55 protein-coding genes (1 of these 55 running past the window's edge) are annotated in these 57,671 nt (G+C 31.6%); 24 read left to right on the top strand and 31 right to left on the bottom strand.

The features are described 5' to 3' along the window. Positions 1 to 1,610, top strand: the 3' portion of a protein-coding gene (locus tag C6H31_RS04210; protein WP_233709894.1) for a vacuolating cytotoxin domain-containing protein. Its footprint begins 4,066 nt before the window's first position; 1,610 of the gene's 5,676 nt are visible here — the last part of the coding sequence; its start codon lies beyond the left edge, outside the window; the stop codon is at positions 1,608 to 1,610. 40 nt (positions 1,611 to 1,650) lie between these two features. On the opposite strand, the gene C6H31_RS04205 is transcribed toward C6H31_RS04210, so the two are convergent. Further along, a complete protein-coding gene (locus C6H31_RS04205; RefSeq protein ID WP_158654696.1) occupies positions 1,651 to 3,063 on the bottom strand; it encodes a hypothetical protein in 1,413 nt (470 codons plus the stop codon). Positions 3,064 to 3,188: 125 nt separating this feature from the next. Here C6H31_RS04205 and C6H31_RS04200 point away from each other — a divergent pair, with 125 nt between their 5' ends. Beyond that, positions 3,189 to 4,022: a YihY family inner membrane protein gene (locus tag C6H31_RS04200; protein WP_104697573.1), complete on the top strand. Its 834-nt coding sequence runs from the start codon at positions 3,189 to 3,191 to the stop codon at positions 4,020 to 4,022. 270 nt (positions 4,023 to 4,292) lie between these two features. Next, positions 4,293 to 4,970, top strand: a complete 678-nt coding sequence (gene hsrA, locus C6H31_RS04195; RefSeq protein WP_104697572.1) for a homeostatic response regulator transcription factor HsrA — start codon at positions 4,293 to 4,295, stop codon at positions 4,968 to 4,970. A gap of 1 nt (position 4,971) precedes the next feature. Here hsrA and C6H31_RS04190 read toward each other — a convergent pair whose 3' ends face one another. Continuing rightward, positions 4,972 to 6,165 carry an acetylornithine transaminase gene (locus C6H31_RS04190; protein ID WP_104697571.1) on the bottom strand — a complete coding sequence of 398 codons (1,194 nt, stop codon included), beginning with the start codon at positions 6,163 to 6,165 and terminating at the stop codon, positions 4,972 to 4,974. Between the two features lie 82 nt (positions 6,166 to 6,247). Between C6H31_RS04190 and C6H31_RS04185 the strand changes: the two genes are divergently transcribed. The 8 genes from C6H31_RS04185 (at position 6,248) to C6H31_RS04150 (ending at position 13,182) form a co-directional block, all read left to right on the top strand. Next, positions 6,248 to 6,859: an MBL fold metallo-hydrolase gene (locus tag C6H31_RS04185; RefSeq protein ID WP_104697570.1), complete on the top strand. Its 612-nt coding sequence runs from the start codon at positions 6,248 to 6,250 to the stop codon at positions 6,857 to 6,859. Between the two features lie 98 nt (positions 6,860 to 6,957). Further along, positions 6,958 to 7,800, top strand: coding sequence for a substrate-binding domain-containing protein (locus tag C6H31_RS04180; protein ID WP_104697569.1), 843 nt, complete (start codon positions 6,958 to 6,960; stop codon positions 7,798 to 7,800). A 12-nt stretch (positions 7,801 to 7,812) separates the two neighbouring features. Next, positions 7,813 to 8,661 (top strand): phosphate ABC transporter permease subunit PstC, encoded by an 849-nt coding sequence (gene pstC, locus C6H31_RS04175; RefSeq protein WP_104697568.1) that lies wholly within the window; start codon positions 7,813 to 7,815, stop codon positions 8,659 to 8,661. Continuing rightward, on the top strand, positions 8,658 to 9,494 hold the full coding sequence (pstA, locus tag C6H31_RS04170; RefSeq protein ID WP_104697567.1) for a phosphate ABC transporter permease PstA: 837 nt from the start codon (positions 8,658 to 8,660) through the stop codon (positions 9,492 to 9,494). Before pstC ends, pstA begins: the two co-directional genes overlap by 4 nt. Then, the gene (gene pstB / locus C6H31_RS04165; protein ID WP_104697566.1) at positions 9,491 to 10,240 is read left to right on the top strand and encodes a phosphate ABC transporter ATP-binding protein PstB; all 750 of its coding nucleotides are present in this window, start codon (positions 9,491 to 9,493) and stop codon (positions 10,238 to 10,240) included. The genes pstA and pstB overlap by 4 nt, the downstream gene beginning before the upstream one ends. Beyond that, on the top strand, positions 10,240 to 10,878 hold the full coding sequence (gene phoU, locus C6H31_RS04160; protein WP_104697565.1) for a phosphate signaling complex protein PhoU: 639 nt from the start codon (positions 10,240 to 10,242) through the stop codon (positions 10,876 to 10,878). The genes pstB and phoU overlap by 1 nt, the downstream gene beginning before the upstream one ends. Then, positions 10,875 to 11,558: a response regulator transcription factor gene (locus C6H31_RS04155; RefSeq protein WP_104697564.1), complete on the top strand. Its 684-nt coding sequence runs from the start codon at positions 10,875 to 10,877 to the stop codon at positions 11,556 to 11,558. Before phoU ends, C6H31_RS04155 begins: the two co-directional genes overlap by 4 nt. Continuing rightward, positions 11,551 to 13,182: a sensor histidine kinase gene (locus tag C6H31_RS04150; protein ID WP_104697563.1), complete on the top strand. Its 1,632-nt coding sequence runs from the start codon at positions 11,551 to 11,553 to the stop codon at positions 13,180 to 13,182. The genes C6H31_RS04155 and C6H31_RS04150 overlap by 8 nt, the downstream gene beginning before the upstream one ends. Positions 13,183 to 13,184: 2 nt before the next feature. Here C6H31_RS04150 and hemE read toward each other — a convergent pair whose 3' ends face one another. Both hemE and C6H31_RS04140 read right to left on the bottom strand, forming a co-directional pair. After that, positions 13,185 to 14,207 (bottom strand): uroporphyrinogen decarboxylase, encoded by a 1,023-nt coding sequence (hemE, locus tag C6H31_RS04145; RefSeq protein ID WP_104697562.1) that lies wholly within the window; start codon positions 14,205 to 14,207, stop codon positions 13,185 to 13,187. Positions 14,208 to 14,226: 19 nt separating this feature from the next. Further along, positions 14,227 to 15,090 carry a menaquinone biosynthesis family protein gene (locus tag C6H31_RS04140; RefSeq protein ID WP_104697561.1) on the bottom strand — a complete coding sequence of 288 codons (864 nt, stop codon included), beginning with the start codon at positions 15,088 to 15,090 and terminating at the stop codon, positions 14,227 to 14,229. An 86-nt stretch (positions 15,091 to 15,176) separates the two neighbouring features. Between C6H31_RS04140 and C6H31_RS04135 the strand changes: the two genes are divergently transcribed. Continuing rightward, positions 15,177 to 15,923, top strand: coding sequence for an SDR family NAD(P)-dependent oxidoreductase (locus C6H31_RS04135; RefSeq protein WP_104697560.1), 747 nt, complete (start codon positions 15,177 to 15,179; stop codon positions 15,921 to 15,923). Here the strand turns inward: C6H31_RS04135 and mnmA are convergent. From mnmA to lepA, 7 genes are all read right to left on the bottom strand, one after another. Further along, positions 15,913 to 16,941 (bottom strand): tRNA 2-thiouridine(34) synthase MnmA, encoded by a 1,029-nt coding sequence (gene mnmA / locus C6H31_RS04130; RefSeq protein ID WP_104697559.1) that lies wholly within the window; start codon positions 16,939 to 16,941, stop codon positions 15,913 to 15,915. The genes C6H31_RS04135 and mnmA overlap by 11 nt on opposite strands. Before the next feature lie 12 nt (positions 16,942 to 16,953). Next, on the bottom strand, positions 16,954 to 17,880 hold the full coding sequence (gene accA, locus C6H31_RS04125) for an acetyl-CoA carboxylase carboxyl transferase subunit alpha (RefSeq protein WP_104697558.1): 927 nt from the start codon (positions 17,878 to 17,880) through the stop codon (positions 16,954 to 16,956). A gap of 27 nt (positions 17,881 to 17,907) precedes the next feature. Then, positions 17,908 to 19,140: a beta-ketoacyl-ACP synthase II gene (locus tag C6H31_RS04120; protein WP_104697557.1), complete on the bottom strand. Its 1,233-nt coding sequence runs from the start codon at positions 19,138 to 19,140 to the stop codon at positions 17,908 to 17,910. A gap of 87 nt (positions 19,141 to 19,227) precedes the next feature. Continuing rightward, positions 19,228 to 19,461 (bottom strand): acyl carrier protein, encoded by a 234-nt coding sequence (gene acpP, locus C6H31_RS04115; protein WP_104697556.1) that lies wholly within the window; start codon positions 19,459 to 19,461, stop codon positions 19,228 to 19,230. 95 nt (positions 19,462 to 19,556) lie between these two features. Further along, positions 19,557 to 20,108, bottom strand: a complete 552-nt coding sequence (locus C6H31_RS04110; protein WP_104697555.1) for an anthranilate synthase component II — start codon at positions 20,106 to 20,108, stop codon at positions 19,557 to 19,559. Further along, complete coding sequence (locus C6H31_RS04105; protein WP_104697554.1) at positions 20,105 to 21,748, bottom strand: chorismate-binding protein; 1,644 nt, start codon at positions 21,746 to 21,748, stop codon at positions 20,105 to 20,107. Before C6H31_RS04105 ends, C6H31_RS04110 begins: the two co-directional genes overlap by 4 nt. After that, positions 21,748 to 23,538 (bottom strand): translation elongation factor 4, encoded by a 1,791-nt coding sequence (gene lepA / locus C6H31_RS04100; protein ID WP_104697553.1) that lies wholly within the window; start codon positions 23,536 to 23,538, stop codon positions 21,748 to 21,750. Before lepA ends, C6H31_RS04105 begins: the two co-directional genes overlap by 1 nt. 275 nt (positions 23,539 to 23,813) lie before the next feature. Between lepA and prfB the strand changes: the two genes are divergently transcribed. Genes prfB through C6H31_RS04080 form a run of 4 tightly spaced genes read left to right on the top strand, consistent with a single transcriptional unit; the run spans position 23,814 to position 28,429 of the window. Then, positions 23,814 to 24,899, top strand: coding sequence for a peptide chain release factor 2 (prfB, locus tag C6H31_RS04095; RefSeq protein WP_104697552.1), 1,086 nt, complete (start codon positions 23,814 to 23,816; stop codon positions 24,897 to 24,899). A gap of 23 nt (positions 24,900 to 24,922) precedes the next feature. Next, positions 24,923 to 25,552: a hypothetical protein gene (locus tag C6H31_RS04090; protein WP_104697551.1), complete on the top strand. Its 630-nt coding sequence runs from the start codon at positions 24,923 to 24,925 to the stop codon at positions 25,550 to 25,552. Continuing rightward, positions 25,549 to 26,895: a peptidase U32 family protein gene (locus tag C6H31_RS04085; protein ID WP_104697550.1), complete on the top strand. Its 1,347-nt coding sequence runs from the start codon at positions 25,549 to 25,551 to the stop codon at positions 26,893 to 26,895. Before C6H31_RS04090 ends, C6H31_RS04085 begins: the two co-directional genes overlap by 4 nt. Beyond that, on the top strand, positions 26,876 to 28,429 hold the full coding sequence (locus C6H31_RS04080) for a glycosyltransferase family 2 protein (RefSeq protein WP_104697549.1): 1,554 nt from the start codon (positions 26,876 to 26,878) through the stop codon (positions 28,427 to 28,429). Before C6H31_RS04085 ends, C6H31_RS04080 begins: the two co-directional genes overlap by 20 nt. On the opposite strand, the gene C6H31_RS04075 is transcribed toward C6H31_RS04080, so the two are convergent. Then, positions 28,412 to 29,584, bottom strand: coding sequence for a glycosyltransferase family 2 protein (locus C6H31_RS04075; RefSeq protein ID WP_104697548.1), 1,173 nt, complete (start codon positions 29,582 to 29,584; stop codon positions 28,412 to 28,414). The two genes, C6H31_RS04080 and C6H31_RS04075, sit on opposite strands and share 18 nt — an antisense overlap. Before the next feature lie 104 nt (positions 29,585 to 29,688). Further along, complete coding sequence (locus tag C6H31_RS04070) at positions 29,689 to 30,096, bottom strand: META domain-containing protein (protein WP_104697547.1); 408 nt, start codon at positions 30,094 to 30,096, stop codon at positions 29,689 to 29,691. A 70-nt stretch (positions 30,097 to 30,166) separates the two neighbouring features. On the opposite strand from C6H31_RS04070, the gene purE reads away from it, so the two are divergent. From purE to htpG, 3 genes are all read left to right on the top strand, one after another. Continuing rightward, positions 30,167 to 30,661 carry a 5-(carboxyamino)imidazole ribonucleotide mutase gene (gene purE / locus C6H31_RS04065; RefSeq protein ID WP_104697546.1) on the top strand — a complete coding sequence of 165 codons (495 nt, stop codon included), beginning with the start codon at positions 30,167 to 30,169 and terminating at the stop codon, positions 30,659 to 30,661. Then, positions 30,658 to 31,113: a methylated-DNA--[protein]-cysteine S-methyltransferase gene (locus C6H31_RS04060; protein WP_104697545.1), complete on the top strand. Its 456-nt coding sequence runs from the start codon at positions 30,658 to 30,660 to the stop codon at positions 31,111 to 31,113. The genes purE and C6H31_RS04060 overlap by 4 nt, the downstream gene beginning before the upstream one ends. A gap of 128 nt (positions 31,114 to 31,241) precedes the next feature. Then, positions 31,242 to 33,098 carry a molecular chaperone HtpG gene (gene htpG, locus C6H31_RS04055; RefSeq protein ID WP_104697544.1) on the top strand — a complete coding sequence of 619 codons (1,857 nt, stop codon included), beginning with the start codon at positions 31,242 to 31,244 and terminating at the stop codon, positions 33,096 to 33,098. 1 nt (position 33,099) lies between these two features. On the opposite strand, the gene C6H31_RS04050 is transcribed toward htpG, so the two are convergent. Genes C6H31_RS04050 through C6H31_RS04025 form a run of 6 tightly spaced genes read right to left on the bottom strand, consistent with a single transcriptional unit; the run spans position 33,100 to position 40,457 of the window. Continuing rightward, positions 33,100 to 33,576 (bottom strand): hypothetical protein, encoded by a 477-nt coding sequence (locus tag C6H31_RS04050; protein WP_104697543.1) that lies wholly within the window; start codon positions 33,574 to 33,576, stop codon positions 33,100 to 33,102. Next, positions 33,573 to 35,177 (bottom strand): AAA family ATPase, encoded by a 1,605-nt coding sequence (locus C6H31_RS04045; protein WP_104697542.1) that lies wholly within the window; start codon positions 35,175 to 35,177, stop codon positions 33,573 to 33,575. The genes C6H31_RS04050 and C6H31_RS04045 overlap by 4 nt, the downstream gene beginning before the upstream one ends. After that, positions 35,164 to 36,405, bottom strand: coding sequence for a tRNA (N(6)-L-threonylcarbamoyladenosine(37)-C(2))-methylthiotransferase MtaB (gene mtaB, locus C6H31_RS04040; RefSeq protein ID WP_104697541.1), 1,242 nt, complete (start codon positions 36,403 to 36,405; stop codon positions 35,164 to 35,166). The genes C6H31_RS04045 and mtaB overlap by 14 nt, the downstream gene beginning before the upstream one ends. Next, a complete protein-coding gene (locus C6H31_RS04035; RefSeq protein WP_104697540.1) occupies positions 36,405 to 37,976 on the bottom strand; it encodes a mechanosensitive ion channel domain-containing protein in 1,572 nt (523 codons plus the stop codon). Before C6H31_RS04035 ends, mtaB begins: the two co-directional genes overlap by 1 nt. Further along, the gene (gene aroB / locus C6H31_RS04030) at positions 37,973 to 39,028 is read right to left on the bottom strand and encodes a 3-dehydroquinate synthase (protein WP_104697539.1); all 1,056 of its coding nucleotides are present in this window, start codon (positions 39,026 to 39,028) and stop codon (positions 37,973 to 37,975) included. The genes C6H31_RS04035 and aroB overlap by 4 nt, the downstream gene beginning before the upstream one ends. After that, a complete protein-coding gene (locus C6H31_RS04025) occupies positions 39,021 to 40,457 on the bottom strand; it encodes a COG3400 family protein (RefSeq protein WP_104697538.1) in 1,437 nt (478 codons plus the stop codon). Before C6H31_RS04025 ends, aroB begins: the two co-directional genes overlap by 8 nt. Before the next feature lie 63 nt (positions 40,458 to 40,520). Here C6H31_RS04025 and tgt point away from each other — a divergent pair, with 63 nt between their 5' ends. Beyond that, complete coding sequence (tgt, locus tag C6H31_RS04020; protein WP_104697537.1) at positions 40,521 to 41,648, top strand: tRNA guanosine(34) transglycosylase Tgt; 1,128 nt, start codon at positions 40,521 to 40,523, stop codon at positions 41,646 to 41,648. Here the strand turns inward: tgt and C6H31_RS04015 are convergent. From C6H31_RS04015 to ureA, 7 genes are read right to left on the bottom strand one after another with little or no spacing between them, the layout of a single operon-like run. Next, entirely contained in the window at positions 41,645 to 42,406 is a 762-nt protein-coding gene (locus C6H31_RS04015; protein ID WP_104697536.1) for an urease accessory protein UreD, read from the bottom strand. The two genes, tgt and C6H31_RS04015, sit on opposite strands and share 4 nt — an antisense overlap. A 3-nt stretch (positions 42,407 to 42,409) precedes the next feature. Continuing rightward, positions 42,410 to 43,012, bottom strand: a complete 603-nt coding sequence (gene ureG, locus C6H31_RS04010) for an urease accessory protein UreG (RefSeq protein ID WP_104697535.1) — start codon at positions 43,010 to 43,012, stop codon at positions 42,410 to 42,412. A gap of 16 nt (positions 43,013 to 43,028) precedes the next feature. Beyond that, a complete protein-coding gene (locus C6H31_RS04005) occupies positions 43,029 to 43,694 on the bottom strand; it encodes an urease accessory protein UreF (protein ID WP_104697534.1) in 666 nt (221 codons plus the stop codon). Positions 43,695 to 43,696: 2 nt separating this feature from the next. Next, positions 43,697 to 44,221, bottom strand: coding sequence for an urease accessory protein UreE (gene ureE, locus C6H31_RS04000; protein ID WP_104697533.1), 525 nt, complete (start codon positions 44,219 to 44,221; stop codon positions 43,697 to 43,699). Next, positions 44,221 to 44,736, bottom strand: coding sequence for an AmiS/UreI family transporter (locus C6H31_RS03995; protein ID WP_104697532.1), 516 nt, complete (start codon positions 44,734 to 44,736; stop codon positions 44,221 to 44,223). Before C6H31_RS03995 ends, ureE begins: the two co-directional genes overlap by 1 nt. A 14-nt stretch (positions 44,737 to 44,750) precedes the next feature. Then, complete coding sequence (gene ureB, locus C6H31_RS03990; RefSeq protein ID WP_104697531.1) at positions 44,751 to 46,460, bottom strand: urease subunit beta; 1,710 nt, start codon at positions 46,458 to 46,460, stop codon at positions 44,751 to 44,753. Positions 46,461 to 46,475: 15 nt separating this feature from the next. After that, the gene (ureA, locus tag C6H31_RS03985) at positions 46,476 to 47,153 is read right to left on the bottom strand and encodes an urease subunit alpha (RefSeq protein ID WP_104697530.1); all 678 of its coding nucleotides are present in this window, start codon (positions 47,151 to 47,153) and stop codon (positions 46,476 to 46,478) included. Positions 47,154 to 47,321: 168 nt separating this feature from the next. Between ureA and C6H31_RS03980 the strand changes: the two genes are divergently transcribed. Next, entirely contained in the window at positions 47,322 to 48,632 is a 1,311-nt protein-coding gene (locus C6H31_RS03980; protein ID WP_104697529.1) for a glycosyltransferase family 2 protein, read from the top strand. On the opposite strand, the gene C6H31_RS03975 is transcribed toward C6H31_RS03980, so the two are convergent. From C6H31_RS03975 to C6H31_RS03965, 3 genes are all read right to left on the bottom strand, one after another. Then, positions 48,622 to 49,536 carry an ABC transporter substrate-binding protein gene (locus C6H31_RS03975; protein WP_104697528.1) on the bottom strand — a complete coding sequence of 305 codons (915 nt, stop codon included), beginning with the start codon at positions 49,534 to 49,536 and terminating at the stop codon, positions 48,622 to 48,624. The two genes, C6H31_RS03980 and C6H31_RS03975, sit on opposite strands and share 11 nt — an antisense overlap. Before the next feature lie 9 nt (positions 49,537 to 49,545). After that, the gene (locus C6H31_RS03970; protein ID WP_104697527.1) at positions 49,546 to 50,754 is read right to left on the bottom strand and encodes a hypothetical protein; all 1,209 of its coding nucleotides are present in this window, start codon (positions 50,752 to 50,754) and stop codon (positions 49,546 to 49,548) included. Positions 50,755 to 50,875: 121 nt separating this feature from the next. After that, entirely contained in the window at positions 50,876 to 53,158 is a 2,283-nt protein-coding gene (locus C6H31_RS03965; RefSeq protein WP_104697526.1) for a TonB-dependent receptor, read from the bottom strand. 93 nt (positions 53,159 to 53,251) lie between these two features. Between C6H31_RS03965 and C6H31_RS03960 the strand changes: the two genes are divergently transcribed. After that, a complete protein-coding gene (locus tag C6H31_RS03960; RefSeq protein WP_104697525.1) occupies positions 53,252 to 54,061 on the top strand; it encodes a 3'-5' exonuclease in 810 nt (269 codons plus the stop codon). Positions 54,062 to 54,161: 100 nt separating this feature from the next. Beyond that, the gene (pyrC, locus tag C6H31_RS03955) at positions 54,162 to 55,175 is read left to right on the top strand and encodes a dihydroorotase (RefSeq protein ID WP_104697524.1); all 1,014 of its coding nucleotides are present in this window, start codon (positions 54,162 to 54,164) and stop codon (positions 55,173 to 55,175) included. A 3-nt stretch (positions 55,176 to 55,178) separates the two neighbouring features. On the opposite strand, the gene hypE is transcribed toward pyrC, so the two are convergent. Beyond that, on the bottom strand, positions 55,179 to 56,186 hold the full coding sequence (gene hypE, locus C6H31_RS03950; RefSeq protein WP_104697523.1) for a hydrogenase expression/formation protein HypE: 1,008 nt from the start codon (positions 56,184 to 56,186) through the stop codon (positions 55,179 to 55,181). 58 nt (positions 56,187 to 56,244) lie between these two features. Here hypE and C6H31_RS03945 point away from each other — a divergent pair, with 58 nt between their 5' ends. Next, entirely contained in the window at positions 56,245 to 56,901 is a 657-nt protein-coding gene (locus C6H31_RS03945) for a hypothetical protein (RefSeq protein ID WP_104697522.1), read from the top strand. Between the two features lie 365 nt (positions 56,902 to 57,266). On the opposite strand, the gene C6H31_RS03940 is transcribed toward C6H31_RS03945, so the two are convergent. Continuing rightward, positions 57,267 to 57,500 carry a hypothetical protein gene (locus C6H31_RS03940; protein WP_104697521.1) on the bottom strand — a complete coding sequence of 78 codons (234 nt, stop codon included), beginning with the start codon at positions 57,498 to 57,500 and terminating at the stop codon, positions 57,267 to 57,269. Positions 57,501 to 57,671: the final 171 nt, after the last annotated feature.

Genomic DNA, 57,671 nt, shown 5'->3' with positions numbered 1-57,671 from the left:
GTATCTATCTTGATGCAAGAAAAGTAGATGAAAATCATCGCCCCTTAGCAGTTTTTAATGTTTATAATTTATCTGGATTAAAAGGCTTGAAGCTAGGGACTAGTTACACTCTTCTTTCTTCAAAAGGTGGAATTATTTATCATTATACAAATCAGTCAGGAACTACCTCAAGTGGGAGTGATTCTGGTTATCAATCTAATATGCTTGATAGATTGGGATTTTTTGAAACGCAAGGAGGCTTAAGAATAGATAATGATACAACCTTTAGTTATAATGGAATTATTCTTACAAAGATTATAGATGCCACCTCTATTGGCTTTAAAATAGACACCCAAGATAATTTCAACCCCTTTGATAAGAATCGGATAGAGTATTGGTTTTATCGTAAAGGTGGTCAGGAATGGATTGATGCTATTAATAACATTGGCAGGGGCATTATGGATGCATTTCAAGAGTTGATGATCGAAAAAAATAATGCAGTTTGGGCAAATGATGTTATTACTCCACAAAATTTAGAATATTTTATGAAAGTTGGTAATAATATTCAAAGTGCTACTAGGCAAATAAGTTCAGTAGATAGAAAGGCAAGTACTATTGATGCTGTGAGGCTTGCAACAGATGTAAATAGAAATAGTAGGCTTGTAAAACTTAGTTCTAAAAAGAAAGTGGATAAAAATACTTTTGTGAAAGTGATTCAAAGACTTCAGGGTAAATATTTTGCTCAAGATGATAGTAATGAGGAAGAACTTAGTGCTTCAATTTACCAACATGGTTTAAGAGAAGAATACAAAAACAATGTTTGGGGGACAGTTATAGGTGCTGCAAATTTTATCCAAGGTGGAAATGGAACACTTTATGGGATAAATGTTGGTTATGATCGTTTTATTGATAATGTTATTATTGGCGGATATATGGCATATGCTTATAGCTCTTATTATGGAGATCTTATACAAAATAATGCCAATAATCTCAATATCGGCTTTTACTCTCGTGCATTTTTGGGTGACAACCATGAATTTGATTTGACGATGAGTGAAACTATAGGGTGGAATCAAGAATTTATTAATTCTCAAGAAATTATTACTAGACAATTAAATCAAAGATATGACTATAACTCTTATATTACAAACTTAAACTTCAATTATGGATATCTGTTTTACTTGCAAGAAAGAAGTTTGGTGATAAAGCCACAGGTTGGATTGAGTTATTTTTATATTGCCAATTCCAATATCCATGGACAAACAATTCAATCTTACTACCAAGATTTACTTGCTAAAGCAAACTCTGATAATAAACATGTTTTAAAGGTAAATGTTGGATTAGAGACAAGAAAATATGTCAATGAAAATTCTTACTGGTATGTATTATTTGCAACTTCGCAAGATCTGCTTGTTTATTCTGATGGCAATGATATGATTCGATTTGTTGGTAATAACATCTTAAATTATCAAAAATCTAATCTAAAAAATTTACATCTCTCTCTTACCATAGGCGGAGAGATGGAAATTTATAATAGGACTTTTATAAATTTTGGTCTAGGATCTAAGCTGGGAATATTTTATAAGGATATTGGAATTAGTGGAAATATGGGAGTAAGATATATTTTCTAATTCCCCTCTACCCCCTCACTCCCCTTTCACATACTAGATACTAGAAGTTGTATTTTAATTCTAATCTTGTTTTGATAATTTCCATACCACCTACATAGAATGCACTGAGAGCAGAAATTTCAAGATTTTTTGTGAAATTATATTTAATTGATGGAGTAAGCTCCCAGAAAGTCTTATCTTGAGGAGTACTACCCGTTGTTAGGTAAAAATTATTCTTCCCAGTAATATATGCTGCATCAAAACCAATTCTAACAGGTTTTTTAAATTTGTATTCTGTAGCAAGGTAAGCTACCTTAATATCTGTTCCTTTCTTGCTCCCAGAGCTAAAAACACCAAAACCACTGTAAGCAGAACTAAAATTGCTATACCACATTTTTCCACCCACATCAATACCACCTTTTGAAGTTAAAGAAACACCATAACCATCCCCAAAACTTCCTAAATAACCTATTTTTGTGCTAAAACCAGAATATTTATAAGCAATATTGATATTATAAATTCCTCTAAATTGGGCTTCATCTTTGATAGAGGTATGAAGATTGCTCGTAAGTTTTTTTCCACCATCACCTCCTAATAAAATATTTGGAGTAGAATTTAAATTTGCTGTAGCAACTTGAGCTTTAATAGTAAAGTCCCCAGCTCCTGTTTTAAAAGTATAGGCTCCATCTGCAAAGAATAATAAATCAAACAAATTGAGCGCATTGACTCCATAGATATTAAAATCAAAATTTTTAAAAACTTTTTTACCGCTAGCACCTAAAATAAATAAATGATTACCCAGACCAATTGCTGCTGCAGATTGATTTTTGCCTATTGAAGTACCACTTGAATTTTTTAAATTTTGCTCTCTAAAGACATAGGCTATGGTATCAGTAATCCAGCTATTTGCATAATGAAAATGATATTGAATATTTTTGTGTTTTAAGGTTGCCTCAAGTCCTGTAGCTAAATCCAGTGTTTTGTCACTTAAAGGAGAGTTAATATTCATTTTTCCTAGATTTGCCTTAAAATCAATATTTTCTGTCTTAATACTTTTGCTTGCATAAAGCACGCCAATACCAAAACGATCAGAAAAATAAGCATTGTATGCAGAACCTCTGCTACCTTGGATAGATCCATAAGTAACATTATCATTTCCAGGTGTTGAAGTTCCTTGAGAGAAAAAAATACCTCCTGTAACGCTATAACCATAAACCTCTCCTGATGTTACATCAAGTTTTAGTCTATATTGTTGAGAACTTCCACCAAGATCACCAAAATTATTAAATTGTCTTATGAAAGCTACACCATTAAACTTAATACCTGTTACAACTTTTTTAATAAAACTTTGATCTTGAGAAATATCTTTTTTTGCAGTTTCCTCTGGAGAAAGTTCTTTTTTTTCCTCAGCAACTTCTTGTCCCATCAAAAAACTACTCAATACTGCGCTAAATACAAAAAATCTTTTTTTCATTTTCATCTTCATCCTTATTTAGATTTTGATTTTTCAGAGGTATTCTATGAATGAGTCGTAAAAACAAAAAGTTTTTTAAGTAAAAAACTTGTAAAATTGTTTATCTCTCTAAACTAGGAAAATAAATGAAATTAAAAGCTTTGTTTTTGCAAACTCGAAGTAGAATAACTAATCTTTATAATTTTTTAACACATGAAGAAGAGATTTTTTATTTTGCAGCCTCTTTAAGTTTTTATACTATTTTTGCAATTATTCCTCTACTCTTTATTATCCTATCTATTATCTCTATGTTTCCTAATTTTCAAAATATGATGAGTGATTTCAAAGGGGCAATTGCTTCTATTTTAATCCCAACGCATGTTGATTTTTTTACACAAATGCTAGATTCTTTTATGAAGCAAGCCTCAACAATGGGAATTGTAGGATTTGTGTATATGGGTATTACCTCTCTTTTATTTTTTAGAAACTATGAATTTATTACTTCAAGAATGTTTAATTCTAAACCAAGAAATTTTTTAGATTCCCTTAAAGCATATTGGATAATGATCACTTTTTTCCCCACAGTAATTGCATTTTTATTTTATATCAATATGCAATTAAAAAGGATTTTTCAAGTCTATAAGATACATTTAATTTTTATAAATTCTTTTTCACTACTTTTAACTACAATTTTGTTTATAGTTCTTTTTAGGGTTTCAGCAAATAAAATATTGGTAAAAAGAATACTTATAGGATCTTCATTTGTTTGTGCCTGCATTTGGTTTATCTTTAAGTGGCTGTTTCTTTACTATATCTCTTATAATAAGATTTATCCAAGTTTTTATGGTTCCATTTCTATCTTGATTATTTTTATGCTCTGGATTTATGCATCTTGGACAATTTTGCTCTTTGGAATGAGGTTTTGTGAAGGGATAAGTATTTTTGCGGAACATAAAACTAAAAAAGGCATCGCCAAATAGCGATGCCCAAAATATCAATCTTTTAACTTAATAAAACAAAAAGGAGAGCGACACACAACCTATGACAAAGAAAGGAGGGGGAGGTAACCTTGCCACACTGTGCGCCGAGTCAGTTGCAGGAATTTCTTCTAGCAACCAACTAGGGGAATTTTAGCAAAAAAAATAAATAAAGTAAATATTTATTATAAAATTTATCTGATTAAATTTTACTTAAATAAATATAAAATTATGCTATAATCTCTAAAATTAAGTTTAGTATAAGGATTAGAAATGCGTATCCTGTTCGTTGATGAGGAAATAAGTGTCAGTAAATCTTTAGCATCTTTTTTTGCAAAACAAGATTATCAGATTGATATTGCTGGTAATTTAAAGGATGGCCATTATTATATTGGTATTAGAAATTATGATGTAATTTTGTTGAGTTTTCATTTTAATGAAGAATTTGAGGAGATTATTAGCATTATAAGAAACAAAGCCCCAAAAACTATTATTATGGTAACTAATCAAAAAAATACAAAATCAGAAGCAGAGGTTCGTTCATTTAGATGTGGTGTTGATGACTATATACTTAAGCCTATTGATGGGGAAGCTTTGTTGGCTAGGATTGAAGCTAGACTTAAATTTTCTACATCTGGTATTATCGAGATTGAAGACTTAGTCATTAATCCTGATGAGGAAAGGGTACTTTATAAAGGAAAAGAGGTTGAAGTAAAAGGAAAACCTTTTGAAGTTTTAACACATCTTGCTCGCCATAGAGATCAAATTGTTTCAAAAGAACAGCTTCTTGATGCTATCTGGGAAGAACCTGAACTTGTAACACCCAATGTTATTGAGGTAGCAATTAATCAAATTAGACAAAAACTTGATAAACCTTTAGATATTTCTACTGTAGAGACAGTAAGGAGAAGAGGTTATAGATTTTGCTACCCAAAAGCTAGACAGGATTAATCTATCTAGCTTCTACTTTTATACAAGCTATTCTAAATCTCTTAAATCCCTCTGATATTTCCTCTTCGCTAATATTTAGTGGAGGAAGAAATCTAACTACATTGTTACCTGACTTTAATACTAGCACGCGCTCAACAAGACTATTTTTTATGACTTTATCAAAGATATCTTGATTTAATGCCTTTAGTCCAAGCATTAATCCCATTCCCGTAGTTTCTATGAAAAGATTGGGAAAGTCTTTTATGATAGAATCTAGATGGGTTTTAAAGGAGTTGATATTTTTCTGCAGAGCACCTTTATTGAACTCTTGTTCTAAAATACTTAATACACTAATTCCTGCCCTCATTGCTAAAAAATTACCTCCAAAGGTACTGCCGTGATCCCCATGAAAAAAAATAGTTTTTAGATTTGTGAGAGTTGCTCCAATTGGAATACCTCCACCAAGACCTTTTGCCAAGGTAATAATATCAGGAGTGATATTATATTCTTGACTTGCCAAAAAACTTCCACTGCGGTAAACCCCACTTTGGACTTCATCTATTATTAATAAAACTTTATTCTTTTTTAAGAATCTAGAGAGGTCTTGTATTTGTTTTTGATCAAAAGATCTTACACCACCCTCCCCTTGAATAAGCTCAATCATAACAGCACAAGTTTTTTTACTGATTAGTTTTTTAATGTGTTCTATATCCTTTGCAATCTTAAAACCTTTTGGAAAAGGTCCAAAGTGCTGATGGAATTTTTTTTGCCCCGTAGCTTTTAAAGTTGCTATGGTTCTGCCGTGAAAACTAGATTCTAAGGTAATAATCTCATATCTTTGCGATTCTTCTCCAAACTTTCTTGCAATCTTGATAGCGCATTCATTTGCCTCTGCACCAGAGTTGCTAAAAAACACACCCATATCATAACCACTTAACTGGACGATTTTTTTTGCTAATTGAGTTTGCAAACTATTATTGTAGAGATTTGAAGTATGCACAATGCTATCTAGCTGTTCTTTTAAATTTTGATTTAAAACATCATTACAATGTCCAACACTGCAAACACCAATACCACTACTAAAATCGATATAATCCTGATTATCCTCATTCCATAATCTAGATCCCTTAGCTTTATGAAAAAATAAATATTGTTTTGCATAAGTGTTTAGGAGATATTCTTGATCTTGTTTTATATTTTCTTGTTCCTTTGACATGACTCTATTCCTTAAGGATTTTATATTAGAATTAAAACCACTTTTTATATATTCTTAGAATTTTATCATAAAGGAGATTTAAGTGGAAATTAAAACCAAAGCCTTTGGAATTTATGAAACAAATTGTCATATTATTATTCAAGAGAATAAGCAATGGATTATTGATCCTGGCGATGGAGCCACGAAGTGGATAGCACAAGAGTGCAATAATCCTGTAGCTATTTTAATTACACATGGGCATTTTGATCACATTTTTGATGTTTTTCACTTAAAACAAAAATTTCCAAATATAAAGATTTATTGCCCCAAGCAAGATGCTTTTATGCTTAAGAGTGATTGTTTTGACACTGGAGTTATACCTTGTGCTCCAGATATTGAAATTGAAAATTTTAAATCAAGCAAAGAGCTAGAAATTGATGGTTTAAGGGTTGTGTATCATCATTTACCAGGACATACCCCTGGATGCTCAATCATAGAACTTGATACTTGTATTTTTAGTGGAGATTTTGTTTTTAAAAGGAGCATAGGTCGTTTTGATTTCCCCTACTCTAATGCTTTGGATATGAAAGAATCTTTGCAAAGATTTAGTGATTTGAAAAGAGAGAGCGATAAGATAATTTTTACAGGACATGGAGAAAATACAAAACTTTTTATTGAACAAGATAATGTAAAACTATGGATACAAAGAATCTAAATAATTTATTTACATAGATTTTACATAAACCACATACATTGCTTACAAGTTATGTCTAGACTCACCACTGTCAAAAAACTTAACAACAAAGGATTACCATGAAAAAATATTTCAAGTTTTTGCTTACTTTGAGTTTAGGGTTGCAAATTTTGTATGCACATCAAATTGATGTAATTTCGAGGGAGGAAGGTTCTGGCACTAGAGGTGCTTTTGTGGAATTACTTCAGATTCAAAAGGTAAATAAAAAGGGTAAAAAAGTAGATGCAATTACTCAAAGAGCAGAGATTACTAATTCTACTTCTGTTGTTCTAAGCACTGTGTCTGGAAATAAGAATGCAATTGGTTATATTTCACTAGGATCTTTAAATAATGATGTAAAAGTAGTATCTGTGGATGGTGCTGTGCCTAGTGTTCAAAGTATTAGAAATAAGACTTATCCTATTGCAAGGCCATTTAACATTGTTACAAAAGAAAAAGTTAATTTAGTTGCACAGGATTTTATTAATTTTATTTTAAGTCAAGATGGACAAGCTATTGTAGATTCTAAGGGTTATATTGGGTTAGATACTAATAATCCCTTTAGTAGCACTCTTGTTGAGGGAAAGATTACTATTTCTGGGTCTTCTTCTATTGCTCCTGTAATGGAGGCGCTAAAAGAAGCCTATTTAAAAATCAATCCTAAGGCAACAATTCAACTTCAACAAAGCGATTCAACCATAGGTGTTACTTCTGTAATTCAAGGGATAAGTGATATTGGAATGGTATCTAGAGAGTTAAAACAAAGTGAAAAGGATAAGGGGGTAGTTTCAAAAGTTATAGCAATTGATGGTATTGTTCTAATTGTCAATCAAGAAAATCCTATTGCTAATTTAACTCAAGAACAAATAAAAGAAATCTACATTGGCAATATAAAAGACTGGAAAGATTTGCAAGGTAAGTAAGGAGTAGTGCTTATGCAAGAGTTGAGAGAAAAACTTGCATATATCGTGTTTTTGCTATCAGCCTATGTGTGTATTTTTTGTGTAGGCTTGATATGCTTTTTTTTATTTAGCAATGGGATACCTGCTATCAAAAACATCGGTATAATTGATTTTTTGTTTGGAGAAACCTGGAAACCTTTAGATGAGGAATTTGGTATTTTTCCAATGATTATAGGGAGTATTTATATTACTGCTGGAGCTATTATTTGTGGAGTTCCAATAGGGATTCTTAGTGCTGTTTTTATGTCAAAATTTTGTAATAAAAAACTGGCAAAAGTTCTAAATCCTGCAATTAATCTAATGGCAGGGATTCCTTCTATAGTTTATGGTTTTTTTGGTCTTGTTGTCCTTGTTCCATTTATACAAACTTTGTTTGGAACAAGTGGAAAGGGTATTTTAAGTGCTTCTCTTCTTCTTGGAATCATGATTCTTCCTACAATTATTACAATCAGCAAAACTGCAATTGATGCGGTTCCAAACTCTTATTATGAAGGAGCATTAGCACTTGGTGCAACTCATGAAAAAAGTGTATTTTTAGTTCTTCTACCTGCGGCAAAATCTGGAGTTTTGACAAGTATTATACTTGGTATTGGTAGAGCCATAGGAGAAACGATGGCTGTGGTGATGATAGCAGGGAATCAAGCTGTTCTTCCTCAAAGTATTTTAGATGGAGTTAGAACATTGACAACAAATATTGTTTTAGAAATGGGATATGCAACAGACTTGCATAGAGAAGCATTGTTGGGAACAGCTGTGGTTTTATTTGTCTTTATTTTGCTTATTAATCTTTTATTTTCAGTATTAAGTAGGAAGCAAAGATGAGAGCTATATATAAGGATAAATTATCACTTTTCTTGTTGTTTTCTGTGTATGTAGCAATTATTATTGTAATTGGATTGTTTTTGCTTTTGGTGGGATATATCCTTATTAAGGGGATTCCTCATTTAAATTTTGAATCCTTTGCTTGGGAGTATAATTCTGTAAATGTATCAATGATGCCAGCAATTATCAATACCGTATTGATGGTAATTGCAAGTTTATTTTTAGCAGTTCCAATTGGTGTATTTGGTGCTATTTATTTGGTAGAGTATGCAAAAAAGAGTAGTAAGTCTATCACGATTGTTAATTTAATGAGTGAGACTTTATCGGGTATCCCATCAATCATTTTTGGTCTTTTTGGCTATTTAATGTTTGTCGTATATTTTGGTTTTGGTTATTCTTTTTTAAGTGGGGTTCTTACGCTCTCTATTATGATATTACCATTATTGATACAAACAACCCAAGAATCTCTAAAATCTGTCCCTTTGAGTTATAGAGAGGGAAGTTTTGCACTTGGTGCAGGGAAACTAAGAACTATATTTTTTATCATTCTGCCATCAGCAATACCAGGGATTCTTAGTGGTATTATTTTAGGTACAGGTAGAATTGTTGGAGAAAGTGCAGCATTAATTTATACTGCTGGGACATTGGCTCAAGTTTTTCAAAGTCTCTTAGATTCTGGAAGGAGTCTTAGTGTGCATATGTATGCTCTGCTTTCTGAGGGTCTTTATGTAAATCAGGCTTATGCCGCGGCTTGTATTTTACTTTTTATTATCATCTTGCTTAACTTAATATCATCGCTTATAGCAAAATATTTTTCAAAGGAAAAATTATGAGTAAATTTAATATCTCAAATTTCAATTTATTTTATGATAATTTTCATGCACTAAAGGATATTAACATTCAGATAGAAGAGAGGGAAATTACTGCTTTTATAGGACCTAGTGGTTGTGGAAAGTCTTCATTACTTAAAACCTTGAACCGTATGAATGATCTTGTAGAAGGTTGCAAGGTTGAGGGTAAAATACTTCTAGATGAAGTGGATATTTATGGAGATATAGATGTCAATCTCTTGAGAAAAAGAGTAGGAATGGTTTTTCAAAAGCCCAATCCTTTCCCAATGAGCATTTATGACAATATAGCCTTTGGGCCCAGAACTCACGGAATCTCTAATAAACTTCAGCTCAACAATATTGTTGAAGATTCTTTGAGAAAAGCTGCAATATGGGATGATGTAAAAGATAGATTACATAAGAGTGCATTGGGATTATCAGGAGGACAACAACAAAGGCTATGCATTGCAAGAGCTTTGGCAATATCTCCAGAAGTTTTATTGATGGATGAGCCCACTAGTGCTTTGGATCCAATTTCAACCACTAAAATTGAAGATTTGGTTTTAGAGCTCAAAAAACACTATACAATAGTAATTGTTACGCATAATATGCAACAGGCTGCTCGTATATCAGATAAAACAGCATTCTTTTTATTAGGAGAGTTAATTGAGTTTGCATCTACAAAACAGATTTTTTCAATGCCAAAAGAAAAGCAAACTGAAGATTATATAACAGGGAGGTTTGGATAATGAGAACATTTTTTAATTCCCAAATGGATTTATTAAATACTGAGTTGATTAAGATGGGAAGTTTATGTGAAGAGATAATTGGTCTATCTATCAAGGCACTACAAAATCGTAAGGATTTGTATAAGGAGGTTGCTAACTTAGAATCTCAAATTGATAGACAGGAAAATGGCATTCAAGATCTATGTATGCAAATTTTATTGCAACAGCAACCAGTTGCAGGAGATTTGAGAAAGGTTTATTCTGCATTAAAGATTATATCTGATATGGAAAGAATAGGAGATATGGCGCTAGATATTGCAAAGATTGCCAAAGAACTGACAAAAGATGATTGTCAAGCAGGGCTGGAAGATATGGCAAAATCAACAATTGAAATGGTGAGTTGTTGTGTTGATTGCTTCATAAAACAAGATTTAAATATCGCTCATAAAGTGATTGAGAATGATGATATTATAGATGGGTTATTTTATAAAATAAAACAAAGTATTATCACAAGATTGGGTGTAGATTCTCATCATAGTGAGGCATTAATTAATTATTTGATGATTGCAAAGTATTTTGAAAAAATTGCAGATCATTCCACTAATATTGCAGAATGGGTAAAATATTCTATTACAGGACATTATGTAGGTGAAGAATGATTTATATTTTAGAAGATGATGATAGTATCAGAGAGCTTGTAATTTATACATTACAAACACAGAATTTTGAAATACAGGGGTTTAAAACAGCACAAGACTTTTTTAAAGCTCTTAAAACCTCCCTGCCAAAATTGATATTGCTTGATATTATGTTACCAGATCAGGATGGATTAAGTGTCTTGCAAACTTTAAAAAATAAAGTTACAACTAGAGAGATTCCAACAATTTTACTTACTGCTAAAAATAGTGAGTTTGATAAGGTGAAGGGTCTTGATATGGGAGCTGATGATTATATTAGTAAGCCCTTTGGCGTGATGGAGCTTATTGCAAGAATCAAGGCAGTTTCTAGGAGAATTCAATCCAGTGTTAAAGAAGAATTTAGAATCAAAAATTTCTACTTTAATGATAAAAAACATTTGGTTAGCATTGATGGCGTAAATATTGATCTTACTTTGAAAGAATACAAGATCTTGCACTTATTTTTAAATTATCCCAATATAGTTTTTAGTAGAGAACAAATTGCAATGGAAGTTTGGGGGGATGACTTTCCAAGCATTAGTCGCACAATTGATATGCATATAAAGACTCTGCGTCAAAAATTAGGCATTTATGGCAAGCTGATCTCCACTGTTCGTGGGGTTGGTTATAAATTAGAACAACAAAATATTGATCATGACTAAGAGAATTTTTAGAGCAATTTTTGGTTCTTCCTTGCTAATTCTTTTAATTAGTATTTTATTGCTAGGTGTTTTTATAGACAGAGAATTGGAAAAAAAAATTCATAATAATCTACAAGATGAAACAAGAGTTGTTGTGGAATTTCTAAAAAGAAATACCCTGGAGATGCTTAAGGGTAATTTTTTACAAAATCGCATTAGAATCCTTTCTCCTGATAAAGAAGTTTTATTTGATAATATTATTTCTCTTAAAGATGAATTAAAATACTCAACAGAAAAAGCACCGCAAAAGATTTTTAATGATCTTGCTATGCAAAGGTGTTATGAAGAGAATCTAACAACAAAAGTTTTAAAGATTACAACAATTTTGCCTGATGGAAAAATTTTAGAAGTATCTAATTGCAAGACTTATTTTTTTGGTATTATTTTTAGTGACTCTCTGATTTTATTTGCTCTTTTCCTTTTTATTTTTATTTGTAGTTTCTTTCTGGCCTCATATCTATCAAAGATAATCATTTTACCCCTTAATAATATCGATTTAAAAAATCCTTACAATTCTAAAATCTATGATGAGTTTCTCCCATTCTTATCAAAAATATCTCAGCAAGAAACATTGATTCACAAGCAAATCGCACAATTAAAACAAAAACAAGAAGATTTTAATGCAATCACTCAAAATATGCAAGAAGCCTTTTTGATTATTGATGATCAATATAGAATACTTTCTTTTAACAAGAGTGCAAGTAGGTTATTTGGGGCGATTTATTTGGGGGATAATATTTTTGGAATCAGTCGTCAAAAAGAACTTAAAGAAGCAATAGAAAAGGCATTGCAAGGAAAAAATAGTGAGGAGATTCTAGAAAAAGATTCTTGTTTTTATCAAGTTTTTGCAAGTAGTGTTTATGAGGATAAAAAAATTATTGGAGCAGTAATATTGATTTTAGATATTACTGAGATTAAAGAGAGGGAAAATTTAAGACGAGAATTTAGCGCAAATGTATCTCACGAGTTAAAAACGCCTCTTACTTCAATTTTAGGCTATGCAGATCTAATAAAAAATAATTTAGTGCCTCAAAAAGATATGCAACAAATTGGGACAAAGATTCATCAGCAATCACAACACTTGTTGGAACTTATCAATGATATCATTAAAATTTCAAGGCTTGATGAAGGACAGTCTCCTTATCAAAAAGAAGAATTTAATCTAAGAGAGAGTATAGAAAACATCTTGCAACATATTAACACCAAAGATATTACTATAAAACTTTTTGGGGAGTGTAAAATATTTGGGGTAAAAACCCTGATAGAAGATATGATTTTTAATCTTTGTGATAATGCGGTTAAGTATAATAAAAAAAATGGAAAGATTTTCATTACTCTAGAAGAGAGCCAATCAGGAGGATCTTTTAGTATTCAAGATACAGGGATGGGTATCAGTATTCAAAACCAACAAAGAGTTTTTGAAAGGTTTTTTAGGGAAGATAAGAGTCGTTCCAAAACAATAGAGGGAACAGGACTTGGATTATCTATCGTAAAACACATAGCAATCCTACACTCTTTTGATCTCAATCTTCAAAGTGAGCTAGGTGTAGGAACGACTATTACTGTTTCTTGGAATAAAAAATAGTGTTATCTTTTTGTTTTCTTATGAACCATTTCAACTAGTTTGATTGCATTTTCTCTTGGTAGGTCAGGTAGCATTCCATGACCTAAGTTAAAAATATGTCCAGCTTTTTTTCCCATAATTGCAATAATATCATCTATCGCCATTTCCATACTATCTTCATTATAAAGACGACTTGGTTCAAGATTTCCTTGCAGAACATATTTTTGTCCTAAATATTGTTTTGCAACCTCCATTGGTGTCCCCCAATCTACTCCAAATACATCAAAATCACCTTTAATATCATTTAGATATCCAGCAATACCTTTTGGAAATAAGATAATAGGAATATCTTGAAAATGTGTTTTAATATATTTTGCAATATCAATCATATAACCCCAACTAAATTCAAAATAAGCATCTTTTTCTAAAGCACTTGCCCAAGAATCAAAAATCATAACCGCATTGGCCCCTGCTTTAATTTGCATACTCAAATAGCCTTTGATTTCATCAGTAATTTGTTTTAATAAATAATGCATTGTCTGCGGATTCTCATAAACCATTTTTTTGCTTTTTGCATAGGTCTTGCTTCCTTCTCCCTCAATCATATAAGTTGCAAGAGTCCAAGGAGAACCACAAAAACCAATCAGTGCCTTATCTTTTGCAAGCTTACTCCTTACGCTGGATACAGTATCATAAACATAATCTAATTTTAAGTAAGCATCTTTTTTTAATGAACAAACATCTTGATAATTTTTGATTGTATTTAAAAATTTTGGTCCTTCTCCTAAAACAAACTCTAAAGGCAAACCCATCTCAAGAGGTAATACTAAAATATCACTAAATAAAATTGCAGCATCTACATTTAAAATATCAATAGGTTGAAGTGTTACCTCTGTTGCTAATTCAACATTTTGACAAAGCTCTAAAAAGCTCCCTGCTTTTTTTCTACTTTCTCTATATTCTTCTAAATATCTTCCTGCCTGCCTCATCATCCATATTGGAGTATAAGGAGTTTCTATTCTTTTACAAGCATCAATAAAAATCATTTTTATCTCCTTTTGTGTTTTATGAATAACGCAAAGTTAAATATTCTTTAGGAACACAATAGTCCTCACAATTGTCTATCAGAGTGTCATAAAAACCATTATCATATCCTAATCTAAACATCATCTCAATACCCTTTTTTTGTTTTTCATTTATCTCAATAGAATCTGTATTTGCATAAAGATTTAAATAAGTTTGTAATTCTTTCTCCCCTACCCTAATAATTCCTCTCTCTAACAGCATATTAGATAGTATTCTCTTTCCAGTTAAAGCTAATTTTACCGCATCAGTTAGAGTATTTTCTATATCAATAGCTTTGTTTAGGGGGATGGATCTGCGTATCACCATTCCACCCAAAGGTAAGGGCAAATTTTCTTTTGCTAATTCAAGCCAAATATCCCACAATTCTCTCTCAACAACTAGATTCTGATCATAGCACAATATAGACTCATGAATTAAAACCCCAGCATCAACCTCTTGATCTAAAACTGCCTTTTCAATTTCTAAAAAATTTTTATAAATAATTCTAGCATCAGGATACGCAATCTTAAATAATAACGCATTGCTTGTATGCTCACCACTCAATGCTACTTTAAAATTTCTTTTTAAAATAGTATTTTTTCTTTTTACTAGTTTTGGACCATAACCATTTCCAAAACTTACCCCTGTTCTTAGTAAAGCATATTCTTTTCTTACTTTAGGATAAAGTGCAAAAGAGATTGCGCTTACATCATATTCTTGTTTTAAAACTTTTTGATTTAGGGTTTGGATATCAAGCGCAATGTTTTTAAACTTTAAACCATATTTACTATTTGCCCAACCAAAAACAATTGGATAATACATAAATAAATCATCAGCATCGGGACTATGTCCTACACTAATCATCACTTTCCTTTTTTGGGTCTTATTTAAAAAGATGTATTATATTTTTAAATCATAACAAATGCAATACAAATTACTAAGGTGTAGAAATGCTTATTTTGATTACGGGTGCAAGTTGTGGGTTTGGAGAAGCAATAGCAAAAAGGTTTGTTCAAGAAAATCACGAAGTTATCTTGATTGCAAGACGTAAAGAAAAATTAAAAAATTTACAAAAAACCTTAGGAAATAAATGTAAAAAAATCATTGCTAGCGATGTGAATGATATGGATACTATTAAAAAGGAATTAGAAGAAGAGCTGAATAATATTGACATTCTAGTTAATAATGCTGGTTTGGCATTGGGGATTGAGAGTGCGGAAAATTGTGAGATCAGTGATTGGGAAAAAATGATTGAAACTAATATTTTGGGGCTTGTAAAAGTCACACATTTTGTGTTACCTTCAATGGTTAAAAAGCATCAAGGACATATTATTAATATAGGATCTATTGCTGGAACCTACCCTTATGAAGGCGGTAATATTTATGGGGCTACAAAGGCATTTGTAAAACAATTTAGCTTAAATCTACGAGCAGATCTTGTAGGTAAAAATATAAGAATTACAAATATTGAGCCGGGGTTGTGTGAAGGTAGTGAATTTTCCATTGTTAGATTTAAAGGGGATGTAAAAAAAGCCAGAGAACTTTATGAAAATGCAAACGCTCTCACTCCTGAGGATATTGCAGAGAGCGTATATTGGTGTGCGATGCTACCTCCCCATGTCAATATTAATCGCTTGGAGATAATGCCAACTACTCAGGCAAGTGCTGGATTAAAGGTGCATAAAACTATAAGATAATGCCACCACCTAGCACTTTATCATCGACATAGACCACAAGAGCCTGCCCTTTTGCCACTCCATAAGCAGGCTCTTTTAATCTTGCTATGATCTTATCTTCTTCTATTCTTATGCTAGCTTTGCTTGGAATGCTTCTATATCTTATCTTGATAAAATACTCACCACTTTTAAAATTTTTTGGTAAGGATTTATTGAGTGCTACAACATCAAACACTGCTAACTCTTCTCTTTTTCCTACGGTAATTTCATTTTTTTCTGGATTGATGCTTAAAACAAAATGTGGTTCATGAGCACCTTTTATATTAAACCCCCTCCTTTTTCCAATGGTATATTGCATATACCCTCTATGGCTTCCTATAATATTTCCCTTAATATCTCTAACATTACCCTCTTTCTCGACATCTAGATGCTTTTTTAAAATATCAATATAATCTGTATCAACAAAACAGATTTCTTGAGATTCTTTATAAGTTTCTAAACTTCCAAGCCAAGGCATAGCCTTAAACGCTTGTGGTTTAACTTCTTCTTTTAGCATATTTCCTAGAGGAAAAATTAGAGAATCTATTGCTTTTTGGGAAATTGCATAAAGAAAATAACTTTGATCCTTGCTTTTATCTTTAGCCTCTTGGATACATTTTTTGCCATTTATTTCACCAATTCTTGCATAATGACCCGTAGCAATTTTTTCACAACCACGCTCTATAGCCTTTTCAAGAGCTAGACCAAATTTCATCAATGGATTACATAAAGCACAAGGGTTTGGAGTCTCTCCTCTTTTGTAACTTTGTATAAACTCATCATAAACTCTTTTTTTAAATTCTTCTTGAGCATCTATGACTTCAAAATCAAATCCAAGATTCTTTGCCACTTTTTGACAATTTTGTATAAATATCTTATGCTTTTCTTCTTTATCGTGTAACTTTAAATAAAATCCCTTAACAGTATAACCCTGACTTTTAAGTAGATATGCCGAATAAGAGCTATCAACACCTCCACTCATTAAAAGTGCAACTTTCATATTTTTCCCTTTCTAAATGAAAGCTCCATATGACATAAGTTTGTTATATCTTTTTGCAATGAAGTCTTTCTCTTCTCTTATCTCTTTTAGGTTTTCAAGAAAATATTTCTTAATTGCCAAGGCTGCAAACTCTTTATCTCTATGTGCTCCTCTGCTTGGTTCTAATATAATATCATCAATAAGTCCAAACTTTTTAAGCTCTTCTGGTGTAATTTTCATAGCCTTGGTAGCTGATTCTATCTTTGCAGGATCATTCCATAAGATTGCAGCACATCCCTCAGGAGAAATAACACTAAAAATAGAATATTGCATCATTGCAAGTCTATCTGCAACACCAATTGCTAAAGCACCACCGCTACCACCTTCTCCTATGATGATAGAGACTGTAGGAACTTTAAGTGCAGCAAACTCTTGAAGATTCTTGGCAATTGCTTCACTTTGCCCTCTCTCTTCAGCACCAAGTCCAGGATAAGCTCCAGCTGTATCTATCAGCATTAAGATAGGAAGATCAAATTTTTCTGCAAGCTTAGCAGCTCTTAAGGCTTTGCGATAACCCTCAGGATGAGGCATACCAAAATTCCTCATTACCTTTGTTTTTGTTCCCCTACCTTTCTCTTCTCCTATAACTAGCACTCCTTGACCCTCTATTTTGCCAATAAAACATACAATTGCTTTATCATCACTAAAGTGCCTATCTCCACTAATCTCATAAGAATCAGTCAACAAAAGCTGTATATAATCCATGGCATAAGGTCTATCAGGATGTCTTGCAAGTTGCAACTTTTGATAGTCACTCATCCCACTATAGATAGAACGCACTTCTTTTTCAAGTTCAACTTCTAAAATATCTTTTGCAGCAGTGTCACCACGAATGACTGCCATTTCTATCTCATCTTGAAGAGCTTTAATTTTCTTCTCGAAGTCTAGATATACCGCCATTATTCTTTATTTCCTATTGTATAAAATTTAGATTTTTTTAAAAACAATAACTCCATTGGTTCCTCCAAAACCAAAAGAGTTGCTCATTACAGCATTGATTTGTTTTTCTCTTGCAACATTTGGAATATAATCTAAGTCACACTCAGGGTCTTTTACTTTTTGATTAATTGTAGGAGGTAGGATTCCATTTTCCATAGCCATAATAGAAATAACCGCTTCAATTGCTCCGGCTGCTCCAAGACAATGTCCTATTTGACCTTTTGTAGAACTTACCAAGGGAATATCTGCACCAAATACTTGCTTGATTGCCTTTGTTTCATATAAATCGTTGTATGCTGTACTTGTTCCATGAGCGTTAATATAATCAATCCTTGTATTTGCCATATTTAATGCAGCTCTCATCGCTCTAGCAGCACCCTCTCCTTCAGGAGCTGGTGTTGTAATATGATTTGCATCACCACTCTCTCCAAACCCAACAACTTCAGCATAGATCTTAGCACCTCTAGCCTTTGCACTATCATAATCTTCTAATACTAATGCTCCAGCTCCCTCTCCCATTACAAATCCATTACGATCTTTATCAAATGGTCTAGAAGCTTCTTGAGGATTGTCATTACGATCGCTTAATGCTTTCATTGCGGCAAAACCTCCAATCCCTACAGGACAGATCGCAGATTCTGATCCAATCACAAGCATCCTATCAGCACCACCTAACATAATAGTTTTTGTAGCCTCAATAATAGCGTGAGTTCCAGCAGCACAAGCAGTTACACTGGCAAGATTTGGTCCTTTAATACCAAACTCTATAGAGGTAAATCCTCCAAGCATATTAACAAGGGCTGATGGTATAAAGAAAGGATTAATTCTTCTTGCACCTCTTTCAAAACAAGTAATCGAATTTTTTTCTATATTACCAAGTCCACCAATACCAGCCCCACTGCTTACACCAAACCTTTCTGAAATGCTTGTATCACATTTTCCATCACTACCTAATAAACCACTATCAGCCATAGCTTCTTTAGTAGCTTTAAGCGCAAGCTGTATGAAGCGATCTGCCTTTTTTATTTCTTTTGGATTCATTACGGTATTTGGATCAAAATCTTTAATTTCTGCTGCAATCTGAACTGGAAAGTCACTTACATCAAAACTAGTAATTCTATTAACCCCACACTTACCCTCTATTATGGATTTAAAAGAATCTCCTTTATTTAATCCTAGTGAATTTATCATCCCTAAACCAGTTACAACGACACGACGCACAAAATACTCCTTAACTTAATTTTATAGTGTAGCTTTTTTAAATTTAAAATTCTGAAAGATAGGTGAAAACCACCTATCAAGCAAAAATTACTTTTTATTAGCTTCGATATAAGCTACAACATCACCTACTGTGCTAATTTTTTCTGCTTGCTCATCCGGAATTTCAATACCAAATTTTTCTTCTAAAGCCATAACAAGTTCAACAACATCCAAAGAATCAGCACCTAAATCTTTTACGAACTCTGCTTCTGGTTTTACTTGATTTGCATCAACATTAAGTTGTTGAACTACCACTTCTTTTACATCATCAAAAATTGCCATTTTTTACTCCTTGGGTATATTTTAAGAATGCAAAATTCTATCAAAGTTTTTTTAAAAAATAAACTTAAAATTCTTATCTTAAGGTTTTTTTGACCTCAAAATTTTAAAAAATTCATCAAAATATCTTTACCATATCTTGAGAGAATAGATTCTGGATGAAATTGTAATCCATAAATTGGTAATTCTTGATGCTCTAACCCCATTACTACACCATCATCACTCAAACAATTTACTCGAAGTGGCTCTTGAAGATTTTTAACACACAAAGAATGGTAACGACCTACCTGAAATTGATTAGGAATCCCCTGAAATAAGGAGCTATTATAGTGAGTAACCACAGAAGTTTTACCATGAAAGGGATTTTTTAATCTGCAAACCTTGGAGTTAAAGAAATGAGCAATAATCTGATGTCCTAGGCATATGCCTAAAATAGGCTTTTTTAGGTAGATTTTTTCCAAGATTTTTAAGCTATGCTTCATTTCTTTAGGATGGCCATAACCTGGGGAAAAAATCACATGGGAGGAATTTTCTAAAAATTTCCAATCTATCTGATGAGGGTAAAATACTTTAAGATTGAAGTCTTTTAGGTAATGCACAATGTTGTATGTAAAAGAATCATAATGATCAATCATTGTTATTTGAATCATAAAAATACCTCTACTACACCTCTTACGGAGTTGATGCAAAAGATTTTTTCTGCTCTTTTCAAGTCTTCAAGGAACAAAACCTTCTCTTTAATCTGCTTTTTTCTTAACATTTTTTTACGCATTATGCCATTTAAGAGCCCGCAATCTAATCTTGGAGTCAATAATTCTTGGTTGATTTGCAAAACAAGATTGCTTCTTGCACCTTCTGTAAGCTCATTGTTTTTGTTATAAAAAATACAATCAAAGAATTCTCCTTGCCTAATTTTTTCTCGCGTTTTTTCATACCAAGGTGCGTAAGTTGTTTTGTGATACAAGAAGTCATTTTGATGTTCAATTGGATTTTCTGATAGAACTATTTTTGTAGTAGTTAGTTTTTCCAATCGTTTGTATTCTTGTTTTAATCTCCCTTGTTTGTTTAAAGTAATTCTTAAAATACCATCCTTGGGTTTTTTTATTTCTTGGAAGTTTGGAATCTTAAATCCAAAATAATCAGCAGAATCTAACATTCTTTTTTTATGATAAGAAAAGTTTTGAATTTTCCCACCTTTTACTAACATTGTCTCAACAAGTAAAAAATCTATTTTGGGATAAATAAAAAGTGATTTTAGGATACTTTCTTTATATTCTTCCTTGGCTTTACTATCCCATACAATTCCACTTCCAACATTTAGTTTTAACTCTTTTGAATCCCTTTCTTGATGCAGTGTTCGTATGGGGACATTAAAACACATTTTATCTTTTTCAATCACACCAATTAAACCACAATAAACCCCACGCGGATTTTTCTCTAGTTCTTGAATTATTTGAATAGTCTTATATTTTGGAGCCCCTGTAATTGATCCACAAGGGAATAAAGCTTTAAGAATATCAATAAGAGTTATATTATCTCTAAGCACTGCTTGAATTTCAGATATCATTTGATGCAATGTTTTATAAGATAAAATCTCAAAAAGCTTTTCTACCTTTACATTGTGTGAGATTCTGCTTAAATCATTGCGCAATAAATCTACAATCATTACATTTTCACTCTGATTTTTTTCACTATTTTGCAGATCCTGTTTATTTTTTTGATCCAAAAACTCATCCTGAACTCTTTTTATGGTTCCCTTCATTGGTTGAGTAGTGATTTTTTTACCCTCTACTTTAAAAAATAACTCTGGTGAAAAAGATAGGATTGTTTCATAATCATTTTGAATTAAAGCCTTATAATCCGTATCTTGGTTTTTTAAAATTTCATTAAATATGTTTTGATAGTGACTTTGTGTTTTTAGCTTAATAGGATAAGTGTAATTTACCTGATAAGTATCCCCTCTTCTAATAGCTCTTTTGATTTTTGCAATATTTGTTTTATAGAGATGAAAGTCTTGTGTGTTACTAATTTGTGGGTAAAAGGTATAGAAATTGGTTTTTGTTTTTACAAAGGGTTTTCTTTTGGCAAAAAGCTCAAAATAAAGTAGAGGCTTTGTTGTTTTATAATTTTGATGATCTAAAACCCTCCAAGCCTCATATCTGATATAGCCAACTAAAAAGCCTAAATGCCTTTTTTCTTCCAGCTGTTTTAAGACTTTAAAAAAATCCCATTTATTAAATGCTACAAACTTTTCAAGTAGTTCATAATAATAAAAATTCCCAAAAACCATTAATCAATTTTTAAAACTGCCAAAAAGGCCTCTTGGGGTAGTTCTACTTTACCAATGGCTTTCATGCGTTTTTTACCTTCTTTTTGTTTTTCAAGTAGTTTTCGTTTTCTTGTAATGTCTCCACCATAACACTTAGCAGTTACATTTTTTCCCATTGATTTGATTGTTTCTCGTGCAATAATTTTATTTCCAATACTTGCTTGAATTGCAACCTCAAACAATTGTCTTGGAACAAGTTCTTTCATAGATTCTACAAGAGCCTTACCTTTTTCATAGCTTTTGGATTTATCTACAATGATAGATAGTGCATCTACTACTTCACCTGCAACCCTCACATCAAGCTTAACCAAATCACCTACTCTAGATTCTATGGGTTCATAATCAAAACTTGCATAACCTTTTGTGCAGGACTTTAGCTTGTCGTAAAAATCCATTACAATTTCATTGCTAGGAATTGCATACTCTAGCATTACACGATTTTGACTTAAATAATCCATTTTTTCTTGTATTCCTCTGCGATTACTAAGTAGAGTAATAATATTGCCAAGATAATCAGATGGGGTAATGATGGATGCTCTGACATAGGGTTCTTTAATACTTGCAATTTTTTGCTCAGGAGGCAATTCACTAGGGTTTTGTACCATTACCTTGCTTCCATCAGTAAGCTCAACTTCATACACTACAGTTGGGGCGGTTGCAATTAGCATAAGTCCAAACTCCCTCTCTAATCTCTCTTTGACAACCTCCATATGCAAAAGTCCTAGAAAACCTACCCTAAAGCCAAAACCAAGCGCTATGCTTGTTTCTGGTTCAAAGCTTAAAGCAGAATCATTTAAACGCAATTTATTGAGTGCATCTCTTAATTCCTCAAATTTATCTGTCTCAATAGGATAGATACCAGCAAACACAAAGGGTTTAGCGGGCATAAAACCCTCAATTGGAGATTTTGTCGGGTAGTTTGCATCTGTAATAGTGTCCCCCACAGCCATATCAGTAACACTCTTTAAACCAAGAGATATGATTCCAATCTCTCCGCACTCAATACTCTGTGTTTTGATTTTTTGCAAGGGGTGAGGATAATATAAGCCCAATACTTCGTGTTTTTTCTCTGTACTCATAATCATCACTTTTTGATTCAATGAAATTTTTCCATCAATCACCCTTACAAGCGCTAATGCTCCCAAATAATTATCAAACCAAGAATCATAGATGAGAGCTTTTGTTGGTGCTTGTTTATTGCCATTTGGTGGTGGTACTTGCGTGATAATTCTTTCAATTAGTTCTTTAATCCCTACACCACTTTTTGCACTTACCTCTAATGCATCTGTGCAGTCAATACCTATACTAGATTCTATTTCTTCAGCAACCCTTAGTGGATCTGCTGCAGGTAAATCAATTTTATTGATTACAGGAATAATTTCTAAATTATTATCAAGTGCAATATATACATTTGCAATAGTTTGGGCTTCTACTCCCTGTGAGGCATCCACTACAAGAAGCGCTCCCTCACAACTACTTAAACTCCGACTTACCTCATAACTAAAATCAACATGCCCTGGAGTATCTATAAGGTTTAGGATATACTCTTCCCCTTGATAGGAGTATTTTAAACGCACAGATTGTGCCTTTATTGTGATACCTCTTTCCTTTTCAATATCCATTGTGTCCATTATTTGACTTACCATTTCTCTATCACTAACACCACCACATTCTTGAATGAGCCTATCTGCAAGAGTAGACTTTCCATGATCAATATGTGCAATAATAGAAAAATTTCTAATTTTATCCATCACTCCAAAACTTCCTCAAAAATATGTAAAAAACTAATGAAATTGTATCAAAAAAGTATTTAATTCTTTTGATTCTATTCAGTTACAATGAGTAATTTATGGCTCTTGTAAGTTTTTAATCTTGGTTTTTTAAGATTGATATGACAAAGATTTGTGGATTAGAATCTTCTTGAGGAGTTCAGATATTTTTATTCTTTTTTGTTGTAGAATTCTGTTTCTAAAAACATAGACTTAAGTAGTCTAAAACTTTGAGTAAATTTGAGAGTGTATTAGGCATGGATTCTTATGAGTACGGCGAACTTTTAAAAAATTTAAAAACTAAAATCAATAATATCCAAAAAATTATAAAACCCGAAAAATTACAAGAAAGATTAGATGAGATTGCTATCTTAGAACAAGATAGTAATTTTTGGAATGATGTAAAAAAAGCAGGAGAGATAGGCAAAGAGAAATCAAAAATTGAGAGAATGATTCAAACCTATCAGGGTGCTAAAAGCCTTATTGATGATGCTTCTGAGCTTTTTGAGCTTTCTCAAAATGAAGCAGAAACTCTAGCATTATTATTTGAAGAGTCTGCAGAACTTGAAAATTCTATCAAACGGGTAGAAATAGCAGTAATGTTAAGTGGCGAATATGATGGTGCAAATGCTATTGTTACAATCCAGCCTGGTGCAGGTGGAACAGAGAGCCAAGATTGGGGGAGTATTTTATATCGTATGTACTTGAGATGGTGTGAAAGAAAGGGTTATAAGGCTGAAATTTTAGACTATCAAGATGGAGAGGAGGCAGGAATCAAGGGAGTTGCATTTCTGATTAAAGGAGAAAATGCCTATGGGTATATGAAAACAGAAAATGGAGTGCATCGTTTAGTGAGAAATAGTCCATTTGATGCAAATGCAAAGCGACATACTAGTTTTGCAAGTGTGCAGGTAAGCCCTGAATTGGATGATAATATAGAAATTGATATTGAAGAAAAAGATATCAGAATTGATACTTATCGTGCAAGTGGTGCTGGAGGACAGCATGTAAATAAAACAGAATCTGCTATCAGAATTACTCATCTTCCAACTGGTATTGTGGTGCAATGTCAAAATGACAGATCGCAACATAAAAATAAGGCTACAGCTCTAAAAATGCTAAAATCTAAGCTCTATGAGATAGAAAGAGAAAAGCAAAATAGCTCGATATCTTCTCAAGAAAAAAGTGAAATTGGTTGGGGGCATCAGATTAGAAGCTATGTGTTAAGTCCCTATCAGCAAGTTAAGGATAATCGTAGTAATATTGCCTATAGTAATGTTGAGGCAATATTAGATGGTGATATTGATAGTATCATAGAGGGTGTATTGATTTCAAAAACTTAAAGAAAAGGTCAAGGAGTGAAACAATGAATCAAGAAGAACTTGATGCACTAATGAAAGCTCATCAAGAACAATGGGATGAGGAAGCTGAAGCAATGCCTCATTCTGTAACTCATCAAGATATAGAAGATGATTCTCTTAAAGATAAGGAAAATAGGTTGCAGACTTTGCAATCTATAGCTCTGCAGTCTCAAAAAGCACTTGAAGATTCTGATATTGAGCTTAAAAATTTACAGGATAAGAACAAACTCATTAATCAAAATATCCAAGAGATTCTAAACTATGCAATTAGACATCTTGAAATTTTTGAAAAGCTTGTATTAAAATTTCCAAACATAAAGATTTTTGATAATTCATTTCACGAAACTCAAGAAGTGATAGAAAAAATTATTGCCATTCAAGAAAATAGCAAGAATTCTTCAAAACACTGTTTAAACTTAGATGAAAAGCTTAAATCCCAAAAAGCCTATCATCAAAAAATTAATCATATCATGGATACTACAAGAGCTTTATCTTTTTATATCCATCATTTATTTCAAGATCCTATTGATGAGACAAGGCTTCCTGTTTTTCCAAAACAAGAAACTGAAGATCAAGACAATCAATTTGATAATGAAATTCAAGCAATTATTACCTCTTTTGGAAGGAAAAAATGAAAAAAGTTCAATTACTCTCCCCTGCTGGAAATTTACATAAATTAAAAATTGCTATTAATTTTGGTGCTGATGCAGTTTATGGCGGTGTTAGCCATTTTTCACTACGAAATCGTGCGGGAAAAAATTTTGATTTTGAAACCTTTGAAGAGGGTATCAAATATGCCCATCAAAGAGGCAAAAAGGTTTATGCTGCAATCAATGGCTTTCCTTTTAATCATCAAATCAAACTACTAGAAAAACATATCACACAGATGGCTGATATTAATCCGGATGCATTTATTATTGCTGCACCTGGTGTTGTTAGATTGGCAAAAAAGATTGCACCACATATTCCTATTCATCTTTCTACACAAGCTAATGTATTAAATATTTTGGATGCTGAAGTTTTTTATGAAATGGGTGTAAAAAGAATTGTTGCAGCTAGAGAAATGAGTCTAAAGGATGCCATTGAGATAAAAAAACATTTACCGGATTTAGAAATTGAAATTTTTGTGCATGGAAGTATGTGTTTTGCTTTTTCTGGTAGATGCCTCATCTCTGCTCTTCAAAATGGTAGAGTGCCTAATAGAGGTAGTTGTGCAAATGATTGTAGATTTGATTATGAATATTTTGTAAAAGATAAAGAAACAGATAGGCTTGTTCCTTTTGATAATGAAATTTATCTTAAAGCTCCAGATAATAATGCAGTGATAAAAATTGAAGAAGAAGAGGGAATTGGATCCCATATTCTTAATTCTAAAGATTTAAATCTAGCAAGCCATCTGCAAGAAATTTTAGATTCTAATGCAATTGATGCATTAAAGATTGAAGGTAGGACTAAATCAACATATTATGCAGGGATTACTGCAAGAACTTATAGAATGGCAATTGAAGATTATTATGCAAATAAAATCAATCCTCAAATCTATCAAGAAGAACTTCATACTCTTAAAAATAGAGGATTTACTGATGGCTATATCATAAGAAGACCTTTTGAAAGATTAGATACACAAAATCACAAGAGTGCAATTAGTGATGGGGATTTTCAAGTATGTGGGGAAGTGAGTGAAAATGGTGAGGAATTTTTGTGTAAATATAGTATCCATATTGGAGATGCTCTAGAAATTGTAGCACCTTTAGATAGCGCAATCCCAAGTATTGAAAATGAAATAGGAAAAGTTTATCAAGATGGCAATAAGCACTTTTTGGTTTTAAATAAGATTTTGTTAGATAATCAACAAGAGCTCTCAAGTATCCATAGTGGGAATATTCACTCTGTTAAGTTGCCTGCTAAGCTTCCTGCATTTAGCTTTTTGAGAATTCCTAATCCTGAGAAAAAACACAATGAATCTCTCAAAAATTAGTGTTGCAATTTTAGTAAAGAATTCTGAAAAAACCATCAAAGAATGTTTGGATGCCTTAAAGAATTTTGATGAAATTATTTTGCTTGATAATTTAAGTGATGATAACACATTAGAGATTGCAAAACAATTTCATAATGTGAAAATTTATCAAAGCGATTTTATAGGTTTTGGTGCATTAAAAAATCTTGCAATCTCATATGCAAAGAATGATTGGATTTTAAGCATAGATTCTGATGAAGTTTTAGATGAAGATGCTATCAAGAGCATTAATGATCTTAAACTTGATTCACATTGTGTTTATGCCCTAAGCAGAAAAAATCACTACAATGGTGAGTGGATCAAGGCTTGTGGCTGGTATCCTGATTATGTAAAAAGACTTTTTAACAAAAAAGAGGTTAGCTTTAATAGCGCTTTAGTCCATGAAAGCTTAAATGTGCCTAAAAATTTTCAAGAGATAAAGTTAAAAGGAAGCATCAAACATTATTCTTTTAAAGATATTACACAACTTTTAGCCAAGATGCAACACTACTCTTCTCTTTGGGCGCAGCAAAACCCACATCGCTTTTCTTCTCCTATGATTGCTATCTTGAAGGGTTTTTGGACTTTTATACGCAATTATCTTTTTAAAAGAGGATTTTTATATGGCTATAGAGGATTTGTTATTAGTATTTGTAATGGCCTTGGAGCATTTTTTAAATATATGAAACTTTATGAAAACTCTTTAACTACCCCTAGTGTGAGTCTTATTGTAACTACCTATAATCAAAAAGAGCGTCTAGCTCTTGTTTTGGATTCTATTTTGGAGCAAAAACTTATGCCAAATGAGGTTTTGATTGCAGATGATGGCAGTGGAGAAGATACAAAGGAGCTTATTTTAGATTATCAAAACAAGTTTCCAATTCCCCTTAAACATATTTGGCAGGAGGATTGTGGTTATCGATTATCAAAATCTCGTAATCATGCAATATCAAATGCTCAAGGTGAATATATTATCATTGTAGATGGAGATATGATCTTATCTCCATTTTTCATACAAGATCATTTAAAGTTTGCAAAAAAAAGTTGTTTCATCCAGGGTGGAAGAATCATATTAAATGAGCTAGAAACTCAAAGTATTATGCAAGAAAAAAATCATAAAAAAGCTTTAAATAAAAAAATATTTAAGAATCAAAGGAATTTAATTCTTTCAAAAATTATTTTTTATCTCTCTCAAAAAAATAAAAAAAATGGAATAAAAAAAGACAAGCTTTTGTCTGTCAGAGGTTGCAATATGGCATTTTATAAAGAAGATGCTTACGCAATCAATGGTTTTAATGAAGATTTTATAGGATGGGGAAGAGAAGATAGTGAGTTTGTGGTGAGATTTTTAAATGCTGGGGGAGAAATGAGAAAACTTAAGTTCTATGCCCTAGCCTATCATTTGTATCATCAGGAAAATTCTCGCAATATGCTAAAAGAAAACCATCAAATTTACATACAAAGCATTGAGCAATCCAAAAAATGGTGCAAAAATGGCTTACTTAAGGATACCTAATAACCTTTTTAAATAATATTTAAATCTACCTCTAGCCTTTTGGTGCTCTTTTATAAAATCTTTTATTTCCAATGTGTAAAGATAATAAGCAAGTTTATTTTGCTTTAGAAATTCTTCTAATTTCAAAGAGCGCAACATCTCTTGGGAATCTTTAAGATAATGAGTATAAGAAGGATTTTTAATACTCACATCATAAAGAATATGAAAGGGTATTGGAAATTTTTGAATGATATTTTTTTCTCTATACCATTGAATAATATCTTTAAAATTTTTGATTCTATCAAAAGCTACAGGAGCATTTGCAACTATAGAGTTATGATGTTGGCGGTAGTAATATGCAGAGCCTTTAAATGTTATGAACTTTTTACATAAGGGCAAGAGCATATACACAAATCCCTCATCTTCCATAATGCGTTGAGGAAGAAAATAAATTGAATTTTTAACCACCAACTCCCTTTTAATGCAATAACTCCATATAGTGCCTCCCAGATTGATATTACTAGGTTTGAGATAAAACTCTTTTATGCTAGAAATTTTTAAATTTTTATTTTTCAAAGAGGCTGGGGATTTAGTAGAAAATTTTAATATTGTAGTATTTTTGATCACATCTGCATCTGTTTGCATTATGACTTGATAAAAATGTAAAAAATAATCCCTAGAAAGCAAGTCATCAGAATCCATAAAACAAAGGAAATCACCTTTTGCATTTAGTATTCCCTTGTTTCTTGCTTCGCTCACACCACAGTGCTTTAATTTAATTAACTTAAAATTTGCAAATAATTTTGCATTTTCTTCAAGTATTTCTATGCTTTTATCTGTTGATCCATCATCAATAGCAATAACCTCAAAATCTAAAAAACTTTGATTTAAAATAGAATCTAAAGTTTCTTTAATATAACCCTCTCGATTATAAACAGGTAGTATTACAGAAAAGAAAGGTTTATTTTCAATATCCAAGCTCTGGGATCTTACCACTTGAAAGATTTTTTCTTCTGTCTGTAAATCCAAGAAGCTTACTTTGATCTTTTTTGTAGATGGAAGAAACTCTATAGATTGGATATCTTTTATTTCTTGTAAGGATTTTATAATTTCTTGATTGGCATCAGGGTCACAGGAAACCCCATTTTGTGAAATTTTGAAAGTTAAAACATTCATAAAAAGCCCTAATTTTTTAAAGTTATCAGCATAATGCTAAAATCTTAAAAAGTGCTCATTATATCCAACTATGCCTTAAAATCACAAAATTGCAAGTGCTTATGTCAAAATCTTTTCAATAAAAATCTTAACCTATTGTTTCGAAGTATAATGAGTTGCTTTTCATCAATAATTCTAAATCCTCCCATAAAATAGCGCAAAAACATCGCCTCAAAATTTAATTTTTCTATTTTGCAATTTTTCTCTTTAATCATACTTGGTATCAGAACTATTTGCTTTTGTCTCATAATTGCATAATTGCCTATAAAATCATTACAGCCAACATTACCCAAATAATATTTTTCTTTAAAAATAATAAAAGAATTCTCATCTAGCACCTGTCTTTTAATACCATCTATTTCAATACCAACAATTTTCCATTTGCCTAAAAAAATTTTATTCTCTAGAGCAAGAGATAAGCTTGTTGCGCCTAACAGACAACAAAATAAATTCAAAATAAAAATTACTCTCAAAGACTTAACCTCTTATCTTTATATCAACACTAGCTTTGCTACAATATCAAAAAAATACTTAAGGAATAATATGAATTTTGTCAGCATTATTATGGGTAGCAAGAGTGATTATAAGATTATGCAATCAGCCATTGAAGTGTTAAAACAATTTAATGTAACTTATGAGGTTATTATTTCTTCGGCTCATCGTAGTCCAGATAGAACAAAGCAATATGTTAAAGAAGCAGAGCAAAAAGGTGCAAAAGTTTTCATAGGAGCTGCTGGAATGGCCGCTCACTTGGCAGGTGCAATTGCTTCAATGACAACTAAACCAGTGATTGGTGTCCCATTATCAGGGGGTGCTTTAGATGGATTAGATGCCCTACTTAGCACAGTTCAAATGCCAAGTGGAATGCCTGTAGGAACATTGGCAATTGGAAAGGCTGGAGCTGTCAATGCAGCATATTTAGCTATACAAATTTTAGCACTTAGTGATAAAACTCTTGCATTAGCTTTGCAAAAAGATAGAGAAGAAAAAATCAAAAAACTTCAAGAAGATTCTAAGGAGATTGAGGTTATTCTTTGATTTATTTTGATACTTGTCAAACCCCTATTGGAGATTTTGATATTACTATCTTACAAGATAAGATTGTTTCTTTTCTTCCATCAACGCCTCAGAGTTGTGAGCAAAGACAAACAAAACTAACCCAAGAAGTGAAAAAACAAGTAAATGCTTATTTCAAGGGTGATTTAAAAGAATTTATTCTTCCTCTTTTGATAAAAGGGAGTGATTTTAAAAAGAAAGTTTTAACACAGATTCTACAAATTGAATATGGAGAACAAAAAAGTTATAAAGAGATTGCAAGAGAAATTGCAAATCCACTAAGCTATCGTGCGGTTGGCAATGCTTGCAATCAAAATGATTTTTGCATCATTATTCCCTGTCATAGAGTTGTCTCATCACATGGTATTGGAGGATATGCCCTAGGATTAGATAAAAAAATTTTTTTACTCAAACTCGAAGGCTCTCTAAAATAAATAAAAAATCATCAAATTTATATTAATAGGCTAACAAAACTTTATAGTATCCATATAAAGTTTTATAAATTATTTGTTAAATACTGTTATAATTACACAATTTAAACAAGTAATTTAAGCAAGGAGAAATGATGAGTAAAAAACATACCTTTCAAACAGAAATCAATCAACTTTTAGACTTAATGATACACTCTCTTTATTCCAATAAGGAAATTTTTCTAAGAGAGTTAATTTCTAATGCTTCAGATGCTCTAGATAAAATGAATTATCTCACCTTAAGTGAAGACAAATTTAAAAATATGAAGTTTGATGCACGCATTGATATTAAATTTGATGAAGCTAAAAAAACACTAAGTATTATAGATAATGGGATTGGGATGAATGAGGAGGATTTAATCAATCATCTAGGAACCATTGCTAAATCTGGAACTAAAAGCTTTTTATCCAGCCTTAGTGGGGATAAGAAGAAGGATTCTGCTTTAATTGGTCAGTTTGGTGTGGGCTTTTACTCTGCTTTTATGGTGGCAGATAAGATTATTGTTCAGACAAAAAAAGCAGGAGAAGATCAGGCTTTTGCTTGGATTAGTGATGGAAAGGGAGAATATGAAATCACTCCATGTCAAAAAGAAACACAAGGCAGTGAGATCACACTTTATTTAAAGGATGAAGATAAAAATTTTGCTTCAAGGTGGGAGATTGAAAATATTGTAAAAAAATATTCTGAGCATATTCAATTCCCAATTTATCTTCACTATACACAAACCAACTATGAGGGTGATAAAAAAGTAGAAAAAAAAGAGGATAAAATTGAGCAAATTAACCACGCAAAAGCTATCTGGAAAATGGCAAAGAATGAGTTAAAAGAAGAAGATTATAAAGAGTTTTATAAAAGCTTTAGTCACGATAATAATGAGCCACTAAAGTGGATTCATACAAAAGTGGAAGGAAATTTAGAATATACAACATTGTTTTTTATACCAAAGAATGCGCCATTTGATTTGTATCGAGTTGATTATAAATCAGGCATTAAGCTTTATGTTAAAAGGGTTTTTATTACAGATGATGATAAAGAATTATTACCGCAGTATTTAAGATTTGTTAGAGGGGTTATAGATAGTGAAGACTTACCCTTAAATGTAAGTAGAGAGATTTTACAGCAGAATAAAATTCTTGCAAATATTAAATCAGCTTCCACTAAAAAGATACTAAATGAGATTGAGAATCTAAGCAAGGATGAAGAACAATACAAAGGATTTTATGAACAATTTGGAAGGGTATTAAAAGAAGGGCTTTATAGCGATTTTGAAAATAAAGACAAAATACTTAACCTTTTGAGATTTGATACTTTAAACCAAGATCTAGTTTCTTTAAAGGCTTATAAAGAAGCAATGCCTCAGGATCAAAAAAGCATTTATTATTTAATTGGCGAAAATAAAGACCTCTTAAAAGCTTCCCCAATTTTAGAAAAATATACCCAAAAGGGTTATCAAGTTTTATTGCTATCTGATGAAATTGATTCTTTTGTGATGCCAAATGTAAATGAGTATGACAAAACACCAATGAAGGATGCATCAAGCAAACAAGCTTTGGAAGAATTAGGAATGGAACAAATTAGTGAAGAAGATAAGAAAAATTATGAGGAATTAAGTAAAAAAATTAAGGAAAAACTTGGCGATCAAATCAAAGAAGTCGTATTATCAGCAACTCTTAATTCTCCTGTGGCACTTATTGGAGAAGAAGAAAATGCAATGATGGCAAACCTAATGAGACAAATGGGGCAAAATCCAGTGAGTATGCCAAAGAATCTAGAAATTAATATCAGTCATCCTGTCATTAATAAACTTAATAAAATGCAAGATAAACAAGAATTTGAAGATATGGTCCATCTTCTTTTTGATTCAGCAAAAATATTAGATTCTGGAAGTATCCAAAATACAAAAGACTTTACACGCAGAATCTATGATCTAATAGAAAGAGCAATCTGATTTATTGAAGCAAGATATTTTCTTGCTTCAAATCAGACAATTGATTAAAAATATCAAAACCTCCCTCCTTGAAGCAATAAATCAAACCAATGGGTTTAAATAATTCAATGATTTTTTGGGAATTAGGAGCTTGACTACCTATATAGACTTCAAAACTGCCTCCATTAGATGTAATTTTTTCCAAAACATTTAAATCCCATTCTCTTTTTTCAATCTTTTTTGTAGGTATTTGATAGTCTCTTAAAATAGAGTTTTTATAGGTCCTTACTATTATTTTATGATCAGAGATATCAATGATGGGAGAAATTAAAACAATTTTGTGTATCCTATACCCATTTTGTATTCTATCTATGGCATATTCAGTAGCCAAAAAACAACCATATCCAAATCCAACTACATCATATAGGCTTAAATCTTTTATAAAAAAATTTAATCCTTTTTCTTCCAAACCAAGGTAGAAGTCACCAAAAAATCTCATAAAATACTTTGTTTTATGGTATCAAATGTCAAAACTTCTTCTTCTAATAGTCTTTTTGAAATAATTGAGATCTCTTCTATATACTTTTCCAAAAAGTCCAACTGTTGCTCTTTTAAGTCTTTAAAGACTAGCTTTGTATCTTTTATCATATAAAATTCATACATCTTTTGTAAAATTTTTTCTATTTCTTGCAAATCCAATTGCCCTATAGTAAAAGTTTCTTTTTTGATTAATTTTAATCCGCAAATTCCACTTAAGTAGAATCTAGCTTGTTTTTCTAGCAAACTTTGAGATAAAACACCATTTTCATTTTGAATAAAGAAATCCAACACCAAAGAACATTTTTCAAATTCTAGTCCAAATATAACTGCACTTATACATTTTGAAGCCTGATATATACTCAACAATTCTTTTTGATAAGAATCCAGTTTAACAGGAAGTCTCTTACCCAAAAAAACCTTATCTTTTAAGGCCAAAACATCTTCCATTGTAATCTTTTCTTTTTTGTGTTTGAGGGCATATAAAGCACTTTCATTTACTAGGGTTGCAAGAGCTGCCCCACTAAAACCCACACAAAGTTTTGCAACTTCGTGAAGATCAAAATCAATTTTTTTATTTTTAAGATGCTTTTTTAGAATTTTTACTCTATCCTCAATACTGGGTAATTCAAGCAAAAGCTTTCTATCAAATCTACCACTGCGCAAAAGAGCTTCATCTAATACATTAATTTTATTGGTTGCACCAATTACAATAATCCCACTATTCTCATCAAAACCATCCATTTGAGTTAATAATTCATTGAGCGTTGCTTCTCTTTCATCACTTCTATTTTTATCTCTTGCCTTACCTACAGAATCAATCTCATCAATAAAAATAATAGAGGGAGCATTCTTTTTTGCACTTGAAAAAAGATCCCTTACTCTTTTTGCTCCCATTCCTGCATAAATTTGGACAAAAGATGATCCACTATGATAAAAAAATGGAACTCCTGCTTCATTTGCCATTGCTTTTGCAATCATGGTTTTTCCAATACCAGGAGGTCCAGAAAGTAAAACTCCCTTTGGCATCACAATATCCAATTTTTGATATCGTGATGGATTTTTTAGAAAGTCTATTAATTCTAATAGCTCTTCTTTAACTTCCTCAATTCCTGCGATATCATCAAAACTTACCTTTGAGGTCATAGGGGTATAGATATTATTTTGGCTTTTTTCTTCTCTTATAGTTTCTATCTTTCCTACCTCTTTTTGGGGTTTTTTGTATCTTCTGTAAAATAGAAGGAATCCTAAAATTAATGCTATAAAAAGTACTATAAAAAACAACGAACTATAATTTTGCTTTTCTTGTATCTTAAGATTTTTAATTAATTCATTATCAACAGCAAACTTAGGAATCTTATAGCATTCCTTATCAATATAAAAATATAAAAATGTTTCATCAGTTAAGACTTTTTTGATTGTTTTGTTTTGATTGATTATATTTTCCAATTCTTTAGTGTTTATAGGAGTTGTATAATCCCTTGTAAATAATATTATAGTTAGAATCCCCAATATAAAACAACTTATGATACTTATATAAAGACTATTCTTAAATCTCTGCATAATTGCCTTCTTCTCTTACTTCATAATCTTTAATCTCTAGCCAATTTCCTTGTATATTATTATGGCTTTTTATTACAATCCGATTAAAGAATTGATCTAAACCACTATAGTTTTCTTGCTTTTTGCTCTCAACTAAAACCCTTAAAACACTCTTTTTTTTCCTAAAAATAAGATTTTTTTGCTTAATGACTTTATTGAGATCATTAAGCCTTTCTTTAGCAGTTTTTTTATCCACAGTCATAGGCATTTTTGCTGATGGAGTATTATCTCTAGGAGAATAAATAAAAGGGTGTATGTGTGTAAGAGGCAGAGACTTTATATTCTTCAATGCCTCCTCCCATATTTCAGGAGTTTCATAAGGATGACCCACAATAAAATCACTACCAATTGCAAAACCTTTTTTTGCAATTTTTTCTAGTAAGATAAAATCAGTTTCTACCCTATTTTGTCTATTCATAATCTTAAGCATATCATTATGAGTATATTGTAATGCAATATGTAAATGTTTTTCTAATATGTCATCTTCAAGTAATTCTAAAAACTCCCCATTAATTTGGCTTGGCTCTAAGCTACCCACTCTTACACGCTTAATAGAATTATTTTTAGCAATTTCTTTAATTAATCTTGCAATATTGCTACCCAAGTCTCTACCATAACTCCCCACATTTGTTCCTGTTAATACAACCTCGCTAATACCTTTTTGAGCAAGTATATCAATCTGTTTGATAATATCCTCTTGTCTATAACTTCTAGCAATACCTCTTACACTGGGGATGATACAGTAGCTACAAGAAAAATCACAGCCCTCTTGTATTTTGATAAAAGCCCTAGATTTTTGGGAAAAATCACTAACTATTGTGCTGTCTAAGTGTTTTGTAGTTTCACTCTCTTGAATAAAAAAACGATCTTTTGAAAGCAAAAAATCATTAATCTTTTCTTTGTGAGAATGTCCAAAACTTCCAAATATTAAATCCTTGTCAAAAAGATTTTTAGCCTGTGTTTTTACACCACAGCCTGTAAAATATATCTTTTTTCCCTCACGCTTCATTTTATTTACATAACTTCTTACACCGCTATCTGCACCATTTGTAACGGTGCAAGAATTGACTATAATAATATCAGCATCATGCTCATTTTCTATGATAGAGAAATCTTTTAATTTTTCTATCATTACTTGTGTATCAAAGAAGTTTGTCCTACAACCAAAAGTTTTAAAAAAGACTTTCATTACTCCACCTCAATTGGATACATATTTGCTGTTTTGTTTCCAAACCCATCTGTTCCATCCTTAATAAGCTTTGTAGTGTTATATGCAATCCTGATATCTTGTTCTTTTAATAATCTTTCTATAATTTCCATAGAAATTACACTTCTAAGGCTTAGTGTTGCATAAGCATTGGTTTGATACCAAACTGAAATTCTTATTCCACTTCCATCAATAAGACTAAAAGTTTTTGGTTCTACATTAGAATTTCTTAAAGAATATTTATCACGCATTTTACTAAGTTGTTTTCTTGTTGTTTCGGTATAGCCTTTAGAATATTTTGTAGCCACTTCATTTGCAATCATACAAGCTTTTTGAATATTGCTATCAAATGTGATAACAAAATCAACCCCATCCCAAACTGTTTTCATCCCTCCGTGTGTATAGTTTGAAAACATTGTTGTAAAAATATAGTTATTTGGAATAAAAACTATTCTACCTGCTCTTCTATTATCTAAAAATGTTGTTAGCGTAACATCCTCATACAAGGTGATTCTAAGAACTGAAATATCTAAAACATCACCCACATAAATACATCCATCTTTACTAATTCTAATCCTATCACCAACATGAACACTCCCTCCAATGGTAATCACAAGCCAACCCAGCAAGCTCATAAATAAATCTTTCATAGCAATTGCCAAACCAGCAGAGGCAAAACCTAGTACAGCAATTAAATAAGTAACATTTTCCAAATAAGCAAAAAGAAGAATAAGTATAATGATTGTAATATTAAAGAAATTGATGATCTTTGAGGCCATATAGGCTCTTTCATTATCATGAATATATTTACGAGAAAAAACTTTTAAAATAAATGCAATCCCAAAACTTACCAAAATCACAATAGCAATATAAATAAGCTTAAAAATCTGATTTTTAATTTGTGTTGAGATTTTATTGACAATCTCTTGGCTTTCTTTTGTATAAATATCCACCGTAGTTTTTAAAATATCTTGAGCTGATTGCAATTCTAAAATTTTTGTTTGTGTCTGATATAGTTGTTTTTTTGAAGCTTTTTTATCAAGCTTATAGATTTCTTGTAAAAGCTTATATTTTGTGTTTAATATTTCAAGGGCATCATTTAGAGTTTGCTGTCTATATCCCAAATTTCTTTTTTGACTCTCTACCTTTTTGATAAAGCTAAAACCACCAACAATTGCAAATGGGTTGGTTACATTAACCACTTCACCAATTTCTGGTTTTTCAATCAAATCTTTAAATGGATTGTCCTTATATTGGCTTAAAAGCTCAAGTTGTTTTTGCAAAGTCTCAATTTGGGTTTCAAGTTGGTGTTTTTTAAAAGAACTATCAGGACTATTTGGCTGATTCTTGTTCTTTTTTAATTCCTTCTCTAAGGATTGAATTTGCATATAAACCTTATTGTAATTTTCAAAATTTGTATATTTTCGAATCCAAATATTTTCATTTGTTTGTATTTTTTGATCTAAATTTTGAATCTTTTTTTGCAATTCTTCAAGATCATCTTGTGAAAAAACAAATACCAATCCTAGTAATAGCAATAAAACCTTTTTCAACTAAACACCTCTAAGACTTCAAGTATAAAACTTTTTTTGATATCATCCATAACCAACACATCACCAATACCATTTGGGAGTACAAATCTAACCTTTTGATAATGGGTTTTTTTATCTAAAAAAAAGCTTTTATAAAAACTTTTTTGATTATAAATTTTGTATTGTATCAAGAGATGATATTTTTTTAACAACTCCTCTATTTTCTCTATTTCATTTTGTTTCAAAACTCCTATTTTGAGTGCCAAAAGATTTGCCATTTGCATACCAATAGCTACAGCTTCCCCGTGTAAAAATTGCACATAATTTGTCTCAAGTTCAATAGCATGGGCAAAGGTATGACCATAGTTTAGCCCTACTCTTATCCCTTCTTCTTTTTCATCCTTTTCTATTACTTTAGCTTTTAATTCAATACTTTTTTTAATAGCATATTGAAGATCTTTTTGAAGATAGAGATTGCTTTTAGTTAAAAAATCAAAAAAATCAGAATCAAAGCATACTGCTATTTTTATTATTTCTGCTATTCCTGCATTAATTTCTCTAGAAGAAAGAGAAGCTAAAAAAATAGGGCTGATATATACTTTCTTGGGTTGGTGGAAGATTCCTATAAGATTTTTTCCAAACTGCGTATTGATACCTGTCTTACCCCCAACAGAGGCATCTACTTGTGCAAGAAGAGTAGTAGGAATATTAATAAAATCAATTCCTCTTTGATAGATACCACTTGCAAACCCCACCATATCACTTATGGCACCTCCACCCAAAGCAATCATTAAGGACTTTCTATCTAACTGAAATTCAAAGGCTTTTTGTAATATCTCTTCAATACTAGAAAAATTTTTATGCTCTTCTCCATCTTTTAAAATACACTTAAAAACTTCACAATGACAGATTTTTGGCAAAACTAGAGATAAATAAAGTTCTCCCACCTTTTGGCTAGTTACAAGCAAAACCCTGCTGTATTTTTTTTGAAAATCTATTTTTAAGAAATCGCCAAATTCAATTTCATAGCCACAAGAATGGGATGTAAAATTAACAAGAAGCTTCTCACTCATCAACTTGTTCCAAGATAGGAATAAAAATTTGTGGATGATCATCTAGCATAAAAGAAATCTTTTCCACTTTTGTAGAAAGAGAGTTAAAGAATCTTCTGCCAGTGATGCACTTTTCAAATGGTAAAAAATGCAACATCGGGTCATCTTGTTCTTTGAGAAAAAGAATAGGATTCTTCGTCTTTGTTTTTACAAAAGTAACCTTTTTATCAAATATCCTTGATAAGCTTTCATAATCTTTTAAAACTTCATTTTGATAATGTTCATCTGGATCAAAATCATAAGCAATAATATTTAGTTTCATCTGTATTGCAACATCAAAGATAACTGCTGAAATATTTTCCCCCTTACTCATACCCTCATTAAAAACAACAATGCTATCTTTTAATAAATTCAAATCTTTATAACTTGTCTTAAATATAGGGATTCCACCATTAAATAGAGCCTTTCTAATTTTTCTTTGGATAAAAAACTCCTTTCCAATTACAGCAATCCCTATTTTTTTCTTTAAATCCTCTTGAAAACGCGCTAAAAAACTCGTATTTTTGTAATCAAATATCACTTCTACATTTGGATTATCCAATTCTTTAATCTTCTTTACTATGTCAAAATCACTTGGTTGTAGGACTATAATATAAAGCTTTGTGTTTTTAAGATGACGATGCAATAAAATTGCTTGATTAAGATCTCTCATCAGCTCATCAAAGCTCTGTAAAATCATATCAACATAAACATATACATCTTTTCCAAAAGGAGCAGGAAACTGACCAATATCGCTTCTAACTTGATGATAAACTTGGGTTAATACTTTAGGATCTCCAGCAATTAGCATTGTATCATTGGGTTGAATAACTAAAGAATATGTGCTTAATAAGAAATCATTCTGTCTATAAATCCCAACGATACGATAATTTTTTTGCTGAATAGATCCAATGTGACGATATGCAAAAACACTTCCAAAGGGAACAGTTATCTCCATTATTTCTCCTAATCCAAACCCAAAATTTTGGGGTGTTCTTGGAACATTTGGCAATTTAGAAGTCAATGCGCTAGAAAGCAGAATTGATTCATCAATGATAGAGATCCTATCATTATCCTTGTATTGCTGTGCTTCTTCTGCATTTTTTACATTAATGACAATATGAGCCCCAGTGTAAGTTTTTGTAACAATCTCACTAATTACTTCTTTTTCTTTAGCATCTTCCATAAAAATTAAAATATCACTAACTTCTGAATCAATAACATTTAAAAGTCTATAGGGAGAAGTTGGATCAAAAGTATAAAAATAAAAACCATTTGGTATTTCACTAGGAAGCATATTTCCATCTTTGGAAATTACGATATAAGTGTTGTTACTAAAATATTTTTCTAAGACATTTTGTAAAAATTTTTTTGCTACAATTCCATCGAGTATTAGAACGATTTTTTTCACCCAAGTTCCCCAATTATTAATATTAACAAAAATACCAAGATTATATCAAAATAAGGCTTAAAGATGATTTTTCAAGTAGATAATATTTCTCAAAATGCAAGAGCTACAACTATTAAGACTAAACACTCAACTATACACACTCCTGTCTTTATGCCAGTTGGAACCCAAGCTTGTGTAAAAGGTCTAGATTTTTCTGATCTAATCCTCCACCTTGATGCTAAAATCATATTAGCCAATACTTATCATCTTTACTTAAGACCATCCTCAGAAGTGATTAGAGATTTAAATGGATTGCATCATTTTACAAAGTATCCCTATAGTTTTTTAACAGATAGCGGAGGTTTTCAAGCCTTTAGTTTAAGTAAAAATATGAAAAAAGATCCCAATGGTATTGCCTTTAAATCTCATATTGATGGAAGCAAGCATTTCTTCACACCTCAAAAAGTTCTAGATATCCAATATAATTTAAATAGTGATATTATGATGGTTTTAGATGATCTTATTGGACTTCCATCCAATAAACAAAGAATTATGCAATCTGTGGATACCACGACAAGATGGGCAAAGGAAAGCCTTTTATATCACAAAAAACAACAAGAAAGGGGAATAGGCCTAGATAATAATTTATTTGCAATCATTCAAGGAGGAAATGATAAGGAACTGAGGGAAAAAAGTGCAAAAGAGCTTTGTGAATTGCTGGATTTTGATGGTTTTGCAATTGGTGGATTGGCTGTTGGAGAAAGTGCTCAAGAGATGTATGATTGCATTGATTATGTTAATGTTTTTATTCCTACCAATAAGCCAAGATACTTAATGGGAGTAGGAACCCCTGAAAATATTATTGAAGCAATTGATAGAGGGGTGGATATGTTTGATTGTGTGATGCCTAGTAGAAATGCAAGAAATGGTAGTTTATTCACTACCTTTGGAAAAGTTAATATTAAATCTTCCATTCACAAACTAGAAGACATTGCTATAGATGAAAACTGTCAATGCTACACCTGCAAAAATTTCTCAAGAGCTTATTTGCATCATTTATTTAGAGCCAATGAAATTACCTACTTCAGACTTGCAACATTGCATAATCTCCACTACTATATCACGCTTACAAGAAACGCAAGAGAAGCCATTTTAAATAATAAATGGCAGGATTTTAAGCATCAATTTTATGCAAATAGAATCTTATCTTAAAACCCTAGATAAGATTTTAGATCTAATAATCTTTCGCTCTCATAATCCAATGCTCTAATCACAATGACACCATTTGCATTCTTAGTAATTCCTGCATTTATCTTGGTGTCTTTTAACTTTTCATAAAGCAAGTCTATATCCTGATTCTTGTCCCAGATGATTAAATTTAAATAATGAGTGAATTTATTAAACATACACACACTGGTTAATTTCGTTTCTCTAGGATTTAAGGACATATTGTCAAAAAAAAGTAACTTTTCATTACAATAGATATGGCACCTTGAAATAAAATTTTTAAACTCAAAAATCTCTCCTCTACTTACCCTTCCTGCACAAAAAATCTCACCATAATGGAGTGTTGAATTTTCTTGCAAAAAAATACTTGTTGCATTTTCAAAATCTGAGTTTTTGAAGGGGATTGTAGGCAGCGGCGTATAATTTAAATACGCTTCATCTTCTAGAATAATTTTTGATTTCCTACTAGCTTTTCCATCTAAAGTATTATGTATCTTCTCATAACTTTGAGAAGTAAGTTTGATTTGACTTCCCGCCCCTATTTTTATATCAATTCTTTGCTTGTCATCTTTCATCAAACCAGCAGAAACTGATAAAAGCATAATGTTTGCAACATCTTCTTCATAAATAGGATTAATAATTTTTAAAGGTGGAGTAAAAAAAACATGTTCAATTACACTTTTTCCTCCAACTCCAAGCTTTGTTGTTAATTCCAAAATACTTTCTTGAGTATAATTGCTCATTAATTAAAACCCCTCTAAAAGAGCATATTTTTTAATCCAAGCAATAATCTCATCTATACCTTGCTTTTCTCTAATATTTGTAAAAATAAAGGGTTTTTCTCCTCTCATTTTTAAAGAATCTCTCTCCATTACCCCTAAATCAGCACCAACATAGGGAGCTAAGTCAATTTTATTAATAACAAGTAAGTCTGATCTTGTAATACCAGGACCACCTTTTCTAGGTATTTTATCTCCTTCTGCTACATCAATAACAAAAATACTAAAATCTGCCAATTCCGGACTAAAGGTAGCAGAAAGATTATCACCACCACTCTCTATTAATAATATTTCAAGGTCGGGGAATCTACGCATCATCTCCTCTACAGCCTCTAAATTCATTGACGCATCTTCTCTAATAGCTGTATGTGGGCATCCTCCAGTTTCTACCCCAATAATTCTATCTCTTGGCATTACAGAGTTCTTACTCATAAACTCTGCATCTTCTTTTGTATAAATATCATTTGTAATCACCCCCATAGAATAATCCTTGCTCATTAATCTTGTTAAGCATTCAATAAGGGCTGTTTTACCACTACCAACAGGACCACAAATACCAATTTTTACCATTTTTTCTCCTCTAATTTTATGACATATATAATCTTGAATAAAGTCTTTCGTGTTGCATTGCCTTGATATCATTATGGATACTTGCATTACAAAATAAATTATGATCAAGTGTTTTGAGTTTTTCATACACTTTATTGAATTCTTGATGCATTAAAGTTAGTATTGCCTGCCCATCATTTTGTGATAAAGGAATTGTTTTTACGCAATTTGTGACAATACCTGAAGTCTGTGCATACAAATAATGCTTGATTGCAACTTCCATATCCATATCATAAGAAACACAAAAACTTCCATAAGCAGTAGCATGAAAAGGATATAAAGTAGATTTTATATACTCCAAAAAGAAAGTATTAGATTCTAAGGGCATAGACTGAATAGTTTTAATAAATCTTGAACCTAACTTTATATAACCCTCTCGCAATTCCATTGGAGAGGTAGCAGCATTCATATATTCTTCAATCTTTAAAATCTTATTAAGATCCTTATTAGCATTATAAATAAGTTTAATTGCCAATAAATCTGTATAAAGCATTTGTGAATTTAGATTTGATTTTAAATATTCTAGAGCATCTTCTTTGTTTTTTACATAACCCAACTGAATATAACTTTCTAAGCCAAAAGATTGCGTATAGCTTCCTATGGGAAATAAAGAATCATTAATCTGTAGTAATAAAAAATCCATTATTATGCCTTTTTTGTTATTTTGACCTCAAAATTTTTACTAAGTTCTAATTTACTTTTAATCTCAGAATGAGGCATACTAACATTTAGCCTATTTTTAGAATCCAATACTGATTCCTTAATGCTATATTGTATTGCTAATTTATCCAATAAAACTTGCAGAGGAAACTCCAATGGGGTTTGCAACTCCATTGGATTGTCTCCAAAAAATAGTGGCATATGACGATTGCCTATTTCATAAGTAACTTTTGCAACATCAACAACATCTTGTAAAAAAATATAAAGCACTTTGACTGGTCTTATAGAAATAATAATCATAAAATCTTCATCTCTATAAAGTATATCTCCATCATTTATACCACTTTTTGGGATATCAGTAAGTCTCATTGCAATTTCTCGACCCTGCGATGTCCTCAGTCTTGCAATCTTTTTTCTTGTCTCATACCATTCAATCCAAACAATATCAATAGATACTTTTTTTGTATCCTTTTGTTCTTTTATATTTCCTAGGATGCGTTCTATAAGCATTAGTTCCAATATCCTGTTAGGATTAACCAAGAAGGAATCCAAGCTGTAAAGATTCCCTCAGCAATTGCTAAATAAGGAACAAACTTTAATTCTTTTTTTAAGACAGCTTCTACCCAACCTGTAAACCACAATACACCCCAAGCAATCCAAATATATGCAAATGCAATACCTTCTGCGGTGCCTTCAGCATAGCTTAGATATGCTGCTGGTATGGAATTAATTGCAACAAAAAGACTATACCAGCCAAAAGCCCTACCATCAAGTTTAAAGAGGTTGTTGCAGGCAACAAAAAGATAAGTAAAACCAAAAAGAAGACCTGTAGCAGCGGCATAAAAATCATTCTTTCCACCATCTCCAAAATCCCCATGAACAATCACTACAATATTTGCAATCACTGATAATAAACCGACAAAAATATTCATCACAGACACAGTCTTACCATCAATGTTTGAAATACGACAAATACCATTGTTAATTAAAACAATGGCAACATACATCAACACAATACCTAACATCTTCTCTCCTTAAACTAAAACAAGTTGTAAAGTTGTCCTAAGGCTACTTTATCCACAAATTTAGAAGTAACCTTCTTTCCATTGACTTTTACTTCATAAGTCTCAGGATCTACAAATATATCTGTAATCACATCATTAAATTTCATATCTTTCTTTGTAATATTTCTGCAATTTTTCACAGGCAAGACATTCCTATTTAGTCCTACTTGCTCTTTAATATTTGCATCAAAAGCTACTTTTGAAACAAAAGTCACAGCACAATCATATTTAGCACCACCTTGAGCACCAAACATATCTGTATAAACTACTGGTTCTGGAGTTGGAATTGAGGCATTTGCATCACCCATTTTAGAAGCTACAATCATTCCCCCCTTAATAATTACATCAGGTTTTACCCCAAACATACTTGGTTTCCAAAGAATTAAATCTGCAATTTTTCCAACTTCAATTGAACCTACATATTCTGAGATTCCATGAGCTATGGCAGGATTGATTGTGTATTTTGAAATAAATCTTTTAATTCTAAAATTATCATTATCTCCTTGTTCTTCTTCTAATCTACCAAATTCTTTTTTACACTTATCTGCTGTTTGCCAAGTTCTTGTGATAACTTCTCCTACTCTTCCCATTGCTTGAGAATCTGAACTTGTAATTGAGAAGATTCCCATATCATGAAGCGCATCTTCTGCAGCAATTGTTTCTGGTCTAATTCTACTATCTGCAAAAGCTACATCTTCTTTGATATTTTTATCTAAGTGATGGCATACCATCAACATATCCAAATGTTCATCTGCAGTATTTTTTGTAAAAGGAATAGTGGGATTTGTAGATGCTGGTAATATGTTTGCCTCACCTGCTGCTCTAATAATATCTGGGGCATGACCTCCACCAGCTCCTTCTGTATGAAATGTGTGAATAGTTCTTCCTCCAATTGCCTTAAGCGTATCTTCAACACAACCTGCTTCATTTAAAGTATCTGTGTGTATTGCTACTTGAATATCATATTTTTCTGCTACATTTAAGGAATGATTAATTGCTGCAGGAGTAGAACCCCAATCCTCATGCACTTTAAGTCCTAAAGCACCCATTTTAATCTGCTCGCTCAATGCTTCTTCATTTGAACTATTTCCTTTTCCAAAAAGTCCAATATTCATAGCATATTCTTCTGTAGCACGCAACATTTGCTTCATATTCCATTTTCCAGGAGTACAAGTTGTGGCAAATGTTCCTGCTGCAGGACCTGTTCCTCCACCAATCATTGTGGTAATTCCACTATAAAGAGCCGTTGGAATTTGTGTAGGAGAAATAAAATGAATATGTGTATCAATTCCACCCGCAGTGACAATCATTCCTTCCCCTGCAATTGCCTCTGTTCCTGTTCCTACGATAAGATTATTATCTACACCATCTTGAGTGTCTTTATTTCCAGCTTTACCAATACCAGCAATTTTTCCATCTTTTATACCAATGTCTGCTTTATAAATACCTGTATAATCAATCACCATAGCATTTGTAATAACCGCATCAAGCTCTTCTCCATTACTACTTACACTTTGTGCCATTCCATCCCGAATTGTCTTACCACCACCAAACTTAATTTCTTCTCCATATACTGTATAGTCTTTTTCAATTTCTGCAAAAAGTTCGGTATCTCCCAATCTTACTTTATCACCCACAGTGGGCCCATACATTGATGCATATTCTTTTCTTGAAATTTTTACCATCTTTTACTCCTTCAATTACTTTATAAAGCCTTTTTCTTGCGCTCTCTTTAATGCCCTTGCCTTGTTATCCTCATTGATTTGACCATTATTTAAATCATTAAAACCATAGATTCTTTGATTTCCACCAAAATCAATTAATCTTACTGTTTTGCTTTCACCAGGTTCAAATCTTACAGATGTTCCAGATGCAATATCTAGGCGCTTTCCATAAGCTTTTTCTCTATCAAAACTCAATAATTTATTGGTTTCAAAAAAATGAAAATGCGATCCAACTTGTATGGGTCTATCACCATTATTAACAACCTTTAATTCTATGGATTCTTTTGATTTGTTTAAAAGAATATCTTCATCTTTTAAAATATATTCCCCTGGGGTAAATTTTCCATTATCTTCAATAGGGCTGTGAACTGTAACAAGTTTTGTTCCATCTGTAAAACTCACTTCCACTTGTACTTCATGAATCATACTTGCAACTCCATCCATTACATCATCCGCTTTTAATATCTGTTTGCCATAACTCATTAACTCAGCAACACTCTTCTTGCCTTCTCTTGCCAACTCCATTATTTCCATACTAATCATGGCAACCGCTTCGACATAGTTCAGCTTGATTCCTCTTTCTTTACGCTTTTTGGCTAATTCGCCAGCATAATGAAGCATCATCTTGTCCATTTCTCTTGGGGTGAGTCTCATCTTTTCTCCTTTATTATAAAAATATTAGCGGCTAGTAGAATTGCTAATATTTTCATATTTAACTCTTTTTAGATCAACAGTTGATAAAAAATTGATAAAAAATTGATAATTTCTTAATATTATTTCAAATAGTTATTGTTTAATTCACAGGAAGGCTAATTTTATTGTATGCAACTAAATCCACCCTCCCCTATTAATGTTTCAATTATTATTCCAATCTTCAATGTAGAAAAATATCTTCGAAAATGTCTTGATAGCGTAATTTTACAGACTTTTAAAAATCTAGATATTATCCTTGTAAATGATGGAAGTACAGATAGAAGCTTGGAAATAGCCAAAGAGTATCTACAAAAAGATTCAAGAATCTTTCTCATTAATAAACCAAATGGCGGATTGTCTAGTGCTAGAAATATGGGTATAGAGTTTATTAAAACATTAACATTAAGAGAAGTTATAGAAAAAAAATTTACTATAGACAAAAAAGTGTTTTCACGGAAGAAAGCTTTTAGTTTTAATGAGGAGCTTGTAGAAATTCAATCATCTTTTATAAAAGCACATTTTAATTTAGTAAGTCCGCGATTTGTTGAAACTGATTTGATTGACAGCTCTTCTTTTATTTTGCAAGAGATGCCACAAAATTGTTATATCCATTTTTTAGATAGTGATGATAGTTTTGAGCTAGATTGTATTTATAATTGCATCAAGCCCTTATTGCAAGAAAAATATGATGTTATATGGCATAACTTTAATTATGTTGCAGAATCTACAGGTTCAAGTTTTCCAGAAAGGTGTCTGATAGATCCGCTAGATACTAAAATTTGGGACAATGGTAAAGAATATTTTTCTCAAGCAAAAAGTAGATATACGCCTTGGGTATGGAAGGGGATGTTTTTGGCTAAGAGATTGGATTTTTATACCTTGAGATTTCAATATGGCATTGATTATGAAGATTGCGATTTTGGGACAATCTTACTTCTTTTTAGTCAAAAAATTTATTTTAAAAATTTTATTGGAGTTAATTATTTAGTGAGGGCATCTTCTTTATCTCACTTCTCAAAAAAAGAAGAATTTCCAAAAAGAATGCCAATTTATTTAGAGGAACTAAGAGGTAATTTTGAGAGTTATTTTAACTTGAAAGTCTATTATAGTGCCTATTCTTATACAAAAATTATTGAAACTTTTTTTAATTTAATGAAGCTTCCAAATATAGATCAAGATCAAAAGGCAATTTTACTACAGCAAATCAAAGAATTTTTTGTCCTTGCAATCCAATACTTTTATATTTTTTATCCAAAACATACTAAAAAGTTCTTTAATAATGATCCAAAAAATATAAAGACCCTCTTTAAGAAGATAAAGACTATTAGAAGGTTGGCCTTATTTTTTCCAATTTATGTATTTATAGCTTTCACTCGTTGCTTTAAAGACTCTCTAATCAGAAAGGTTAAAAAAACATTGGAGCTATTACCTAAAAAATAACTTTATAATACTCCTGTAAAATATCTTCATATTTTATATCTAAAAACATCTCTGGATAGCTTTTCATAGCGATATATAGAGCAATTAGAGGTATTCTTGGTCCAGCTATATCCATTGCTGGTAATTTAAAAACCTGTTTATTTTTCACAGCTTTGAGTGTTTGTAATTGAGGATTGCTTAAAATATCTTTTACTTCATAGGGGCTTAGCCACCATAAAAAGATGATATCAGGATTTTCTACAATAAGATTTTCCAGATTTATTTCTCCTCTTCCTTGCTTGATATACCTTTCTCCAACATTATCTACCCCACCTTTTGATAAAATATCAGAATCTAAACTTTCTTTTCCGCTGACTTGATTGATTTTATGAAAAATCTCAATGGCTTTTTTCTTTTTTTGTTTTGGAACTCTTTTTTCAATCAATTCAAGAATTTCTTTCATTTTAGAAATCTTTACTTGCATCCCTTCTTGTTTATTAAAAATTTTTGCTTGAATTTGTATATCTCTTAAAACTTCATCAATCTTCTTGCTTTTTGCAGCAAAAAAGTTAATACCAAACTTCTTTGCAAATTCAATTGATTTAAGGTCAGCAGGATAGGTAATTACTAAATCCACTTGCATTTTTTTTAATTTTTCAATATCAATTCCTGCATAATGATCTGTTGGAAATTTTTGGATTTTATCAAGTGGAGCAGTCTGTTTTACTATATCATCATCAAAGGCATAGCTAGAAATTCCTACAACCTTATCCCAAATTTCAAGCATTGCAGGCATTTCAATATAGGTACTAAGATAAACAACCCTTTGTGGGACCTTTTCCAAATAGTGTTTTCCAAAAAAATCTTCATATTCAACACCAAAACAAAATAAAATAGTTCCAAAAAATAATATAAGTCTTTGCATCAATTTAAACTAAAATCTATATACAAGCTCTGCATTAATACCATTTGTATCAGGACTTCCAACATATTCAATAGCAAGTCCTAAATCTCTCATAAACATAAATTGAGCTCCCGCTAGAAAAGTTACAGGAAATTTATCGATTTTTGTGGTATATCCTGCAACCAATCCTCCTGTAATCTGACTCAGATCACTTCCCTTTGTTTCTCCAAAAAGTTGGATTCTTTGCACACCTGTATGTACTGTAAAAATACCATTATAGGTATAGCCAATCCTTGGGGCAATATACATATAGGGCTTTTCAACAAAACCTTTAATATTATTTTTTAAATCATCTAGTCTTACATATCCTCCAGAAATCATACAGGAGAGAAAGAATCCTTTATAGCCTATAGCTAGATTTGTTCCTGCCATCACTAAAAAGCCATCTAATTTATTACTGATAGTGCCAACATTAAAAGGTAATGAAAAACTTCCAATATTTTGACCAAGAATCTTGGTTGGCTCTGTAGTAATAGTGGCAGTTCCTACATTTGTACTTTGCTCAACACTTAAATAAGCAGTAGTAACAAAAATATTCATAAAAGGAAAAAGATACATATCTGCTTTAACACCCACAGCAGTTGTTTTAACATCCACTATTCCCTCAGAAAGATCCCATTTTTTAGACTTTCCGGCTCCTACTGCAGTATTGATTCCATCCCCAATACCACTTATGGTAGATTGACATAATCTACCTGCAATTGGACCCAGAGAGGAGCAAAGCCCCCCTAGCTCACTCTTAAATTTACCTCCAATGTCTCCCATTTTTCCATTAAATTCCACTACTCTATATCTCTCGTGTGTATAACTACCAATAAGGGAAACTCCTATAGGATTTGGTAGTGTTCCTGGCTGTATATTTAGCAAAGTTTGCAAGAAGGGTAAATATTTTGCTGTTTTTGGGACAGGTGTTTTAATTAAATATTTTACCTCTGTCACAGGAACGCTCTCCCTAGAGACCTGCAACTCTTTTTCCTTTTCAATAAGCTTTTCATAAGAAGTTTTTTTCTTCGACTCAAGAGCTTTTGAGACTTCCTCTTTTAACTCCCCTCCTTCCTCTTTATACTCTTCTTGATCAGTTTTTTGTAAAATATTGCTTTGCTTTGGGATATTTGAATCTGCTAATGCAATACCCCAACAAAATCCAAAGCATAGAAATATTTGACTTAAATTCTTCATACAAAACCCTAATATAAAAATTCTGATATCTAATATTTTTTTACTTAATTCTTATCAACTATTAACTTAAAGCAAGTATTCTACTAGATTTTTTGGATTTTGCTCTTATTTTATAGATATTTTAAAAGAATTTGCCACCAAACTCAACAAAAAAACTAGCTCCAGGACCACGATAGTAATCATAATATTTTTCATTTGTAAAGTTTAAAAAACTTAGTGAAATATAATTTTTATTTTTAAATTCATACCCTAATTTGAGATTAAAAATAACCCTTTCTGTAACATTATTAAATGCAAGTTTTGGAGGTATGTTTTTGATACTTGTAAAAGCACCACTTTGAGCTCTCATCTGCAAACTACCATAAAATCCTTGATCTTCACCATAGTTTAAAGAAAGTCCTCCCATATGTCTAGGAATTGAAGCAAGCTGATTTCCATTAAATTCCGGATTTTGAGGATCTTTTAGTAAAATTGCTCTTGTATATGTATAATTGGCGCTTAAAGATAGAGCCTTATAAATTTTTTGTTCTAACTCAATTTCCACACCATTAAATCTACTTCGACCACCATTTCTATTTACAAAAGGATCATCTTGTGTTCCTGCCCCACTCTTATAAATTGCATTATACATTTCAGTTTGATAGTAATAAACTTTTACTATGCCTCCATAAGGATTTCTTTGCTCAATCCCTATATCAAACTGCAAACCATATTCTGGAGAAAGTGTGGGATTTGAAATTTGGTAATCGCCATCGTGAGAATGTGCAAACATTTGCCTTGTATTAGGTGCTCTAAAAGCTATACCAATTGAACCTTTTAGAGTTGTATATTTCCAAGGGTTGTAATTGATTGCAAATTTTGGTGATGGAAAAAATTTATTTGTGCTATCAAATTTTTGTAAGCTCGGGTCAATTGCGGTATGATCAAAAGTACTCATATTAAAATTTTTCCAATAATCCAATCTTAAACCCAAATTTGTAGAGAGATATTGATTCCATTTTGCTTGCCAATTTGCAAAGGCTGCTAGAGTGTAAGCTGCACTTGTGTCCCTAGCATAAGTCCCATCATAATATTTCCAAAATTGTTGTGCGGCAAAATCACTCACATAATTTCTTTCATTGATGGAGGTCATTATTCTTGCTTGAAAACCACTTACAATGGAATGTTTTTCATTCATTTGATTAGAATAGACAATGTCTAAATAATTGCTTGAAGCAAAATTATCTGAACTACTTCCCCTGCCCCCAAATACATAAGATTGATGTCCTTGAGTTATAGCATCTTGACCTGATACCTTGTCTGTACAATTTGCTCCATTACAACCATCATTCCAATAATTAATTAGATTAACACTTGCCAATACAACATTTAAGAAAGATGTATCATTAAAATAATGTTTGTGAGAAAGAGAACCTACAATATTATATTCTTGTCTAAATCCTCCCCAGCCAGTTCCAATGAAAGGATTATAATAACCAGTAGTTTTTGCCCCATCTGAAGATTGATTTAAAGTTGTCTCATATCCAAATATTGTTCCATTAGAAGAATTTTTAAGATAAGAGATGGGATCATGTTGATTTTCTGAAATTGTAGAGACATTAAAAGTAAAGCTTGTGGTATCAGCATCATTCCAATCATATTCTAGTTTTACTCTAGCATCTTGTGTAAGATAAGCTGTTCTTCCAATCCATCCTACCATCATACCATTTTGCAATGCAGTTCCATCAGTCAATGTAGCATTTGCAGTGGCACCAGAAGGTAGTTTTGCAGTGGCAGGAACTCTGTAAGCACCTTCTGAAGTAGTAAAAGCATAACTTGCTCTAACTCTTAAGCGATTTTCCAAAAATACATTACCTAGGCTAATATATCCCTTAATTAGATTTTTCTCCGCACCATTTTTGACAATTTCATTGCCATATCCAATAGTGGCTTGACCTTCAAGTTTTGTTGGCATCTTGGTAATAAAATTAATTACACCTCCAACACCTCCGGTTCCATATAAACTTGAAAAAGCCCCTCTTACAATTTCTACCCTATCAATATCATAAGGACTGATAGATTGCAAGATTCTTATCTCGCCTTCTAAATCATTTAAAATTACACCATCCAACATAAGAATTGTTCCATAAGGAATTCCTCGCATAAAGACTTGAGGGCGTCCGTTATAACCAATCTCTTTATCTATTCTAACACCAGCTACTTTTCCAATCACATCACTCATTTGCTTGGAAGCTTGTAGTCTAATTTGCTTTTGATCTACTGTACTAATGTTACCAGGTGCCTCTGTAATTAGCGTGGGCATTCTATTTGAGGTTTCTACAATTGCATCCAACTCTTTTTGCTCTTCTTGTGCACAAGCAAGAGCAAAAAGAGATAAAAAAAACACTCCCTTATATCCACTCATAAACAATCCTTTAGTTTCGTATTATTTTTTTGATGAAAAATAATACTACCATAAAAACGAATGATATGACATTAATGTGATAAAATCCATATTATGATTTGTGTATTTGATATTGAAACAGTTCCAAATGTTGCATTGCTTAGGCAGTTTCTAGGTCAAGAAGAAACCAATGATTTAATACTTTGTCAAAAAGCTTTTGAGCTTCAAAAAGAAAAAACAGGTAGTGAGTTTTTACCCATAAATTTACATAAAATCGTAGCAATTTCAAGCGTAATTGCAGATGATTATGGTCGTTTCATTAAAGTTGGTAATTTTGGAAGAGATGATGATGAAAAATCTATCATTGGAGATTTTCTTGCTTTTATTGATCGAAAAAATCCAAAACTGGTAAGTTATAATGGAAGGAATTTTGATATTCCTACAATAATGCTAAGAGCAATGTTTTATAATCTTTCTGCAACGGCATATTATGAAAATGATAATCCTCAATTTAATAAAAATAAATGGGAAAATTATCGTCAAAGATATAGTGAGAGATTTCATACAGATTTACTAGATGCATTAAGCCACTTTGGGAGTATCAGGGGAATGAAACTTGATGATATCTGCGTAATGCTTAATCTACCCGGGAAATATGATATAAGTGGGGATTTTGTGCATCAAATTTATTATGAAGATAATAACGATCTTGCAGAAAAACTAAAAAGGATTCAAGATTACTGCCAGAGTGATGTTTTAAACACCTATTGGCTTTATTTAAAATATGAGCTTCTCAAGGGGGCTTTAACTCTTCAAGATTATTATTCGATTTTAGAAGATTTTTCCTCTAAAATTCCTAATGACAAGCCTTATTGGGGTATTTTTACCTCTATGATTTCTAAAGAATTAGAGAACATAGGCTGAATTTAAACCTTAAATACATTAAAAACTCTCTTCTATATATGAATTACTCAATAAAGTTAGATACTATTGCTACAATAATTTAGCCTAAAGGAGTTATATCGTGGATACAATTACTTTAAAAAATCCTCTAGATATGCATTTGCATTTAAGAGAAGGAGAGATCTTAGAATCTGTATTACCATTTAGCGCGGATAGATTCCTAGGTGGTGTAGTAATGCCAAATTTAAAACAACCTCTTACAAATGCCAATCTTGCAGATAATTATTATCAAGAAATAAAAAGACTTGCAAAAGATTTTTATCCAATTATGAGTATCTATCTTAATCAAGAGTTAAATCAAAAAGAATTGGAAAAAGCACTTGAAAAGGGATTTAAAGTCTTAAAGCTTTATCCCAAAGGTTCTACTACAAATTCTTCCAATGGTGTTGAAGATATATTAGATGATGGGGTTTTAAAAATCTTAGAGATTGCGCAAGATTTAGGTTTTATTTTGAGTATTCATGGTGAAAGCAATGGTTTTAGCCTAGATAGAGAGTATGAGTTTTTAAAAGTATTTGAAAAACTATCTAAAAATTTTCCAAAATTAAAGATTATTTTAGAGCATATGAGTGATCATAGAAGCATTCAAGCCTTAGAAAACTTTGAGAATCTCTATGCAACACTGACTTTGCATCATATTACTATGGACCTAGATGACCTTTTGGGAAAAGGCTTAAATCCTCATTATTTTTGCAAGCCTATTCTCAAGACCCCAAAAGACAAAGAAATGCTTCTAGAGCTTGCGCTTCAAGCGCACCCTAAGGTATCTTTTGGTTCAGATAGTGCTCCACATCTTTTAAGTAAAAAATTATGTGAAAATAGCTCTGCTGGAATTTTTTCTGCTCCCTATCTACTTGAAAGTCTTGTAGAGCTTTTTGAAAAGCATAATGCTTTGGATAATTTACAAAGTTTTGTCAGCGACAATGCGATAAAAAACTATAATTTAAGTTTTAAAAATACAAAACTTGTTAAACTAATCAAGCAACCAACTATCATTCCTAGTGAAATTTCTATAGGCAATGACAGAATTATTCCTCTAAATTGTGGAAAAACTTTACAATGGAAATTGGCCTAACAACTAACAAATTCTAGGAAGCAATTCCCCTTGTGGAAGATCTAAAAATCTTTTGCTTCCCCAGGCATTTTGCAATATTACTCTTGGGAATTGTGTTTGTTTTTGGATAACTTTTCCAATAATACTTGCATTTTTTCCATCACTATGGGATTGAAGCATTTCTAAGACCTGATTTGCATATCTTTGAGGCAAGGCTATTACACAAACCCCCTCATTTGCCAAAGCATAGGCTTCAAGTCCTAAAATCTCGCAAATACCCCTTACTTCATTACTAATTCTAATTGCCTCCTCTTGGATTAAAATATCCATTTGAGAAGATTGAGCCCATTCGTTTAAAACAGATGCTAATCCGCCTCTTGTAGCATCTCTTATTGTATGAATTTTTATTTCATTATTTTTTAAGATGTTCTCAAGTAGTCCATAAAGTTGTTTGCAATCACTTTGAATATTTGAAGTAATGCCTAAATCATTTCTTTCACAAAAAATAACGCTACCGTGATTTCCAATATCACTACTTAAAATAATTACATCCTCTTCTTGAAGATTTTGGATGCTAATATCACAAATAACCTCCCCAATCGCAGTAGTATTAATAAAGATTTTATCCACACTGCCCTTACCAACCACCTTGGTATCAGCAGATAAAATTTTTAAGTTGGTTTGAGCTAATTCCTTTTGCATTGACTCTAAAATCTTCTCTAACACAGAAATTTCAAGCCCTTCCTCCATAATAAATCCTAAGGTTACAAATCTAGGAATAGCACCCATCATTACTACATCATTACTACTTCCACAAATACTAAGCTTTCCTATATCTCCTCCAGAAAAAAATAAAGGACTTACCACAAAAGAATCTGTACTAACTACATATTTCTTAGAGTTTGCATCAAACACTCCCCCATCTTCCCCTTGACTTACAAAAAAACTTCCTAGATACTTCAAAAAAATCTTTTCAATTAATTCATTTGTTTGTGCCCCACCACTACCGTGTGCAATCTGTATTGTTTGCATTTTGATACCTTTTTTTTGTAATATTGCCATCAAATAATACAAGAAAAAATAGAATATTATGAGAGTAGCAATTCAATTAGTTCCCATTATCGTTTTATTTTTGATGAGTGGATGTTCATCTGTATTTGATATAAAACCCAATCAAAGTTATAATTTCCTCCAAGGTAAAAAAGTTCTTTTATCCAAACAAAAGGATTCTGAGGTAAGGCTTGAAATTGCACAAGATGTATATATTCAAAACACTCCTTTTATGCTTTTAATTACTGCTAAAGCAAAAGATATTATTTTTGATTTTAATCATATTAAGCTATTGCAAGATAATGACACTATCTTACCTCTTGCTCCAAAAGAAATACTTTCAAGTGGCTATAATTTCAAAAATAGTCTTGAAAATTTCAATATTCCCACCCCTCCTATAGCTTCTTCTCAAAGATCAAATATTTTTTTTACTTTATATGGCGGTATCTTTTTTCTTAATAATAACGATGATCTCTATTTTAAAGAATCTGAATTTAGTAGAAAAATTCTTCTTTCTAACTATTTAAAGAAAACAACCTTAAATACAGATAATTTTTTAGGTGGGTTTGTTGTATTTCTTCCAAAGAAAATAATAGATAATAAAACATTTAAAATTGAAGTTGTTGTCGGTGAAGACAAGCACTACTTTAGCTTTGAGCTTACTTCAAAAGAATCAAAGAAGCACGACGCCCAATAAGTTATGGATCGCTAAAAAAAGTATTTTATTTTCTCAGCAACAAAAAAATAATCTTACTATCCATTTTAGACTGAATTAAAACTTATAAAATTCTAAAACTTTCTTTTCCCTCTCCTACCACCACTTAATAGGAGTCTATTATAAATATACTAAAACTTTCAAAGTATATTGTCGCATTGTTTGTCATGTTAAGTTATTAAAGATTTGTTTTATAAAAAAATCTTTGAAAAGAAAAATTAAGTGGTGGCAAGAGAAGGAAAGTTCTCTTTATTTTAAAGAACATTGATGCATTGCATCTTTTAGTTTTTCTATGTTTTTCTATCTGATAAATAACCCTAACTCTGATGAGAGTTAGGGTTTAAAACTTATTCCACTACAATCACATTAGCATTTGAATTTAATTCTTTTAATATGCCTTGCATTTGATCTTTTTGTTTTGATGCATCCTGCTCACTGTTAAATGGACCTACTAGATAAACTTTAGAATTTCCTTTATTTTGAACTCTAAGATCTTTTATTTTCTTTAGAGTATTTTCTTCTTTTTTAGAGAGCTTATCTTTTTCAAATACTTGTAGATAAAATCCTTTGGTTGGTGCCATTTCTTTAATAGATTCTACTTGCTTAATTTCTGTTGTAGAAACCCCATTATATGGAGTATATTTGGAAGAACCAAAGCTATATCTATATCAAAGATTTACTTGATAATCTGTAATAATCTTTCCTCCAAAACTTCTTTCAAAATCAAAATAGATTCGATGATTGTCTTTAAT

Source organism: Helicobacter sp. 'house sparrow 1' (assembly GCF_900199585.1).
Lineage (GTDB): Bacteria > Campylobacterota > Campylobacteria > Campylobacterales > Helicobacteraceae > Helicobacter_H.
Note: the sequence above shows the minus strand (reverse complement) of the source record. Positions and strands in the feature narration are given on the sequence as shown.

What these genes read in the sequence shown, in the direction of transcription:
- C6H31_RS04205 (WP_158654696.1), bottom strand. Translation starts at nt 3,063, where the DNA reads ATGAAAAAAAGATTTTTTGTATTTAGCGCAGTATTGAGTAGTTTTTTG.
- C6H31_RS04200 (WP_104697573.1), top strand. Translation starts at nt 3,189, where the DNA reads ATGAAATTAAAAGCTTTGTTTTTGCAAACTCGAAGTAGAATAACTAAT.
- hsrA (WP_104697572.1), top strand. Translation starts at nt 4,293, where the DNA reads ATGCGTATCCTGTTCGTTGATGAGGAAATAAGTGTCAGTAAATCTTTA.
- C6H31_RS04190 (WP_104697571.1), bottom strand. Translation starts at nt 6,165, where the DNA reads ATGTCAAAGGAACAAGAAAATATAAAACAAGATCAAGAATATCTCCTA.
- C6H31_RS04180 (WP_104697569.1), top strand. Translation starts at nt 6,958, where the DNA reads ATGAAAAAATATTTCAAGTTTTTGCTTACTTTGAGTTTAGGGTTGCAA.
- pstC (WP_104697568.1), top strand. Translation starts at nt 7,813, where the DNA reads ATGCAAGAGTTGAGAGAAAAACTTGCATATATCGTGTTTTTGCTATCA.
- pstA (WP_104697567.1), top strand. Translation starts at nt 8,658, where the DNA reads ATGAGAGCTATATATAAGGATAAATTATCACTTTTCTTGTTGTTTTCT.
- pstB (WP_104697566.1), top strand. Translation starts at nt 9,491, where the DNA reads ATGAGTAAATTTAATATCTCAAATTTCAATTTATTTTATGATAATTTT.
- phoU (WP_104697565.1), top strand. Translation starts at nt 10,240, where the DNA reads ATGAGAACATTTTTTAATTCCCAAATGGATTTATTAAATACTGAGTTG.
- C6H31_RS04155 (WP_104697564.1), top strand. Translation starts at nt 10,875, where the DNA reads ATGATTTATATTTTAGAAGATGATGATAGTATCAGAGAGCTTGTAATT.
- C6H31_RS04150 (WP_104697563.1), top strand. Translation starts at nt 11,551, where the DNA reads ATGACTAAGAGAATTTTTAGAGCAATTTTTGGTTCTTCCTTGCTAATT.
- hemE (WP_104697562.1), bottom strand. Translation starts at nt 14,207, where the DNA reads ATGATTTTTATTGATGCTTGTAAAAGAATAGAAACTCCTTATACTCCA.
- C6H31_RS04140 (WP_104697561.1), bottom strand. Translation starts at nt 15,090, where the DNA reads ATGATTAGTGTAGGACATAGTCCCGATGCTGATGATTTATTTATGTAT.
- C6H31_RS04135 (WP_104697560.1), top strand. Translation starts at nt 15,177, where the DNA reads ATGCTTATTTTGATTACGGGTGCAAGTTGTGGGTTTGGAGAAGCAATA.
- mnmA (WP_104697559.1), bottom strand. Translation starts at nt 16,941, where the DNA reads ATGAAAGTTGCACTTTTAATGAGTGGAGGTGTTGATAGCTCTTATTCG.
- accA (WP_104697558.1), bottom strand. Translation starts at nt 17,880, where the DNA reads ATGGCGGTATATCTAGACTTCGAGAAGAAAATTAAAGCTCTTCAAGAT.
- acpP (WP_104697556.1), bottom strand. Translation starts at nt 19,461, where the DNA reads ATGGCAATTTTTGATGATGTAAAAGAAGTGGTAGTTCAACAACTTAAT.
- C6H31_RS04110 (WP_104697555.1), bottom strand. Translation starts at nt 20,108, where the DNA reads ATGATTCAAATAACAATGATTGATCATTATGATTCTTTTACATACAAC.
- C6H31_RS04105 (WP_104697554.1), bottom strand. Translation starts at nt 21,748, where the DNA reads ATGGTTTTTGGGAATTTTTATTATTATGAACTACTTGAAAAGTTTGTA.
- lepA (WP_104697553.1), bottom strand. Translation starts at nt 23,538, where the DNA reads ATGGATAAAATTAGAAATTTTTCTATTATTGCACATATTGATCATGGA.
- prfB (WP_104697552.1), top strand. Translation starts at nt 23,814, where the DNA reads ATGGATTCTTATGAGTACGGCGAACTTTTAAAAAATTTAAAAACTAAA.
- C6H31_RS04090 (WP_104697551.1), top strand. Translation starts at nt 24,923, where the DNA reads ATGAATCAAGAAGAACTTGATGCACTAATGAAAGCTCATCAAGAACAA.
- C6H31_RS04085 (WP_104697550.1), top strand. Translation starts at nt 25,549, where the DNA reads ATGAAAAAAGTTCAATTACTCTCCCCTGCTGGAAATTTACATAAATTA.
- C6H31_RS04080 (WP_104697549.1), top strand. Translation starts at nt 26,876, where the DNA reads ATGAATCTCTCAAAAATTAGTGTTGCAATTTTAGTAAAGAATTCTGAA.
- C6H31_RS04075 (WP_104697548.1), bottom strand. Translation starts at nt 29,584, where the DNA reads ATGAATGTTTTAACTTTCAAAATTTCACAAAATGGGGTTTCCTGTGAC.
- purE (WP_104697546.1), top strand. Translation starts at nt 30,167, where the DNA reads ATGAATTTTGTCAGCATTATTATGGGTAGCAAGAGTGATTATAAGATT.
- htpG (WP_104697544.1), top strand. Translation starts at nt 31,242, where the DNA reads ATGATGAGTAAAAAACATACCTTTCAAACAGAAATCAATCAACTTTTA.
- C6H31_RS04050 (WP_104697543.1), bottom strand. Translation starts at nt 33,576, where the DNA reads ATGAGATTTTTTGGTGACTTCTACCTTGGTTTGGAAGAAAAAGGATTA.
- C6H31_RS04045 (WP_104697542.1), bottom strand. Translation starts at nt 35,177, where the DNA reads ATGCAGAGATTTAAGAATAGTCTTTATATAAGTATCATAAGTTGTTTT.
- mtaB (WP_104697541.1), bottom strand. Translation starts at nt 36,405, where the DNA reads ATGAAAGTCTTTTTTAAAACTTTTGGTTGTAGGACAAACTTCTTTGAT.
- aroB (WP_104697539.1), bottom strand. Translation starts at nt 39,028, where the DNA reads ATGAGTGAGAAGCTTCTTGTTAATTTTACATCCCATTCTTGTGGCTAT.
- tgt (WP_104697537.1), top strand. Translation starts at nt 40,521, where the DNA reads ATGATTTTTCAAGTAGATAATATTTCTCAAAATGCAAGAGCTACAACT.
- C6H31_RS04015 (WP_104697536.1), bottom strand. Translation starts at nt 42,406, where the DNA reads ATGAGCAATTATACTCAAGAAAGTATTTTGGAATTAACAACAAAGCTT.
- ureG (WP_104697535.1), bottom strand. Translation starts at nt 43,012, where the DNA reads ATGGTAAAAATTGGTATTTGTGGTCCTGTTGGTAGTGGTAAAACAGCC.
- C6H31_RS04005 (WP_104697534.1), bottom strand. Translation starts at nt 43,694, where the DNA reads ATGGATTTTTTATTACTACAGATTAATGATTCTTTATTTCCCATAGGA.
- ureE (WP_104697533.1), bottom strand. Translation starts at nt 44,221, where the DNA reads ATGCTTATAGAACGCATCCTAGGAAATATAAAAGAACAAAAGGATACA.
- C6H31_RS03995 (WP_104697532.1), bottom strand. Translation starts at nt 44,736, where the DNA reads ATGTTAGGTATTGTGTTGATGTATGTTGCCATTGTTTTAATTAACAAT.
- ureB (WP_104697531.1), bottom strand. Translation starts at nt 46,460, where the DNA reads ATGGTAAAAATTTCAAGAAAAGAATATGCATCAATGTATGGGCCCACT.
- ureA (WP_104697530.1), bottom strand. Translation starts at nt 47,153, where the DNA reads ATGAGACTCACCCCAAGAGAAATGGACAAGATGATGCTTCATTATGCT.
- C6H31_RS03980 (WP_104697529.1), top strand. Translation starts at nt 47,322, where the DNA reads ATGCAACTAAATCCACCCTCCCCTATTAATGTTTCAATTATTATTCCA.
- C6H31_RS03975 (WP_104697528.1), bottom strand. Translation starts at nt 49,536, where the DNA reads ATGCAAAGACTTATATTATTTTTTGGAACTATTTTATTTTGTTTTGGT.
- C6H31_RS03970 (WP_104697527.1), bottom strand. Translation starts at nt 50,754, where the DNA reads ATGAAGAATTTAAGTCAAATATTTCTATGCTTTGGATTTTGTTGGGGT.
- C6H31_RS03965 (WP_104697526.1), bottom strand. Translation starts at nt 53,158, where the DNA reads ATGAGTGGATATAAGGGAGTGTTTTTTTTATCTCTTTTTGCTCTTGCT.
- C6H31_RS03960 (WP_104697525.1), top strand. Translation starts at nt 53,252, where the DNA reads ATGATTTGTGTATTTGATATTGAAACAGTTCCAAATGTTGCATTGCTT.
- hypE (WP_104697523.1), bottom strand. Translation starts at nt 56,186, where the DNA reads ATGCAAACAATACAGATTGCACACGGTAGTGGTGGGGCACAAACAAAT.
- C6H31_RS03945 (WP_104697522.1), top strand. Translation starts at nt 56,245, where the DNA reads ATGAGAGTAGCAATTCAATTAGTTCCCATTATCGTTTTATTTTTGATG.
- C6H31_RS03940 (WP_104697521.1), bottom strand. Translation starts at nt 57,500, where the DNA reads ATGGCACCAACCAAAGGATTTTATCTACAAGTATTTGAAAAAGATAAG.